Annotated in this window: 44 protein-coding genes, 3 tRNA genes, 1 other RNA gene and 1 pseudogene; 24 read left to right on the top strand and 25 right to left on the bottom strand. The window is 45.4% G+C overall.

Annotated features, from left to right (window positions below; translation table 11 throughout):
- Nucleotides 1-207 (top strand): annotated as a pseudogene (locus tag L5M18_RS15600) (IS3 family transposase); the annotation flags it as partial.
- Between the two features lie 21 nt (nucleotides 208-228).
- Here the strand turns inward: L5M18_RS15600 and L5M18_RS15595 are convergent.
- The 3 genes from L5M18_RS15595 to L5M18_RS15585 form a co-directional block, all read right to left on the bottom strand.
- Nucleotides 229-423: a hypothetical protein gene (locus tag L5M18_RS15595; protein ID WP_263197640.1), complete on the bottom strand. Its 195-nt coding sequence runs from the start codon at nucleotides 421-423 to the stop codon at nucleotides 229-231.
- Nucleotides 424-692: 269 nt separating this feature from the next.
- The gene (locus L5M18_RS15590) at nucleotides 693-1,904 is read right to left on the bottom strand and encodes a porin (protein ID WP_028760445.1); all 1,212 of its coding nucleotides are present in this window, start codon (nucleotides 1,902-1,904) and stop codon (nucleotides 693-695) included.
- A 222-nt stretch (nucleotides 1,905-2,126) separates the two neighbouring features.
- Nucleotides 2,127-4,574: a DNA polymerase II gene (locus L5M18_RS15585; RefSeq protein WP_263197639.1), complete on the bottom strand. Its 2,448-nt coding sequence runs from the start codon at nucleotides 4,572-4,574 to the stop codon at nucleotides 2,127-2,129.
- A gap of 137 nt (nucleotides 4,575-4,711) precedes the next feature.
- Here L5M18_RS15585 and dinG point away from each other — a divergent pair, with 137 nt between their 5' ends.
- The 6 genes from dinG to L5M18_RS15555 are packed head-to-tail and all read left to right on the top strand — an operon-like array spanning nucleotide 4,712 to nucleotide 10,187.
- Nucleotides 4,712-6,784 carry an ATP-dependent DNA helicase DinG gene (gene dinG, locus L5M18_RS15580; protein WP_263197637.1) on the top strand — a complete coding sequence of 691 codons (2,073 nt, stop codon included), beginning with the start codon at nucleotides 4,712-4,714 and terminating at the stop codon, nucleotides 6,782-6,784.
- A 9-nt stretch (nucleotides 6,785-6,793) separates the two neighbouring features.
- The gene (locus L5M18_RS15575) at nucleotides 6,794-7,567 is read left to right on the top strand and encodes a sulfite exporter TauE/SafE family protein (protein ID WP_198572204.1); all 774 of its coding nucleotides are present in this window, start codon (nucleotides 6,794-6,796) and stop codon (nucleotides 7,565-7,567) included.
- On the top strand, nucleotides 7,558-8,226 hold the full coding sequence (locus tag L5M18_RS15570; protein ID WP_206765984.1) for a primosomal replication protein: 669 nt from the start codon (nucleotides 7,558-7,560) through the stop codon (nucleotides 8,224-8,226). The genes L5M18_RS15575 and L5M18_RS15570 overlap by 10 nt, the downstream gene beginning before the upstream one ends.
- A gap of 9 nt (nucleotides 8,227-8,235) precedes the next feature.
- Complete coding sequence (locus L5M18_RS15565) at nucleotides 8,236-8,925, top strand: DUF2057 domain-containing protein (RefSeq protein ID WP_173245600.1); 690 nt, start codon at nucleotides 8,236-8,238, stop codon at nucleotides 8,923-8,925.
- Nucleotides 8,926-8,954: 29 nt separating this feature from the next.
- Nucleotides 8,955-9,863 carry a histone deacetylase gene (locus tag L5M18_RS15560; protein ID WP_263144443.1) on the top strand — a complete coding sequence of 303 codons (909 nt, stop codon included), beginning with the start codon at nucleotides 8,955-8,957 and terminating at the stop codon, nucleotides 9,861-9,863.
- A 33-nt stretch (nucleotides 9,864-9,896) separates the two neighbouring features.
- Nucleotides 9,897-10,187 carry a late competence development ComFB family protein gene (locus L5M18_RS15555; protein ID WP_028760452.1) on the top strand — a complete coding sequence of 97 codons (291 nt, stop codon included), beginning with the start codon at nucleotides 9,897-9,899 and terminating at the stop codon, nucleotides 10,185-10,187.
- 219 nt (nucleotides 10,188-10,406) lie between these two features.
- On the opposite strand, the gene ffs is transcribed toward L5M18_RS15555, so the two are convergent.
- The 8 genes from ffs to pspA form a co-directional block, all read right to left on the bottom strand.
- An RNA gene (ffs, locus tag L5M18_RS15550) (signal recognition particle sRNA small type) lies at nucleotides 10,407-10,504 on the bottom strand.
- Between the two features lie 259 nt (nucleotides 10,505-10,763).
- Nucleotides 10,764-11,126: a ComEA family DNA-binding protein gene (locus tag L5M18_RS15545; protein ID WP_263197635.1), complete on the bottom strand. Its 363-nt coding sequence runs from the start codon at nucleotides 11,124-11,126 to the stop codon at nucleotides 10,764-10,766.
- 226 nt (nucleotides 11,127-11,352) lie between these two features.
- Nucleotides 11,353-12,546 (bottom strand): methionine gamma-lyase, encoded by a 1,194-nt coding sequence (gene megL, locus L5M18_RS15540; protein WP_263197634.1) that lies wholly within the window; start codon nucleotides 12,544-12,546, stop codon nucleotides 11,353-11,355.
- A gap of 341 nt (nucleotides 12,547-12,887) precedes the next feature.
- Nucleotides 12,888-14,096 (bottom strand): YcjF family protein, encoded by a 1,209-nt coding sequence (locus tag L5M18_RS15535; RefSeq protein WP_263197633.1) that lies wholly within the window; start codon nucleotides 14,094-14,096, stop codon nucleotides 12,888-12,890.
- Complete coding sequence (locus L5M18_RS15530; protein ID WP_263197632.1) at nucleotides 14,093-15,553, bottom strand: YcjX family protein; 1,461 nt, start codon at nucleotides 15,551-15,553, stop codon at nucleotides 14,093-14,095. The genes L5M18_RS15535 and L5M18_RS15530 overlap by 4 nt, the downstream gene beginning before the upstream one ends.
- A 113-nt stretch (nucleotides 15,554-15,666) precedes the next feature.
- A complete protein-coding gene (pspC, locus tag L5M18_RS15525; RefSeq protein WP_028760457.1) occupies nucleotides 15,667-16,053 on the bottom strand; it encodes an envelope stress response membrane protein PspC in 387 nt (128 codons plus the stop codon).
- Nucleotides 16,040-16,279 carry an envelope stress response membrane protein PspB gene (gene pspB / locus L5M18_RS15520; protein ID WP_006081138.1) on the bottom strand — a complete coding sequence of 80 codons (240 nt, stop codon included), beginning with the start codon at nucleotides 16,277-16,279 and terminating at the stop codon, nucleotides 16,040-16,042. The genes pspC and pspB overlap by 14 nt, the downstream gene beginning before the upstream one ends.
- A 17-nt stretch (nucleotides 16,280-16,296) precedes the next feature.
- Nucleotides 16,297-16,980 carry a phage shock protein PspA gene (pspA, locus tag L5M18_RS15515; protein WP_006081137.1) on the bottom strand — a complete coding sequence of 228 codons (684 nt, stop codon included), beginning with the start codon at nucleotides 16,978-16,980 and terminating at the stop codon, nucleotides 16,297-16,299.
- Nucleotides 16,981-17,157: 177 nt separating this feature from the next.
- Between pspA and pspF the strand changes: the two genes are divergently transcribed.
- From pspF to L5M18_RS15475, 8 genes are all read left to right on the top strand, one after another.
- Nucleotides 17,158-18,249, top strand: coding sequence for a phage shock protein operon transcriptional activator (pspF, locus tag L5M18_RS15510; RefSeq protein ID WP_263197631.1), 1,092 nt, complete (start codon nucleotides 17,158-17,160; stop codon nucleotides 18,247-18,249).
- Between the two features lie 69 nt (nucleotides 18,250-18,318).
- Nucleotides 18,319-19,944, top strand: coding sequence for an ABC transporter substrate-binding protein (locus tag L5M18_RS15505; protein WP_028760460.1), 1,626 nt, complete (start codon nucleotides 18,319-18,321; stop codon nucleotides 19,942-19,944).
- Nucleotides 19,944-20,975 (top strand): ABC transporter permease, encoded by a 1,032-nt coding sequence (locus L5M18_RS15500; RefSeq protein WP_028760461.1) that lies wholly within the window; start codon nucleotides 19,944-19,946, stop codon nucleotides 20,973-20,975. The genes L5M18_RS15505 and L5M18_RS15500 overlap by 1 nt, the downstream gene beginning before the upstream one ends.
- Nucleotides 20,962-21,852 carry an ABC transporter permease subunit gene (locus L5M18_RS15495; RefSeq protein WP_006081133.1) on the top strand — a complete coding sequence of 297 codons (891 nt, stop codon included), beginning with the start codon at nucleotides 20,962-20,964 and terminating at the stop codon, nucleotides 21,850-21,852. The genes L5M18_RS15500 and L5M18_RS15495 overlap by 14 nt, the downstream gene beginning before the upstream one ends.
- A 3-nt stretch (nucleotides 21,853-21,855) precedes the next feature.
- The gene (locus L5M18_RS15490; RefSeq protein ID WP_113938851.1) at nucleotides 21,856-22,863 is read left to right on the top strand and encodes an oligopeptide/dipeptide ABC transporter ATP-binding protein; all 1,008 of its coding nucleotides are present in this window, start codon (nucleotides 21,856-21,858) and stop codon (nucleotides 22,861-22,863) included.
- Nucleotides 22,844-23,629 (top strand): ATP-binding cassette domain-containing protein, encoded by a 786-nt coding sequence (locus L5M18_RS15485; RefSeq protein ID WP_263197629.1) that lies wholly within the window; start codon nucleotides 22,844-22,846, stop codon nucleotides 23,627-23,629. Before L5M18_RS15490 ends, L5M18_RS15485 begins: the two co-directional genes overlap by 20 nt.
- Before the next feature lie 105 nt (nucleotides 23,630-23,734).
- Nucleotides 23,735-24,937, top strand: coding sequence for an enoyl-ACP reductase FabV (gene fabV, locus L5M18_RS15480; RefSeq protein ID WP_105252933.1), 1,203 nt, complete (start codon nucleotides 23,735-23,737; stop codon nucleotides 24,935-24,937).
- Nucleotides 24,938-25,075: 138 nt separating this feature from the next.
- Nucleotides 25,076-25,288, top strand: coding sequence for a molybdopterin-binding protein (locus L5M18_RS15475; RefSeq protein WP_006085368.1), 213 nt, complete (start codon nucleotides 25,076-25,078; stop codon nucleotides 25,286-25,288).
- 193 nt (nucleotides 25,289-25,481) lie between these two features.
- Here L5M18_RS15475 and L5M18_RS15470 read toward each other — a convergent pair whose 3' ends face one another.
- The 9 genes from L5M18_RS15470 to L5M18_RS15430 form a co-directional block, all read right to left on the bottom strand.
- Complete coding sequence (locus L5M18_RS15470) at nucleotides 25,482-27,347, bottom strand: SurA N-terminal domain-containing protein (RefSeq protein WP_028760465.1); 1,866 nt, start codon at nucleotides 27,345-27,347, stop codon at nucleotides 25,482-25,484.
- Between the two features lie 225 nt (nucleotides 27,348-27,572).
- Nucleotides 27,573-27,845: a nucleoid-associated protein HU-beta gene (hupB, locus tag L5M18_RS15465; protein WP_006081127.1), complete on the bottom strand. Its 273-nt coding sequence runs from the start codon at nucleotides 27,843-27,845 to the stop codon at nucleotides 27,573-27,575.
- A gap of 259 nt (nucleotides 27,846-28,104) precedes the next feature.
- Nucleotides 28,105-30,462 (bottom strand): endopeptidase La, encoded by a 2,358-nt coding sequence (gene lon / locus L5M18_RS15460; protein WP_105252934.1) that lies wholly within the window; start codon nucleotides 30,460-30,462, stop codon nucleotides 28,105-28,107.
- Nucleotides 30,463-30,594: 132 nt separating this feature from the next.
- Nucleotides 30,595-31,875 (bottom strand): ATP-dependent protease ATP-binding subunit ClpX, encoded by a 1,281-nt coding sequence (gene clpX, locus L5M18_RS15455; RefSeq protein ID WP_028760467.1) that lies wholly within the window; start codon nucleotides 31,873-31,875, stop codon nucleotides 30,595-30,597.
- An 84-nt stretch (nucleotides 31,876-31,959) separates the two neighbouring features.
- Nucleotides 31,960-32,568 carry an ATP-dependent Clp endopeptidase proteolytic subunit ClpP gene (gene clpP, locus L5M18_RS15450; protein WP_063883148.1) on the bottom strand — a complete coding sequence of 203 codons (609 nt, stop codon included), beginning with the start codon at nucleotides 32,566-32,568 and terminating at the stop codon, nucleotides 31,960-31,962.
- An 89-nt stretch (nucleotides 32,569-32,657) separates the two neighbouring features.
- Nucleotides 32,658-33,962, bottom strand: a complete 1,305-nt coding sequence (tig, locus tag L5M18_RS15445) for a trigger factor (RefSeq protein WP_028760469.1) — start codon at nucleotides 33,960-33,962, stop codon at nucleotides 32,658-32,660.
- Between the two features lie 261 nt (nucleotides 33,963-34,223).
- A tRNA-His gene (locus tag L5M18_RS15440) sits at nucleotides 34,224-34,299 on the bottom strand.
- Between the two features lie 9 nt (nucleotides 34,300-34,308).
- Nucleotides 34,309-34,385: transfer RNA gene (locus L5M18_RS15435), tRNA-Arg, on the bottom strand.
- 117 nt (nucleotides 34,386-34,502) lie between these two features.
- Nucleotides 34,503-34,579 (bottom strand) — tRNA-Pro (locus L5M18_RS15430).
- A 364-nt stretch (nucleotides 34,580-34,943) separates the two neighbouring features.
- Between L5M18_RS15430 and folD the strand changes: the two genes are divergently transcribed.
- Nucleotides 34,944-35,798 (top strand): bifunctional methylenetetrahydrofolate dehydrogenase/methenyltetrahydrofolate cyclohydrolase FolD, encoded by an 855-nt coding sequence (gene folD, locus L5M18_RS15425; RefSeq protein WP_263197627.1) that lies wholly within the window; start codon nucleotides 34,944-34,946, stop codon nucleotides 35,796-35,798.
- A gap of 225 nt (nucleotides 35,799-36,023) precedes the next feature.
- Here folD and cysS read toward each other — a convergent pair whose 3' ends face one another.
- Nucleotides 36,024-37,403: a cysteine--tRNA ligase gene (gene cysS, locus L5M18_RS15420; protein WP_263138180.1), complete on the bottom strand. Its 1,380-nt coding sequence runs from the start codon at nucleotides 37,401-37,403 to the stop codon at nucleotides 36,024-36,026.
- Between the two features lie 140 nt (nucleotides 37,404-37,543).
- On the opposite strand from cysS, the gene L5M18_RS15415 reads away from it, so the two are divergent.
- Together L5M18_RS15415 and L5M18_RS15410 are read left to right on the top strand one after the other, a co-directional pair.
- Nucleotides 37,544-38,038 (top strand): peptidylprolyl isomerase, encoded by a 495-nt coding sequence (locus L5M18_RS15415; protein WP_198572192.1) that lies wholly within the window; start codon nucleotides 37,544-37,546, stop codon nucleotides 38,036-38,038.
- Between the two features lie 8 nt (nucleotides 38,039-38,046).
- Nucleotides 38,047-38,772, top strand: coding sequence for a UDP-2,3-diacylglucosamine diphosphatase (locus L5M18_RS15410; RefSeq protein WP_263197625.1), 726 nt, complete (start codon nucleotides 38,047-38,049; stop codon nucleotides 38,770-38,772).
- 167 nt (nucleotides 38,773-38,939) lie between these two features.
- Here L5M18_RS15410 and miaE read toward each other — a convergent pair whose 3' ends face one another.
- Entirely contained in the window at nucleotides 38,940-39,710 is a 771-nt protein-coding gene (miaE, locus tag L5M18_RS15405) for a tRNA isopentenyl-2-thiomethyl-A-37 hydroxylase MiaE (RefSeq protein ID WP_263197624.1), read from the bottom strand.
- Nucleotides 39,711-39,993: 283 nt separating this feature from the next.
- Between miaE and L5M18_RS15400 the strand changes: the two genes are divergently transcribed.
- Nucleotides 39,994-40,590 (top strand): Yip1 family protein, encoded by a 597-nt coding sequence (locus L5M18_RS15400; protein WP_105252940.1) that lies wholly within the window; start codon nucleotides 39,994-39,996, stop codon nucleotides 40,588-40,590.
- A 180-nt stretch (nucleotides 40,591-40,770) separates the two neighbouring features.
- Here L5M18_RS15400 and glnS read toward each other — a convergent pair whose 3' ends face one another.
- The 3 genes from glnS to L5M18_RS15385 form a co-directional block, all read right to left on the bottom strand.
- Complete coding sequence (gene glnS / locus L5M18_RS15395; RefSeq protein ID WP_173245638.1) at nucleotides 40,771-42,441, bottom strand: glutamine--tRNA ligase; 1,671 nt, start codon at nucleotides 42,439-42,441, stop codon at nucleotides 40,771-40,773.
- A 216-nt stretch (nucleotides 42,442-42,657) separates the two neighbouring features.
- Entirely contained in the window at nucleotides 42,658-44,952 is a 2,295-nt protein-coding gene (feoB, locus tag L5M18_RS15390) for a Fe(2+) transporter permease subunit FeoB (protein WP_263197622.1), read from the bottom strand.
- Nucleotides 44,945-45,184: a ferrous iron transport protein A gene (locus L5M18_RS15385; RefSeq protein ID WP_028760477.1), complete on the bottom strand. Its 240-nt coding sequence runs from the start codon at nucleotides 45,182-45,184 to the stop codon at nucleotides 44,945-44,947. The genes feoB and L5M18_RS15385 overlap by 8 nt, the downstream gene beginning before the upstream one ends.
- A 440-nt stretch (nucleotides 45,185-45,624) precedes the next feature.
- Here L5M18_RS15385 and L5M18_RS15380 point away from each other — a divergent pair, with 440 nt between their 5' ends.
- The 5 genes from L5M18_RS15380 to L5M18_RS15360 form a co-directional block, all read left to right on the top strand.
- Nucleotides 45,625-46,584, top strand: a complete 960-nt coding sequence (locus L5M18_RS15380) for a DmsE family decaheme c-type cytochrome (RefSeq protein ID WP_263197621.1) — start codon at nucleotides 45,625-45,627, stop codon at nucleotides 46,582-46,584.
- Between the two features lie 13 nt (nucleotides 46,585-46,597).
- On the top strand, nucleotides 46,598-48,748 hold the full coding sequence (locus L5M18_RS15375; protein ID WP_263197620.1) for an MtrB/PioB family decaheme-associated outer membrane protein: 2,151 nt from the start codon (nucleotides 46,598-46,600) through the stop codon (nucleotides 48,746-48,748).
- Nucleotides 48,749-48,783: 35 nt separating this feature from the next.
- Entirely contained in the window at nucleotides 48,784-50,703 is a 1,920-nt protein-coding gene (locus tag L5M18_RS15370; protein ID WP_263197619.1) for an OmcA/MtrC family decaheme c-type cytochrome, read from the top strand.
- 248 nt (nucleotides 50,704-50,951) lie between these two features.
- Nucleotides 50,952-53,483 carry an OmcA/MtrC family decaheme c-type cytochrome gene (locus L5M18_RS15365; protein ID WP_263197618.1) on the top strand — a complete coding sequence of 844 codons (2,532 nt, stop codon included), beginning with the start codon at nucleotides 50,952-50,954 and terminating at the stop codon, nucleotides 53,481-53,483.
- Between the two features lie 176 nt (nucleotides 53,484-53,659).
- Nucleotides 53,660-53,803 (top strand): transposase (locus tag L5M18_RS15360; RefSeq protein ID WP_263196006.1); only part of this gene is annotated, 144 nt, incomplete at its 3' end.

Below are 53,803 nucleotides of genomic sequence, written 5' to 3'. Positions count from 1 at the left end.
CACAGTAAGCTCAATTTTGTATCACCGAGTGAGCGACATGCGATGCAAGATAAAGCGATTTTATCTAAGCGTAAGGAGGTACTAGAAGAAGCAAGATCAAGAAACCCTAAACGCTGGCCAAACGGTATAAGGAACTGTGACGTTATCGGTGAGGTAGTGTTGAACCCAGAAAAAGAGTCTGAAACTGAAACAAGAAATGCAGCTTAAAATTTAAGTAAAGAGTGCCAACTACCTTGAAAAACACCGAGGACTAGCAGTTTCCATATCTGCGCGTTTAATTCGCGAACCAGTTACAGCTATACGCTCAACTTTTGCTCCATCTTTATCATCTGCAAATGTAAAAGGTACATTTAATACCGTAGCAGTCACACCGCTAATCAGTGCAAAGCGCACAGATTTTGCTATCAAGTTTTTTTTATGCATTGTCAATCTCCCGGGAAAATCATGTTTTTATTATAATTTGCTTATTTAATAAGCAGTTTTAAACAAGGGCACCTTAAACATTCCGAAGTGCTGCGGAAGCATAAAATCATATGAGAGACATTTAATCAACAAAAAGATAACTAAATACAAACAAAAAATACACAATGTTTTTTTATTACAAATTGACTTATCGTTAAAAACAAAAAGCCAGTCATTGCTGACTGGCTTTTTGTTAAAACAGTGGTTTCTACTATATAGAAACTGGAAACTTAAAGTGTGTAACGGATACCAATGGCAACGCCGTCAGATTCAGAAAGCGCCATTCTAGCTTCTTGTTCTTTATCTGCACTGGTAAAATCGCTGTAATCTTTACGTGCTTCTACGTAAAGCACTGTGTTTGGGTCCCATACAAAGTGCAAACCAACCACGACAAACTGACGTTTGAACTCATCGTTAGGATCGGCATTAAAGTTAGGTTGAATGACATAGTCTTTACCGGCATCAAGCACGTTGTAAGAAATGAATGGGCGTAATCCATTGTCAAACTTGTAAGAAACTAAACTTTCAATACCATAGGCGTCTTTAATCAAACGACCAATATTGTCTGTGTCATGATTTTCTTGTCTGTTGACGTTTGCAGCAGCGTATAAGCCATTGCTATCGAAGTTACCCCAAGTGATACCCGCACCGTAGATAAGATCAACCGCTGTGGTTTGTTCGCCGTTACCAAAACTCACATCAAACTCACCGCGGTTAACACCCGCAGTTAAGGTCAGCATATCAGTGGCTTTATAGGTCAGCGCGCCACCATAAGTATAATTGTATTCTACTTGTTGAGCCGCTTTATCACCGCTTTCCCAGTTCGCTTGACACTGAGCTTGTGAAATATCATCCGTTGTATCACAGGTATAGAAGCTGCTGTTTTTCAACTGTGCTTGAACTGCAAAGCTTACATCACCAAATGCATTGCGATATTGAACTGTTTTATCACCACGACCAACACCGTTTACCGCGCCATCATCTTTATTATAAGTGTAAACACCTGCAGTGTTACCGTCCCACACAAAACCGTAGTTAGTGTTGTAAACGACATCGTACCAAGCGCCCCACTGCTTACCAATAGTCAGTGTTCCATAAGTGTCATGGGACAGACCAGCGTAACCTAAACGGTTATAAAAGAACTCTTCTTGAACAGATTCGAAGCGATTATTATAAACGATGTCGCTACTACCTACAGGGTTCACACCCCATTCCAACTTAGCAAATGCTTTCCAACCGTCAGTCAACTCACGATTAAAACCAAAATTAATGCGAGATGCGCCGTTAACAACCTCTGTTTCCCCTTGAGTGTTGATCACGCGTGCATCAATAAAACCACCGATTTCTACGGCATTTTTATTATCTTTATAGATCTCGATAGCTGAGACTGATGGAACTAAAAAAATTGCTGCAAGCGCAGTTGCTACTAACGTCTTGTTCATTTGGTGCTTAACCTTTTTTGTTTATGTTCTGTCAACGTCATTCCGTTGTTATATTTCCTTACAATTTCCTCTTAAAGGGTAGCAAACTTTCAATATTCCCTCAAAGCTAAACCTAAAGAATATGTCGATTAACATCACAAAAACAAACCAGTTAACCTCTACAAAACAGGTTAAAACGCTACATTAGCCACCCTGCGCAACACATAAAGAACATTAAAAACACTATATTAACAGCAACTGCTTTGATGCAATATCCATGTAGTTTAGTTTCATTATCGAAAAAACAGGCTCGGCAATAGGGCCAATTTGCTTATCAATGTAGTATTGGTAATCAATTGGTGACGTTCTGTACAGTAAGGATTCCGGTCCATTTGCAGTAATCAGATAATCAATCTGCGCCCCACGCTTGCCAAAAGAGGCATCTCCTGTTAAGTCGCATAATTGTTGAGCGACTTTAACATGGGGAGAAGATTTAGCCGTGTAATCTTCAATATTGCGTCGCATTCGTTTGCGAAATACCAAATCATCATCCAACTCACCATCAAGCAGCTTTTCAAACACACTGGCCAAATAAACACGGATATCCCTTTGGTTAAACATCCGTTCATAGAGTGACTCTTGAACTTTGCGCGCTAAAGAGCTCCAATCACTGCGCACTTGCTCCATACCTTTAAAGGTAAGCTCAAGTTCATCGCTCGCATTACGCCACGCGCCAACATAACGTTTTTTACTGCCTTCTAACGACCCTCTTAAGGTCGGCATAAAAAACTGCTCATAGTGGCGTTCAAACTGTAACTCGAGAAAACTCTCAACTTGATGATCTTCACCGATCTTAGCCTGCCACTTAGCATTAATTTCCCGCGCCAGAGTGTTACCTAAGGCGTTAATGTCTGAGAGATCAGGCTCGCTACCAAGCCAGACAAAGGTCGAATCCGTATCGCCGTAAATCACTTGATAGCCCATCTCTTCTATCCATGCGCGGGTTTGTTTCATGATTTGATGACCGCGCATAGTGATCGAACTTGCTAACTTTGCATCGTGGAAAACACAACCTTGAGAACCTAAAACCCCATACAACGAGTTCATGATAATTTTTATCGCTTGGGATAAAGGCGCATTGTGCTCACTTTTGGCCTTTTCGCGCTGCTCAGATAATGTTTGGATAAGCTTAGGTAAAATGGGCTGTTGCCGACTAAAACGCCCACCGAGAAACCCCGCAACACATTCAGACTCGGGCAATCGCAAACCTTCAATTAATCCCTTAGGGTCAATCAAAAAGGTACGAATAATGGAGGGATACAGACTTTTAAAATCGAACACTAAGATGTGCTTATAAAGTCCCGGTACAGAATCCATCACATAGCCGCCGGGGCTTTCGATCCCATCACTCGCAGGAGCATAGGGTGCGACGTAACCTGCTCGATGTAGATGGGGTAAATACAAATGATTAAATGCCGCCACCGAAGCCCCTACCCGCCCCAGTTCTAAACCTGTCAGTTCGGCACGCGCGAGGGCAAAATCCCACAATTGAGTGTGAGTAAAAATACCCCACACTAGGCGGCTATCGGTAAGATTGTAATGCGCTAAGGCTTGTTTATCGGTCTTAAACAGCTGATCAATTTCTTCAACGCGATTATCCACGTTATGAATGGCCTTGCCTTCACCCAATAATTTCCGTGACACAAATTCTAACGAGAACCGCTCAAAATGATAGAAAGCGGCTTTGAGCCAATCGATACCATCGAGTACCACACGGCCCGGTAAAACTAAGGTTTCTGGCCGAAATTTATTATCGACTTTCCACTCAAGCTTTGCCCCTCCGCGGCCAATGGTGAGCGGAATACGATGTAATAATGCACGGCGTGACAATAGCGCGAGGTCAAAACTCACCACTGACCAACCTATGACAAAGTCAGGATCAAACTCATGGAACCATGCGATTAATCGATGAATGAGTGCAGCTTCATCGGCCACCCATTCAATATATTCGGGAGAGTTTGATTCAGCCTCACCCACCATAATCACTTTTTCATAAGTCTGCTTGAGGCTATCTTGCTCACCGTCTCGGCCACTATCTTGACCATATAGTGCAACCGAATAGAGTAAACCCTCAAAGCTACATTCAAAATCCAGTGAGATACAGCGCAAATGTACAGCCGTTAAAGGGGCAATACTCTTAGCACGCTCGGCGATAAACACAGGCAGCGAATTAGCCTCAAAACTGTCGCTAGTCGGCGCGTGTATGTTACTCGGCGCAGAGAAATGCCCTAAAAACGCCACATCCAGTGCCACAAACCGCTCGATTAAATAACGCTGTTCAGGGCGAATATCGGCTTCAAATAAGGGGATGTCGGCATCTTTAGCGATGCGCTGTAAGGTACGTAAGCTGTTGCTCGATTTAGCATAAACACCACTGACTGCGCCGCCTTTAAAGCTTTTGAGCGCTAACGGTACAAACCGCAATGCTTGACCCGGAGTTTGCAACTGCAAAGCCGTGACATCAGTTTGATGACAAAAACAAATGTGTTCAGTGCCTTGCACTTCCACCAGCACAGGGCCTTGGGCGGTAGCCAGATAATACTGCAACACTAAACTCCCATGACGATGAATCGCATGGCGTGTTAAGACTCGACCTTGTACACTAACGGCCGCGGTAGCCTCTGACTTCATCGCATGGGTTCCCAAATCGCATAGCTAGTCAATTTAGATGGTTTCTCAATTTAAATGCCGCCAAATGGCAGAAAAGTTTCTTAGGCTATGCAATCACTGTTATTATGTACAGCATTAATTCGATAAAGTAGTGACGCATGTTACCTGACAATGTAAAAACCCAGATCCGCGCCATCTATAAGGATATTGCTACCGCCTTGCCTAATTTTAGGCCGCGCCGCGAACAAAACTATATGGTGGCGGAAATCTCTAAGACCCTCGCCGGCGACTATGATAAAGATAGGCGCATAATTGTGGTCGAAGCAGGCACTGGGATCGGTAAATCATTGTCTTATATCCTCGGTACCATTCCACTGGCATTAGCAAGCAAGAAAAAGGTCTGCATCGCTACCGCAACCGTCGCTTTGCAGGAGCAATTACTGCATAAAGACTTGCCCTTCTTCCTTGAGCAATCCGGCTTAAATTTCCGCTTTGGCTTAGTTAAAGGTCGACAACGTTATGTGTGTCTATCGAAACTGGCGATGCTCATCGGTGACGACAACAGTACACAAATGGCCATGTGGCAAACTAAACCAGACAATAGCCAAGTGGCTATGATGCACGGCCTGTTAAAAGACTATAACGAAGGTCGCTGGAACGGCGAAATCGACACCTTAGCCGTGCCGCTGCCCGATCACCTGTGGCAACAAATCGCCTGCGACAAACACAGCTGTCATCGCCAAGTCGCCAGCCACAGAAATTGCCCGTTCCATAAAGCCCGCGAAGATGTCGATACTTGGGACGTACTCATCGCCAACCACAGCTTGTTATTCGCCGATTTAGAGCTAGGTGGCGGCGTGATTTTGCCCAATCCCGAAGACGTGTTTTATGTTATCGATGAGGCACATCACTTACCCATTGTGGCGCGGGATTTCTCCAGTGCGCAGGCCACGCTGAGGGGCGCCTGCGACTGGCTCGAAAAAATTGGTAAAACCTGCGCTAAGTTACAAAACCAAATAAAAAGCAACAATATCATTGCCCCCGCGCAGGCGATGCAGGATCACTTAGGCGATCTTATCGCCCAGCTCAATCAAGTGGCCCACTATTGCGATACTCAGACCAAACACTTTGCTAATCCTGAAAACCGTCTGCGTTTTGAGCACGGCAAACTGCCGGACTCATTACTCATTCTGGCTGAAAACCTTGCAGTGACCTCTAATCTTGCCCTCAAGCAGTTTAATAAAATGCTGTCACTGCTGGCAGAGGCGATTAAAGATGGCGACATTCCTAAACATCAATCCGAAGCACTATTAGCCGAAACCGGATTTATGCTGCAAAGGCTCGAAAACCTGCAGAAATTGTGGAGGATGATGGCCAAGGAAGATAAGCACAAAGGCGCACCTATGGCGCGCTGGGTCGAACTCATCACAGGTAAACAAGTGGATTATCTGTTTAGCGCCTCGCCGATTGAAGTCGGTTTTATGCTGGAATCTATGCTGTGGCAAAAGGCCGCAGGCGTAGTCTTATGTAGCGCCACGCTGCGCGCACTCAATAACTTCGACCATTTCGTACATCAGGTGGGGTTATCACTCAACGATGGCAGTCGTTATTTAGCCTTACAGTCGCCCTTCGATTACCCCAATAATGCGACTCTTTATTTACCCAAAATGCGCACTGAGCCGACGGATGATGCCTATACGGCTGAACTTGCCGAACAAATCATCACCCTTATTGAAGGTGAAATGGCAACCTTAGTGCTATTCGCCTCCTACTGGCAGATGGAAAAAGTGGTTGAATTACTTGAAGGTAAACTCACCACTGAGCTACTTATCCAAGGCAATGCGCCACGGCAACAATTGTTAGAAAATCATAAAGCTAAATGCGATAAAGGCGAACCAAGCATCTTGTTTGGCACCGGCAGTTTCTCCGAAGGTCTCGACTTGCCCGGTGATTATCTGACTAACTTGATCGTCACTAAACTGCCCTTTGCCGTACCAACCTCGCCCGTTGAGCAAGCGCATGCAGAATATGTCAAAGTCAAAGGCGGTAATCCCTTCTTACAACTGACGATCCCAGATGCTTCACGTAAGCTTATTCAAAGTTGTGGTAGATTACTGCGTAAAGAGCAAGATTATGGCCGAGTGACCATTTTAGATAGGCGGTTAGTCACTAAACGCTATGGCAAGTCCTTACTGGATGCCTTACCGCCCTTTAGACGTGTTATAGAGTAGGATTAAAATTTGGAGTTGTTACTCGAGCCCAGTCATTGGGCCCTGTTGGCAGTCATAGGTCTTATCGCTGGATTCATTGATGCCGTCGTGGGTGGCGGTGGCCTATTGTCGATCCCCGCACTGTTAACCTTAGGCATTGCGCCGCATACCGTATTAGGCACCAATAAGTTAGCCGCAAGCTTTGGCTCTTTTATGGCGGCTTGGACCTATTATCGCAAGCACCTCTTTAAACCCTCGTTTTGGTACATGGCTTTTATCGCCACCTTTATCGGCGCGGTATTGGGCAGTTTCTTAGTCTATTTAGTCGATACTCAATGGCTCGAAAAGGTCCTACCCTTGCTGATCATTGGCATCGCCATTTACAGTTTAGTCAGCCCCAATGCGATGTCAGACGTTAACTGCCAAGTACCAACCAGCAAGCCGCCAGCCAAGCAACAATGGCTACAGGGACTGGCTTTAGGCACTTATGATGGTTTTGCAGGCCCAGGCATTGGCGCATTTTGGACCGTCACATCTGGCTCTTTGTATAAACTGCCTTTACTGCACAGTTGTGGCCTTGCCCGTGCGATGACTTTTACCAGCAACTTGACCGCACTGACTATCTTTGGCTGGCTTGGGCAGGTAGAGTGGCAAATAGGTCTGTGGATGGGATTGTGCATGATGTTAGGCTCATTTATCGGTGCCCGCTGTGCGATTAAATTTGGCATGCCCTTTATCCGCCCACTGTTTATTTTGATCGTGCTAATGATTGCAGCGAATTTGGCATGGAGCGCATGGTTGTGAACACCCAACAATTAATGGTGATGCTGAAGAATCAGCTTAAAGCCTTAGAACAAGAAGTGCTGCAACACGATAATCGACTAGCCCCGCCACAGCGCAAACTCCTGCAAGAAACAGAGCGTTTTAATCACTCGCTGTTTGTCCAACACGGCGCCCAACTCGGCCCCTGTATTGAACAAATTCGTAGCAGTATTATGCAGCTCGAAAAACAAATTAAGCTTAAACTCGCACCCCAGACCATTGCCCTGAGCTGTGAGCGGATCCAAGATAGATTTACCGCAGTCAAACGGGCCTTGCTGACCACTTCTATTGACATTAAGTCTAAAACTCAGCAGCGTGCCAGTAGCCGTGCCCGTTTTGCCCAGCGCCAGAATCAGTCTCACCAAGCCAGTGGTTTCGATTGGATCGCCAATAACGTGATGCAAAATAGTCATGAGATCTACGAAGAATTGAACAAACATCTGAATTGGGCGAAAAAATTTGAACAAAAAATTGAAGAAATGGAATCAAAACTTGAAAACTGTCATAGTGCTGACAAAATAAAATTGCAAAATGACATCCTTTTGATGCATCGTCGTCTAGGGAAATGCAGGCAAGCTATTAGTTATATAGAAGATCGCATTCAAATATTCGAACGCCCGTATCAGAGTAATAACCGTTAAGGAGTAACAATGAAATCACTTTTGCCAATTAGCAGCCTGCTAGTATTACTCGGATCTGCCTCAGCCTTCGCTGCAGATCTGAACATTCCTATGTCATTTGAGTACCTTGCTCTTGATGGTAAAAAAGTCGAGTCGAGCGTATTCAATCATAAAAGCAGCTTAGAATTGGCCCCCGGCACTCACAAAATCGCCATTCGTTATCATGAAATGGTAGAGGATGATTTTAGTGACAGCCAAACCTTTGTTAAGTCAGCACCTTTCATCGTTACTTTAGATGTTGATGGCGACCATCAATATTACCTGCAAGCGGCCGAAGGTGAAGTCGTTAAAAAGCCTAAAGTTTACGCGCAAAACCCACAAGTCAAATTAACCCGTAGTGACAAAGGCAACGTCAATTACCAAGTGGTGAATACCAATTTAGAAGAAGAAAGCTTCGTCTCTCGCCTTTTCAGTGGTAATCAAGCCGTTGACGTATCCGGTACTGCCGCAGCAGCAACCGGTGCCGCTGGAGCAGTAGTAGCCGTTGCACCAGCACCCGTGACAACATCGGCGACCGTTAACGCAACATCACTCACCGCCCCCGTAGACACCTCTAAAGCAGCAGGGGCAAACCCACAACAAATGTTGCAATACTGGTGGCTACAAGCGGATGAAAAAACCCGTAAAGAATTTATGAGCTGGGCAATTTCACAGCTATAACAACTTGCGATAACGAGGTTTAGTCAATATTGACTCTGATCCCACTGGTTTATCACGCCAGCTATTCAAAGCTGGCGCTTCCTCCCCATCACAGATTTCCCACCACTAAATACGCACATTTACGGCAGTACTTACTCGATAACCACATTGCCACGACTGCACAGTTCCACGCACCAACGGCCATGAATGCAGAAGATGTAATACAAGTGCATCAACGCGAATATGTAGAGCAATTTATCGCGGGTACCTTGCCAACAGCGGCGCTAAGACGGATTGGTTTCCCGTGGAGTGAAGCCTTAGTTGAGCGTACCTTGCATTCAGTAGCAGGCACCACACTCACAGCTTCATTAGCCATAAATCAGGGTATTGCCCTGCATCTCACGGGGGGCTACCATCACGCCCATTACAATTTTGGCAGCGGCTATTGTATTTTCAACGACCTTATCCTCGCGGCCAGAAATGCCATCGCAAGCCATCAAGTACACAAGGTACTGATTTTTGATTGCGATGTGCATCAAGGTGACGGCAGTGCAACCCTCAGCCACCAACATCAAGGGATCATCAGTTGCTCGATTCACTGCAAAGAGAATTTCCCGAGTCGTAAGCAGTATTCCCACCATGATATTGAACTAACCAAAGGCAGCGATGACAATCTGTATCTCGAAACCGTGGAGCAGACACTCGCCCTCCTTATACGAATCCATCAACCAGATCTGATTCTTTATGATGCTGGGGTCGATATTCATCAAAATGACGATCTTGGCTTGCTCAATATCAGCCAAGAAGGACTGTTCAGACGGGATTTAACTGTGTTATCAATGGCAAAATCGGAAAATATTCCAATTGCAGCCGTGATAGGCGGCGGCTATAGCAGAGACGCACTACAATTAAGCCAAAGACACAGCCAACTTTTTATTGCGGCAAACCATTTGTGGTAGCAAACTCAATGAAAACCGTCATGGAGCATAACGATGCAACTCGAAATCCGTAATTACTACGAAGTTCTTTTAATGGAAATATTGTCAGATGAAGGACTTATGGACGAGCTTCCTGAAGACTATCTCGCCGACTTATGTTGCGTGACCTTAAATCAACTGCCTGTGCGCTACATACGCCACCTCGTCGATACCTACTTCTTTGAAGACTATAACGAGCTGCAGGAATTAAAGCGTGAGATCCAAACCGCACTCGAAAAGTCCCGCGCCTTTCTTAAACAAAATCTGCAAAAAAGATTACAGGAAGAAGCCGAAGCAAATCGCTAATCTTGCTAAGAGTTACTATTGAGAGCATTTTTAGCAGTTGTAGTTACAAGAACAGAAGCAGGCAATGGATTATCTCATTGTGCAGAAATATTAATGCTATAAATGATTAACGGCAGAAAACGGAATATAGTCTGTAAGCTAAAATATTGAATAACATAAATTGAGTAGATATAGAGAAGTACAACGGAAATAAACTGAGGGACTGTTGAATTGGAGGTTCCCCTAGAGCCGACACCCCGGCACACGAGTCGCTTGCTGCGGTTGCTCCCTTCCGGGCCTGGCCGAGTTCACAAGTTATCATTGCGGGGGGACCCTAGGGTCACCATAACTTCGAACATTACTTTGAATGACATAAACCAAAGCATTGCTTGAACGCGGAGGATTATCCCCCATGGACCCTAAGGGATCAAGCGCTAATCGATAAGATCTCTTAATATCCCACCTAACTGCACAATCTATAAGCAAATGGAGTGATTGAAATGATAAAAGCCTGCAAATGCAGACTTTTATATATGTTTTACTGAATCTCTTATCATAAAAATCAGTAGGCTACAGCGCAATCATCGCCAAAGGTGGTTACAACTTGATCAAATGGCGATTTTGCTCAATTATCTTAGCCCCAACACCAGAGACATTCGCTAAGTCATCTATAGCATTGAACTTACCATTTTTAGTGCGATAGTCGACAATCGCTTGAGCCTTTGCGGCACCAATCCCTTTGAGTACGAGTAACTGCTCGGCTGAAGCGGTATTAATGTTGACTTGAGCGGCATCTGGCATAGCTTTCTTCACATCCGATGCCATTTCACCCGCTTCAGTTTTAGCCTGTACTTTCACGGCGGCCTTGGTTGGGGTTTCTGTTGCGATTGTTGGGCTTGCCAAAAAAGCCGTTAATACTATAGCACTCATAAAAGCAGGTATACGATTTGTGGTTTTCATAACAATTCCTCTATTCCATGATTTGCGGCCTTTCGTCCTACTTCCGTGGCCTCAAATCAAAAATAGTCTAAGCTGTCCCGAAATACCAAATCGGCGTCATAAATATTCACTATCGCTAAACTTCTGTCTTCGGCTCAATGAGCCAGTGCTTGACTATGATAAAAAGATGCAAAAAGCATCCTTTTATCATTCAAATAGCTAACGGTCTTTAAAATAACAACATTCATTAAGCTAATCGAGCTAGCGCTTGGTTCAAGTCGGCGATGATGTCGTCACAATCTTCTAAACCAATAGAAATTCGCAGCAAATTATCACCAATCCCAGCGGCAGCCCTCGCCTCTGGCGTATAAGGTGAATGCGTCATCGATGCAGGATGTTGAATCAGGGATTCAGCATCACCTAGACTCACCGCAATTGAGAACAACTTTAGATATCCGACAAAGGCCATGGCTTCTTCTAAATTTGCCGCCAGTTCAAACGCGATAACACCACCAGCACGTTTCATCTGCTGGCCAATGAATTTATGCCCTTGATGAGATTTAAGCCCGGGGTAATACACACGTGTAATGCTTGGATGTTCCGCCAAAAACTCTGCCACGCGCTGGGCACTATCGCAATGGCGCTGCAAACGCACATCTAAGGTTTTAAGGCCGCGTAAGATCAGCCAAGCATCATGTGGCGATATCACAGCGCCAATATCCTTTAAAATTTCATACTTCACTTTATGGAGCTGTTCTTCACTGCCACACACTATCCCCGCAATCACATCGCCATGGCCATTGAGATATTTAGTCGCACTGTGGACCACCAAATCAATACCAAAATCCAGCGGCCTCTGCAGTAATGGGGTCATAAAGGTATTATCGACAATACTGACCAACTGATGACGTTTGGCAATATTCGCAATTGACGCTAAATCAAATACCTGCAAATGCGGATTGACAGGGGTTTCACAGAAAATGACCTTAGTATTGGATTTAATCGCCGCTTCTATTTCTGCTTCCGATGAAAAGTCCACTAGGGACACTTCAATACCAAAGCGGGCAAACTGAGTCGTCATTAGCGCATAAGTACAACCGTATACGGCATTCGACGCCACTAAGTGATCGCCCATCTGCAAATTAGCCAGCAATGCGGCGGATACTGCGCCCATACCAGAAGCAGTTGCTGCTGCGGCCTCAGCCCCTTCTAAAATCGCCATTTTACGTTCAAGCTCGGCAGTTGTCGGATTCCCTAAGCGCGTGTAAATATACCCCGGCTCATTACCCGCAAATCGCTCACCACCTTGCTGTGCAGACTCAAACACAAAAGTCGCACTTTGGTAAAGCGGCGTCACTAAGGCACCAAAGGCCTCTAGCTCATGGCCGCCATGAATAACCTGTGTTGCCGCCTTCCACATCTTGCCTGACTCATCTTGCATACCTAGCTCCTTGTCATTGGCATTGAGCAGTTCCCGTTCTTGATTGATTGTTGGTGTGGAGCGCTCAATGCCCGCATTATGGATAATCTAATAGATAAGTTAATGAAACATTAGCCCTATCGAATAAGCCCTACCAGAACGCGGCCAAGCACTGAAGCCAGTAGCATGACGAAAATAGCAGCGATCAAAAGTGTAATTAACTTGTTACATAGCACTTTTACGTCGCACTTAGTCATTCTCTTTATCTGCAAGAATCATAAAAAATGCGCTAAGGAACAAGTCCATTAGCGCATCTACTTTCGGCTATTTGAATCGTTTAATCATATGATATTCAATAGCATCTACTCTTTAGACTTATCTTTAGATGACCGCGATACCCTATCATCAACATCGGCGAACTGGCCTTTTAATGCGTCGCGACCTTCTTTGGTAAACAGCTTGCCTGAAAACTGCTTAAGTTCGATCAACAATTCCTGATGCACTTTAGACAATTTAGGCCTTTGATCTTCTCTAAACACAATCGGCCGACACAGCGCCATGGCTTGATATCCAAGGCGCGCCGTTAGCATACCGCCGCCTAAACCTTGGGCCAAGCGAGCAGATAATTTACCTGTCATTTCAACCGATAACAGCTGTGTCCCTAAATCAGTGACTAACTCACTAGTGCCCGCATAAATAATATTAATGATGATACTGCGGATAAGTTTAATCCGGCTCCAATAACCTAACTCAATGCCATAACAACGGGCCACATCGCGCAGCATACGTTGATTACGCCAGAGGATAATCGCCATATCGAGCACTGCTAACGGACTGGCCGCCAGTAGCACTGCCGACTCAGCCGCATAGCGTCGCACGACTTTTTTGGCCAGTTCATCTCGCTCCGTCAGCACTAAGTCCTCGAATAACAAGACTTTCTCGGCATCATTATGCTCATCTTTTAATGAACGGCGAAGTTGCTGCAACCCTTTGCTGTCGCCATAGTGGCAAACGATATTATCGATAAAGCTGTCTGCTTCACCCATTTGCATGCTCTGCGCTAGTCTTGCACCTGTTTCTTGAGTATCGGCAACCTGTTTGAGTCGCTTGAGCTTACGGTATTCACTGACTGCGCCCGCCAATGCCCACGCACTGACCACCCCAAGCACCACACCATAAAAACTGAACAACCAAGGGCTCTCAAGCCAAGCATCCCTCAGTCCTAATCCTGTTTGAACGACTACAAGCAGCAATAAACTCACAGCTGCTAGACGGGCGAGCCAAGACCAACGCCGTGATTTTACAAGTTGAGGCGATACCGATTTAGCATCAATCATTTTGGGATGAGCTGACAGCGTTTCATCCATCAATTCCTCAATATCGGCAGCCACTTCTTGCACTGGCGTATGGGGATCAAAGGCCTTCGCCCCTTTAAGATCCTCTTTGCTGGATTTGAGCTCCACGACTTGTGGGTCAAACAGCTGCTGCTTTTTCAGCGCCTTATGCTCAAATGAGTGTACAGAGGAATTAGAGGCCTGCTCATTAGCGTTATCCGATAGCTTTAGCGTCATTCCAACTTATCTCCCAGTAAGTACTGCAGCAGATGATCGAGACGAATATGGTCAAAATGCACTTGAGAAGGGTCAACATTAACATTGCTCGGCGGCGCGAACCCAACAAAATTAAACCCTTGGTCACGCCAAAAATGCGCTTCAGGTAAGCGAGTGGGCACTTCGCCGGGAAACAAGGTCAGGGCTTTACCATTGAGTCCCATCCCCTGCACGACTTCGACCTCACCGTCTTGAGTTGTCACCATGCCATGGCGAGTCGCCTTGATGGCGCTAATCGCCATCGTCTCCACTTTACAACCATCGAAACTGGCAAAATGCTGGCTGTGTTTCAACATATCGGTCAGCAGGGACAAAACATGGCTCTGCTGATCGCGAGTCACATGGTCAACCTTGCTCGCGGCAAACAACAAACGGTCTATGCGGGGTGCAAATAACCGCCGTAAATAACTCGATTGGCCAAACTGAAAGCTTTCCATAATGGCATTGAGCGCCGCACCCATATCCTCAAATTGCTTTTTACCGCGATTCAACGCACTAAAACAGTCAACGAGTACTAACTGCCGATCAAAACCGGCAAAGTGGTTTTTATAGAAAGGCTTAACCACTTTAGCCACGTATTCTTGATAACGTTTTTCAAGTACATGGAATCCACTGTGTTTATCGCTTTGCGAAAGCTCAGCAAACTTTTCATCATTAACCAATAACAGGGGGAAAAAAGCCAATAAGGGAGCCCCCTGCCATTCACCCGGCAATAACATGCGCCCAGGTTGCGCTTGGTAATAACCTTGCACGTGCACTAAATCATTGAGTAATAGCTGATATTGATCGGCAATCTGCTTTAATTGCTGCTCATCGGCGCTGGCGGCTAAATCCAATGATGTCAAAGATTGCTCAAACTCAGCATACAAGGGTGAGCTTTTAAGATTCTCGATGCGAACTTGTTGAGCGCGACACCAAGTTACAAAGTCTTGGCGCAGCATAGGTAAATCGAGTAACCATTCGCCAGGATAATCGACTATATCCAAATACAAGGTGGCGGTATCAGAAAACTTGGCCAGTAAGCCTTTCTTAGGTTGGTATTTAATAGCCAATCGTAACTCAGAAATAGTACGGGTAGAGGCTGGCCAAGTCGCAGGTTCGGAAGTGAGCGCTAACATGGCGCCTTGATAATCAAAACTGGCGATTTCAAGATCCGGCTGCATGGCACGCTTAACACCGAGCAAACGCTGATCGCGGCTCACCTGCCACAGTGGCAAAGCGCTGTTGTTGCGGGCGTGGGGTAAGGTTGAGACAGGTCCAGAATTGAGTAACTGATTGACTAACCCCGTGATAAATGCGGTTTTTCCCGCACCAGAAAGCCCAGTCACGGCCAAACGTAAATGCCGGTCTGCGGTGCGATGTAGCAGGGATTGGCCCTTTTGGGTTAATTTATGGAGCGAGGCATCAAGCATTCCCATAGAGACTTCCCTTATGTCGAATGATGTTAACTTATGTCAAGTGATGTTGACTATACACTGGAATGGAGCAGAGATTAAGCAACAAGGGCGGACATGGCCGCCCTTTAGAAGGGTTACAAACTATTGATTTGTCTTTTTAAATCAAAGTTGTCAGAGGTGACATGGCGTTCTAAATTTTGTAGCCTAACTTCTAGACTTCGAAATTGACGACTCACGTCGCTTAGCGCTTGCTTTGCGGGTTCTCCCGACTGCCACGGCTTCTTCTTCACCTCGATATCGTCTCTATCGTAATGCTTTTGCGGCTTGATGTCTAAAATCACCCACAAAGCGACATAGATGATAAATACCACACCTGAGCCGCCGAGTAAGAAGATAGACACAGTCAGCACTCGCACTAACCAAGTTTCAATCGCAAAGTACTCGGCAATCCCTGCACATACACCCGCTATTTTGCCTGACTGGGGAATACGGTACAAAGTACGGCCATTAGATCCTCTCATGTTTCCCCCTCCATTCGGGCGATTCTGTATCCAGAATGGCCTCTAAGGTCTCGATACGCGCCGCCATTTTATCGGCCTTGGATATCAAATCATTGAGTTGTGAAAACTCTTCCTCAGTGAGTCCCTGGCTCACTTGTCGCTTACTGCGATAATGAAGAACTAACCATATTGGCGCGACTATCACCATGAAAATAATAATCGGCGCCATTAGCACGTCCATATCCATAACTCACCTCTGAATTGTTATTCTTTTGACTTAGTTGGCGCTTTACCTTTTACCTTGGCTTTGAGCGCTGCCAGTTCTGCATTCACAGAATCTTCCGCTTCTAGCGCCGCAAACTCATCGGCTAAGGTCTTCTTGCTGCCAAGATCGTAAGATTCAACTTGGGCTTCTAAGCCTTCGACACGGCGCTCATATTGCTCAAACTTGAGCATAGCATTGTCGATCTTGCTTGAATCTAGCTGCTTTTTCACTTCTAAGCGTGATGACGCTGTTTGAGTGCGCAAAATAATGGTCTTTTGACGCGCTTTTGCATCGAGCAGCTTTTCTTGCAACATGCCCACTTCATCTTTCAAGCGTGCGATATGTTCATCGATGACGGCTAACTCTTGATTCAGCGTATCGGCTAAACCGGTCGCTTTTTGTTTTTCAACTAAAGCGGCTTTCGCTAAGTCTTCACGGTCTTTGGACAGTGCCAGTTCAGCCTTATCTTGCCAATCTTGCACTTGCTCTAACACGCGGTTGATACGACGTTGCAGCTCTTTCTTTTCAGCTAACACTTTAGCTGAGGTAGAACGCACTTCAACGAGTGTGTCTTCCATTTCTTGGATAATCAGTCGAACCATTTTTTCTGGGTCTTCGGCTTTATCCAGCAATGCGCTGATATTAGAGTTAATGATATCGGCGAAACGAGAGAAAATTCCCATAATCCTATCCTCAAATTGATGTTGGTCTCGTATAAGGTAATACACTAACCGTGCCAACTTTGATTTATTATTTAAATACAGACATTTAAACAAAATATTAACTTTTACTTCCTTTTACGCTTCAAGCCACTTATTATCATTTTCACCAAATTTTAGCGCGAAAGACTAAAAAATATCGTGGATAATAAATTTCAGCAAGACAACCTTATCGGTCAATCCAACGCCCTACTCGAAGTGTTAGAACATGTGTCGCAAATAGCGCCTCTGTCTAAACCCGTACTGATTATTGGTGAACGTGGCACTGGTAAAGAGCTTATTGCCGAACGCTTACATTATCTGTCTAAGCGCTGGGATCAAAGTTTTATTAAGCTAAACTGTTCATCTTTGAGTGAAAATTTACTCGAGAGTGAGTTATTTGGCCATGAGTCAGGAGCCTTTACTGGCGCCAAAGGCAAACACGAAGGCCGCTTTGAGCGCGCCGACGGCGGCACCTTATTCCTCGACGAATTAGCCAACACCTCAGGACTTATCCAAGAAAAGCTCCTGCGCGTCATTGAATATGGCGAATTTGAGCGGGTCGGCGGCAGCAAAACGGTGCAGGCTGATGTTCGTTTAATCTGCGCCGCCAACGAAGATTTACCATCACTTGCTGACGCAGGCGAATTTCGTGCCGACTTGCTCGATAGACTCGCCTTCGATGTAATTACTCTGCCACCACTGCGTTGCCGCCCAGAAGACATAATGACGCTGGCGGAATATTTCGCCGTTGGCATGGCGCGCCAATTAAAGCTGCAGCTATTCAGCGGTTTCAGCGCCCATGCGGTCGAGCAATTAATGACCCACGACTGGCCGGGTAATATCCGTGAACTTAAAAACGTAGTCGAGCGCAGCGTTTACCGTAATGGTGGTGAAAATAGACCCATCGATCATATTACCCTCGATCCCTTTGCTTCACCGTATCGGCCTAAAACTCGGATCAAGACCCGCGAACGTCAAATCACCTCAGTTGCGCCAACAACTGTTGCCAGTACGCCACAATCTGCGCCGATATTTGAGGCTGAAGTACAAGTCAATACTGAGTATTCAACAAATTGCTTTAATTTTCCACTGGATTTTAAAGAGCAAACTGAGAAGTACGAAATGGATCTGATCCAGCAGGCACTTTCAAACAGCCAATATAACCAAAAGAAAACCGCCGACATGCTCGGATTAAGCTACCACCAACTGCGTGGCATCCTTAAAAAGTACAATTTACTTGATAAAGCATAAGCAGATTGCCCACGGGGGAGATGCACTGCTAAAATAGCCGTTCATAGTCGATAAAATAATGATTTATAAATGAGTGTGCTAATTAGACGCCTGTGCCTAACAACTGCAGTTTCTTGCATGAGTTGGTTGTTGGTCGCGTGTGGCCCCCAACGACTCCCTTCTGGTTTGGTGTATTGCTCCGAAGGGAACCCTGAGTCTTTCAATCCGCAATTGGTGACATCTGGCACAACAATCGATGCCACCTCGCATCAAATTTATAGTCGCCTAGTGGATTATGACACTCAGTCAGGCAAGCTTGTCCCTGCCTTGGCGACGAGTTGGGCCATGTCTGATGATGGCTTAAGCTATCGCTTCACTCTCAGGGAAAACGTGCAGTTCCAGCATTCAAAACGTTTTTACCCAACTCGCCCCTTTAATGCCGACGATGTGTTGTTCTCCTTTAATCGTATTATCGATACCCAGCATCCTTATCATTTTGTCTCCCGCACGGGTTATCCCTTCTTCCAAAGTATTGGCTTTTCTCAGCAAGTTAAAGGGATAGAGAAGATAAACGATCATGAAGTGGTCTTTTACTTAACCCGCAAAGACGCTTCTTTTCTGTCGAATTTAGCCACCGACTTTGCGGTGATCTTATCAAACGAATACGCGCAGCAGCAGTTAGCTTTAGGTCATCCTGAAAACGTCGACCACTTTGCCATTGGTACAGGACCGTTCACCTTAGTGCAATACGCTAAAAACGAATATATCCGCTATCGCCGTAATCCCGATTTTTGGGGAGAGCCAGCAAAAATCGATATGCTGGTATTTGATATCACGCCCAAAAGTACAGTTAGGCTCGCTAAGCTTATCGCGGGGGATTGCAGCGTTTCTGCGCTGCCCAAAGCAGGTGAACTGCCTGTTATCAAACAGCATCAAGAATTAAACATCGAATCACAACCAGGTCTTAACGTAGCATTTTGGGCCTTTAATACACAAAAGCCACCGTTAGATGATGTTCGCGTACGTCGTGCACTTGCCTATGCTGTTGATAAACAAAATATCCTGCGAGCGGTTTATCAAAATACTGCCATTGAAGCCACCGGCGTTCTGCCGCCAGCATCATGGGCTTACGAAAATAACAAAGGACTTGTCGATTACAATCCGCAAAAAGCACGCGACCTATTAAAAGAAGCTGGTATAAAAAATCTCAGCATCAATATTTGGGCCATACCGGTTGCCCGCGCTTATAACCCCAATTCGTTGAAAACGGCCGAATTAATTCAATCCGATTTAGCAAACATCGGCGTAAAAGTGAATATCGTCAGTTACGATTGGAGCGTATTTAATCAGAGACTGAGCCGCGACGACTATGATTCTGTGCTGATTGGCTGGAATGCTGATAACAGCGATCCCGATAACTTTTTTAATCCGCTGCTGAGCTGCGCAGCAATGCAATCGAACAACAATCGTTCTCGCTGGTGTAACCCTGAGTTTGATGCCATCTTAAACAGCGCAAGGGAAGTATCAGATCAAGCGGAACGTAAAGTGATTTATCAACAAGCAGAAGCCTTTTTAGCTGAACAAGTACCTATGCTGAGTCTGGCCCATGCCAAACGTGTAGCGTTAACTCGCAGTGATATCAAGGATATGCAGCTTACGCCTTTTGGTGGGATTTCCTTCACCCATACTAGCCAAGCACCACAGGAGGCGAATTAATGTTTACATACCTACTGCGTCGCCTCAATTTATTTCTTGCTACTTCGTTAGTCATGGTAGGTGTCTTATTTTACGCTACAGGCTTGTTTCCAGTTGAGCGCACCTATGCACTCACTGGCATACATACACCGACGGCGACCCAACTGGTTCAAATAGAACAAGACTACAAATTAGATAAAAACCAAGCGTGGCAATTTATCGCTTACCTACAACAAAGGCTTAGCGGTAATTTAGGGATTTCAGTCACGTCACATCAAGAAGTCGCCGAAGAACTCAGTGCCGTCCTGCCCGCCTCCTTCGAACTTGCTGTGATGGCGGGCATTATCGCAATTTGCTTGGGCGTGCCCTTAGGCGTGCTCGCCTCCCAGAGTCAACATAAGCTCACCCAAAATACCATTATGGCGATTACCCTAACGGGCTACTCTGTACCCGTATTCTGGTTAGGCCTTTATCTTTCGCTTTGGTTTGGCGTCGATCTTGGTTGGTTACCAATTTCGGGACAAATCAATTTGCTCTATGAAATCAAGCCCGTCACTGGCTTTATGCTAGTGGATACCTTGTTGTCAGAGTCTGAATACGGCATGTCGGCATTTAAAGATGCCCTGCTGCATATCATTTTGCCTGCCACAACACTGGCCGTGTTACCTTTTACTGTAGTGGTTCGTAGCACCCGTTCGGCAATGGTGAATGTGATGAATCAAACCTTTATCCGCGCCGCCGAAGCCAGAGGCATGCATACTGGCACGATTATACTGCGCCACGCCCTGCCCAATGCGTTAATCCCCGTACTTAAACATTTAGGGCTAATGCTTGGCTCATTTGCCAGTTATGCCATAGTGGTTGAAATGATTTTCTCTTGGCCTGGTGTAGGATCTTGGCTAGTTTCAGGGATTTACCAACGGGACTATACTGTTATCCAAGGTGGGATTTTGGCCGTGGCCCTATTGATTATCTTCCTAAGTATCTTGATTGAAGTGCTGCACACAGCCTTTAATCCACTGAGCAGAAAAGACCTTTATGCCACCAGTTAAAATTTATCAAGAAGATCAAATTGCCTCCCCGACTATGCGGGTTTGGCTTAACTTTTCGGCTAATCCTTTCGCCTTAGCGGGTCTATGGACGATTGCATTTCTGCTCTTGCTAACCCTGTTTGGCCCTATGATTGCGCCCTTTCCGCCAGAGGCACAAGATCCAAGAGCCTTGCTGTTGCCACCCTCTTGGGACCCTTCAGGCACAGTGGCGCACTTTTTAGGGACTGACGATCTCGGCCGCGATATTTTCAGCCGATTATTACACGGCGCGCACTTGACCTTTGGCATGGCGCTGCTGATCGTCGTTACCGCTTTATTCACAGGCTTTATCATAGGGTCGTTGTCGGGCATGATGCGGGGCTTAAAATCCAGTATTCTCGGGCACTTACTCGATGCGCTGTTATCGATTCCTTCATTATTAATGGCCATTTTAGTGGTCGCTGTAATGGGACCAGGGCTTGAAAACGTGTTCTGGGCGGTCGGGATTGCCTTAACCCCACAATTTGTGCGCTCCATACACCAGTCAGTGCATGAAGAATTACAAAAAGAATATGTCACAGCCGCGCGTTTAGACGGCGCGAACTCGATGCAAATTTTTTGGTATGTCATTATGCCAAACGTGTGGGAAGTGGTGATTATTCAAACCACACTTGCCATTTCAGCTGCTATTTTAGATATCGCTGCCCTGGGTTTTTTAAGCTTGGGCGCACAGGCGCCGAGTCCAGAATGGGGCGCAATGGTCGCCCAAGGGATGGATAATTTACTAACTGCACCTTGGGCCGTAACTATCCCAGGCTTAGCGATTCTTTTCAGTGTGCTTTCCATTAACTTGGTTGGCGATGGCCTACGGTCGGCGCTTGCGCCCATCAGAAACTAACTTATGCCCTTACTCGACGTACGAAATCTAACGATTGAACTCGATACGCCCCACGGTAGAGTGCGGGCGCTAGAAAAAGTCAGCTTAACGCTCAATGCCGGCGAAATTCATGGGCTAGTGGGTGAATCAGGCTCAGGACGAAGTTTGTTAGCAAGAGCGATTTTAGGCATCCCCGGCCCCAACTGGACTATTACTGCAGACCGCATGATGTGGGATGGCAATAACTTGATGGCCATGAGCTCAAAAGAGCGTCGTAATCTGATGGGTTCAGACATGGCGATGATCTTCCAAGATCCGTCTGGCAGCTTAGATCCAGCACAAACCGTCGGCAGTCAGTTAATGCAAGCTATGCCTAAAAATCCCAACGCCTATTTTTGGCAACGGCGCAGGCATGCGCGACTTACGGCACAAAAATGGCTGCATAAAGTCGGGATCAAGAATCCGCGTCAGGTGATGTCTAGCTACGCATGGGAATTATCCGAAGGTGAATGCCAAAAGGTGATGATTGCGATGGCGGTTGCTAACCAGCCTCGCCTCTTGATTGCAGACGAACCAACAAGCTCGATGGAGCTCAGCACTCAGGCGCAAATTTTCAGATTATTATCCCAATTAAATCAATTACAAAACGTATCGATTCTATTGATCAGCCACGAACTGGAAACCTTAGCCCAATGGTGCGATCACTTATCCGTGCTCTATTGCGGTCAAGTCATGGAATCTGGGCCGACGGACGAAGTGATTAAGCAGCCTTATCATCCTTACACTAAGGCGTTACTCGAAAATATGCCCGACTATTCAGGCTCAGGTGGTCACAAGGCGATTATGCCTACCCTACCGGGTTCTGCGCCCGCCTTACAGCATTTGCCTATTGGTTGTCGTTTAGGGCCACGCTGCCCTGAAGCACAAAAAAAATGCGTTAATCAGCCAAATTTGAGTCATATCAAAGACCGCTATTTTGCCTGTCATTTCCCTTATCACGGCGAAACCCATAATGACGACCCCACTGCTTAAAGTTAATGACCTTTATAAAAGATATGATACTGGTTATAAAGGCTTTTCCCGCCAATATAACGATGCATTAGCGCCCGTATCTTTTGAACTCGAACGCGGTGAAACCTTAGCGATCGTGGGTGAGGCGGGTTCAGGTAAAAGTACCCTCGCCCGCATTTTAGTCGGTGCAGAGCCCCGCAGCGGCGGCGAGATTTTTTTCGAAGGTGAAGCCTTAGATAGCCGCAATGTGAAGCAAAGATGCCGCTTAATTCGGATGATTTTCCAAGATCCGAATACTTCACTGAACCCGCGCCTAACGATTGGTCAATTACTCGATGAGCCGCTGCGTTTCAACACCCAAATGACTGCGCAATCGCGGCACACCCAAGTGGTCGATACCTTACGAAAAGTAGGTTTATTACCCGAGCACGCGGAGTTTTATCCGCACATGATTTCCGAAGGGCAAAAACAACGAGTCGCAGTAGCACGAGCCTTAATGCTTAATCCTAAAATTATCATTGCCGATGAAGCATTAACCGCTCTGGACCTTTCGGTCCGTTCGCAAATTCTTAATTTGCTGTTAAAACTGCAAAAAGATCTCGGCTTGTCTTATATCTTCGTGTCCCATAATCTCAATATTATTCGCCATGTCAGCGATAAAATTATGGTACTGCACAAAGGTGTAATGGTTGAAAAAGCTGATACAGAACAAATATTTAACTCACCAAAACATGAATACACCCAGAGGTTGGTCCAAGAGCAGAGTCTGTTTGTTCACAAACGCTAAACTGCTCCAACCACTTAAATAATCAGGTGAATTGGCTAAAAATAGGTGCCATTTACCCGCCGAAATATTTATCCTATTGGTCATTTTGATAGAAGAAGCTTAAATATGATTATCAAACCAAAAATTCGTGGATTCATTTGTACCACTACACACCCTGTCGGTTGTGAAGTAAACGTTCAAGAACAAATCACCTTAACTAAAGCAAAAGGCAAGATTGCTAACGGCCCGAAAAAGGTATTAGTGGTCGGTTCATCAAGTGGTTATGGTCTGTCTTCACGTATCGCAGCCGCTTTTGGTAGCGATGCCGCAACGATTGGCGTGTTCTTCGAAAAGCCAGGTACTGAAGCGAAACCAGGTACTGCAGGTTGGTACAACTCTGCCGCTTTCGACAAATTTGCTAAAGCGGAAGGTTTATATTCTAAAAGCATTAACGGCGATGCCTTTAGCCATGAAGCTAAACAAAAAGTCATCGAGCTTATCAAGCAAGATCTTGGTGAAATTGACATGGTTGTTTACTCACTGGCATCACCAGTGCGCAAACTCCCTGATTCAGGTGAGCTTATCCGATCAGCTTTAAAACCCATTGGTGAAACTTACACAGCGACTGCCGTTGATACCAATAAAGACTGCATCATTGAAGCCACCGTTGAACCAGCAACTGAGCAAGAAATTGCCGATACTGTCACTGTTATGGGCGGCGAAGATTGGGAACTGTGGATTAAAGCCTTATCTGAAGCCGGTGTATTAGCCGATAACTGCAAAACCGTAGCCTATAGCTATATAGGTACAGAACTGACGTGGCCAATTTACTGGCACGGCGCCCTTGGCAAGGCCAAGATGGATCTGGACCGCGCAGCAAAAGCGTTAAATGAACAACTGTCAGCCACTGGCGGCAGCGCAAATGTTGCAGTGCTAAAGAGCGTTGTGACTCAAGCGAGTTCGGCCATTCCTGTCATGCCTTTATATATCGCTATGGTATTCAAGAAAATGCGTCAGGAGGGTCTCCATGAAGGTTGTATGGAGCAAATCTATCGCTTATTCAGTGAGCGCCTATTCCGTGCCGATGGTGCAAAACCTGAGACCGACAGTGATAATCGCTTACGTTTAGATGACTGGGAACTGCGTGAAGATATTCAGCAACACTGCCGTAATTTGTGGCCACAAGTGACCACAGAAAACTTATCAGAATTGACTGATTACCGTGAATACAAAGCTGAATTTATTAAGTTATTTGGTTTTGGTATCGAAGGTATTGATTACGATGCCGACGTTAACCCATACGTTGAGTTTGACGTTATCGAACTCTAATCGACTCGATAGCGAATCACTGCTTATCACAAACGTTAAACGCCACTTTTTAGTGGCGTTTTTATTTATAACTCCCAGATTAAGATGCGCTACACTAGCTGCAGTTGACCCCTAATAATCCCTCAATAAGGAAAATCAATGAAAATTAGCGCAAGAAACACCCTCAGCGGTACAATCAAATCCATAGAAATGGGCGCTGTAAACAATGAAGTGACAATCGAACTTGCACCCGGTGTCGTACTGACCTCTGTGGTGACTAAAGCTTCCTGTGAGCGCCTAGGGCTCAAAGTGGGTGATTCGGCTTATGCCCTCATCAAAGCCAGCAGCGTAATGATTGGCGTTGATGATTAACCATTCAATTCAGTAACGTGGCGATTGAAGTAATGGAATATGGAGTCTGACAGTGTTGCTATAGAGGATATCCTTCGAACTTCATAGGTACACTTTATCGAATTAAAAAACAAAAAGGCCAAGTGAACTCACTTGGCCTTTTCTATTTAATCAGTCGGATAGTAAATTTAATAACTCGCTATCCTCACTGAAATTATTCTTCTACAGGGTAAAGCACCTTAGCATTGGCTTTAAGCGAATCGATCAAGCCACGGTAGTCTGCTTCACTGTATTGTGCGTTCAGACGTTGTTTAAGTGCATTAACTAGCTCATCACTCACACCTTCTGCAGCGTTGACTTTATCCAGTGCAACCACAGCATAACCGTTTGCTAAACCAACGGTATCGACAACAGGAGTTGTACTTGGTGTTGGCATTTGGAACGCTTTGCCTACAATCGCAGCATCAACGTCTTGCGCGCCACGGCCTAGTTTCGCTTTAGACACTAAACCAAGATCAGTTGCACCCGCTTTAACTTGTGCCATCAGCTCCTGTGCTTTTGCACGGGCGGCTTCGTTTGCTTGATCTTGCTTCAAGCGCTCAGTGATGTTGGCTTTCACTTCAGCTAAGGCCAAAGTACCCGCATCGTGATGTTCTTTCACTCGGATAACAACCACATGGTTAGGTTCAAGCTCAATCACTTCACTGTTTAAACCTTTCAGCATTACAGTTTCAGAGAAGGCCGCTTTAACTAAGTCAGGCTTATTTAGCTCAGCAGGTGCGTTATCGCGAGAAAACAGTGCTGTAGTCTTAACATCAACGCCAACAGCTTTTGCGGTTTCAGATAGTGTATCTGGCACTTCATAGCTGGTATCCGCTAATTTACTTTGTAAGCTATAGAACTGGTCAACCGCTTTCTTATCTTGCAATTGAGCCACTATCTTAGCTTTCACATCAGCAAACGGTACAGTCGCGCCAGATTGCACATCTAATAGCTTGATAATGTGGAAACCAAAGTCTGTTTTAACCACCGCAGAATGTTGGCCTTTATTTAATGCAAATAAAGCGGCATCAAATGCGGGGTCCATTACACCAGGTTCAAACCAATCCAGTTTACCGCCCTGCTCTGCACTCAAAGTATCATCAGAGTTAGCTTTAGCCAGATCAGCAAAATCGGCACCGCTATCTAATTGCTTAGCGAGATCTTCAGCCTTGGCTTTTGCTGCCGCTTCATCGTTACCTGGCATAACCAAAATATGCGCGGCAAGACGCTTCTCGTTAGAAACATATTGTGCTTTATGTTCTTCGTAATACGTTTGTGCTTCTTCATCAGAAACTGGATTATTTTTAGCAAAATCAGCAGCATTCAGTTCAACATATTCTAAGCTCACCATCTCAGGGCTCATAAACTGCCCTTGGTTTGCGTCATAATAGTTTTTCACTTGCTCGTCAGTCACAACCGCTGTCGCTAAGAATGGTGCAGAATCGACAATAACATAGCGCACATCACGGGTTTGGCCTTGTAACTCAGCCAATTGCTTAGCTTCACCAGGTAACACGAATTCAGTACCCACAAGGGCTGCAGTTAACTGACGACGGGTCATATCGACACGCATCATGTCTCTGAAAGTCTGTGGCTGATAACCTAACTGACGCAGAATCGCCTGATAACGATCGTTATCAAATTTGCCATCAGTTTGAAATGCCGGTTCAGCTCTCATTGCAGCAACAATTTGCTCGTCAGATACACGTAGACCCATAGCCTTAGCAGCTTGATCTATCAACTTGTCAGCCACTAAGCGTTCTAATACGCTCTGCTTAATGCTTTGTAAGTATTTTTCGTCAGCAGATAACGCAGCAAACATTTCACCTAGCTGTTGCTCCATGCGAGAGCGCTCGCTCTGGTACGCCTGCTCTAGCTCGGCTTTAGTGATCTTGTCACCGTTCACTTCTGCCGCAGGCACATCAGTTGTTGAACCTAAGTAACTACTGACTCCTGCAAATGCAAAAGATAAAATCACAAGTACGAGAATGCCTTTAGCAATCACGCCTTGCGAACCATCGCGGATCTTTTCTAACATCAGATTTCTCGCTTGTTGCGATTAACAAAATAAAAAGGCGCATCAGGTTGAGATGCGCCTTTCTGTAATTTATGGGGAATATTCAGACGCTACCACTGGTAAATTCTAAAACCCCGAGTAATGGTAGAAATTAAGCTTCATATTCCATTACTTTCAATTCGTAAAAAGCACTGATAAACAGTGCTTGTCATTACGAACGCCTTACAAAGGCTACGATATTAATGATTAATTAACAGCGTCTTTCAGTGCTTTACCAGCTTTGAATGCAGGAATTTTAGCTGCTGCGATTTTGATTTCTTCACCCGTTTGTGGGTTGCGACCAGTACGCTCAGCGCGTTCACGCACTTCAAAAGTACCAAAACCAACAAGAGAAATTTTATCACCTTCTTTCAGACCTTCGGTCACAGCAGCGATAAAAGAATCCAGTGCTCGGCCAGCAGCGGCTTTAGAAATGTCAGCACCAGATGCGATTTTCTCGATTAGTTCAGATTTGTTCATGTCATCCCCTTGAATGTAATTTTTTTGCGCCGCAACCAAATCCGTCTCTAGAGCGGTCTGCGGAGGCTTTTATAACAAGCTTGAATTCAAAGTTCAAGCTGAGTTCGAAAACCAAAGAATTAAAACTGGATACAGCTCAAAGCCAGTTGCGCCAAGGGCTTGGAGCAGCTGGCTCTCCACAGACCTAGGCTACCACAGGTCTGCGCTTTGTTAAGCCCCTTTTTTCATTTTTTTTAACGTGATAGCGCAATTTCTTGCGTTATGCCAAGTTTTTAACCACTTCGAAGCCTTCCACCGGCCTTTCTAGGGCCAGTTTTAACACTTCATCGACCCAACGCACGGGACGAATTTCTAAATCGGCAATCACATTGGCAGGAATTTCTTCCAAATCACGCTCGTTTTCTTTTGGAATAAGCACCAATTTTATGCCGCCGCGGTGTGCTGCTAGCAGTTTTTCTTTCAAACCACCGATAGGTAACACTTCACCACGTAAGGTTATTTCACCTGTCATGGCCACATCAGCACGCACGGGGTTACCCGTTAAGCTTGATACTAACGCGGTACACATAGCCGCACCGGCAGATGGACCATCTTTGGGTGTCGCACCTTCTGGCACATGCACGTGGATATCACGCTTCTCGTAGAAATCCGCATTGATACCTAATTGTTCCGCACGGGCGCGAACAACTGTCATCGCTGCTTGAATCGACTCTTGCATCACGTCGCCAAGGGAACCGGTATAGGTTAACTTCCCTTTACCTGGCACTGAGGTTGCTTCAATCGTCAGTAAGTCACCGCCCACCTGAGTCCAAGCTAAGCCAGTCACTTGACCGATTTGGTTCTTAGACTCGGCTTTGCCGTAATCAAAGCGCTGCACGCCAAGGAAAGACTTAAGATTCTCTTGGTTGACAGTCACAGACTTGACAGACTTATCGAGCAAAATCATTTTCACGACTTTACGGCAAATCTTAGACAATTCACGCTCGAGTGAACGCACACCAGCTTCACGGGTGTAATAACGGATAATGCCAACGATAGCACTATCATCGACTTTAATTTCAGTGGCTTTTAAACCATTGCGCTCGATTTGCTTATTCAGCAAATGTTGCTTAGCAATATTCAGTTTCTCGTCTTCGGTGTAACCCGATAAACGAATGACTTCCATACGGTCAAGTAGTGGCCCAGGAATATCCATGGAGTTTGACGTTGCAACAAACATCACATCGGATAGGTCGTAATCGACTTCGAGGTAATGATCGTTAAAGGTCGCATTTTGCTCAGGATCTAACACTTCTAATAAAGCAGAAGCCGGATCGCCGCGCATATCAGAACTCATCTTGTCGATTTCATCAAGCAAGAATAACGGGTTTTTCACGCCGACTTTAGCCATCTTTTGAATGACTTTACCTGGCATAGACCCAATGTAAGTACGGCGATGACCACGGATTTCCGCTTCATCACGCACGCCACCGAGGGCAACACGCACATACTTACGACCGGTCGCCTTAGCGATCGATTGACCTAGCGAGGTTTTACCCACACCTGGTGGCCCCACTAAACACAGGATTGGCCCTTTAAGCTGGCGCACTCGGCTTTGGACTGCCAAATATTCCAAGATACGTTCTTTGACTTTTTCAAGACCAAAATGATCAGTGTCGAGTACTTCTTGGGCTTTGGCTAAATCACGTTTGATTTTAGAGCGTTGGCTCCAAGGCACAGCCGTCATCCAATCGACATAACTGCGAACAACCGTCGCTTCAGCCGACATTGGTGACATCATGCGTAACTTGTTAAGCTCGGCGAGGGCTTTCTCTTTCGCCTCAGCGGGCATGTTAGCCTCTTCAATCTTACGATTTAAGGCTTCAAATTCGTCATGGCCTTCATCTAGGTCACCCAGTTCTTTCTGGATGGCTTTCATCTGTTCGTTCAGATAGTACTCACGCTGACTCTTTTCCATCTGTTTTTTAACGCGAGTCCGGATACGTTTCTCAACCTGTAATAGGTCGATCTCCGATTCCATCATCGCCATTAGATATTCCAGACGTTCGCCGACGTTGACCATCTCAAGCACAGATTGCTTATCTTCAAGCTTAAGTGGCATGTGTGCGGCCATAGTATCGGCCAGACGCGCCGCTTCATCGATACCCGATAAAGAGGTCAAGACTTCTGGCGGGATCTTTTTGTTCAGCTTGATATAACCTTCAAACTGACCAATAGCACTACGCACTAACACTTCTTCTTCTTTGTCTTCCAGCGGTTCTGATTCCAGATACTCAGCCTTAGCCACAAAAAATTCTGTTTCTTGGGTATAACGGGTAATACGGGCGCGACGACCGCCTTCAACCAGCACTTTGACTGTACCGTCTGGCAGCTTAAGTAACTGTAAAATAGAGGCAACCGTACCCACTTCGAAGATGTCATCTTTTGATGGTTCATCGAGCTCGGCATCACGCTGCGCCACTAAAATAATTTGCTTATCCTGCGCCATTGCCGTTTCGAGACATCGAATAGATTTTTCTCGTCCGACAAATAACGGAATTACCATATGGGGATAGACCACCACATCTCGCAGTGGCAGCACGGGGAGTTCGATATGCGCTTCACGCTCTTGGGTCATAGTTCGATTCCGTTTTGGTGAAATGGATTAATACTGGAGTATATTGGGACGCTTTATGGAGTTTCAATGGCTAATACGAAAAAAGGAGTCCATTGGACTCCTTGTTTTTCAGTTTATTAGCGATCAGTACAATTATTGTTCGCCTGATGCCACTTGGGCCTCATTGTGCTCGTAAATCAAGATTGGAGCAGATTCCCCTTTCACTACTGATTCATCCACAACGGCCTTCACCACACCGTCAACGGATGGGATATCGTACATAGTATCCAGCAGAATACTTTCAACGATGGAGCGTAGACCACGGGCACCTGTCTTGCGAGACATGGCTTTGTGAGCAATCGCTTTAAGCGCATCTTCGCGGAACTCAAGCTCTACCCCTTCCATCTCAAATAACGCACTGTATTGCTTAGTTAGGGCATTTTTAGGTTGAGATAGAATTTGTACTAAAGCTTCTTCATCCAGCTCAGTCAGAGTCGCAACCACTGGTAGACGACCGATAAACTCAGGGATTAAACCGTATTTGACTAAATCGCCAGGTTCTACTTGTGATAACGTTTCAGAGATCGTCGCCTTCTCTTTCTCGCCTTTCACCTGTGCACCAAAACCGATGCCCGAGCCAACGTGCGCACGTTGCTCAATCACTTTCTCAAGCCCTGCAAACGCACCACCACAGATAAAGAGGATCTTAGAAGTATCGACTTGTAAGAATTCTTGCTGTGGATGCTTACGGCCACCTTGTGGTGGAACCGCGGCAACAGTGCCTTCAATCAGCTTAAGCAGTGCTTGCTGTACACCCTCACCCGATACGTCACGGGTGATTGATGGATTGTCTGACTTACGGCTAATTTTATCGATTTCATCGATATAAACGATACCACGCTGCGCTTTCTCAACATCGTAGTCGCACTTTTGCAGCAACTTTTGAATGATGTTTTCAACGTCTTCACCCACATAACCCGCTTCAGTCAGCGTAGTAGCATCTGCCATAGTGAAAGGCACATTGAGTGAGCGCGCAAGGGTTTCAGCCAGTAGGGTTTTACCGCTACCCGTTGGACCGATAAGCAAAATATTACTCTTGCCCAGCTCGATACCATCTTTAGGCGATGCATTTTTTAAACGCTTATAGTGGTTATACACTGCCACAGAAAGCACTTTTTTCGCTCTGTCTTGGCCAATAACATAATCGTCTAAATGTGCACGCAACTCATGTGGTGTCGGTAATTTATCGCTATCACGCTTTGGAGAGATTTCTTTAATCTCTTCACGAATGATGTCGTTACATAACTCAACACATTCGTCGCATACATACACTGATGGGCCAGCAATGAGTTTTCTGACTTCATGCTGGCTCTTTCCGCAAAAAGAGCAGTACAGCAATTTACCGCTGTCACCATTATTTTTGTTGTCGCCCATTAATTACCTCATTTGCAGTCTGCTCTACTGCCTGTCTTAAATTTGCTTAACTTTTACAAAGCATAGCTCAGTCAAAAGCAAAAATCAGCCGCGTTTCGTCATCACAGAGTCAACTAAGCCATATTCGACGGCTTGAGTTGCACTCATGAAGTTGTCACGATCAGTATCGCGTTCAATCACTTCGAGCGGTTGACCTGTGTGTTCAGCGAGCATTAGGTTAAGCTTATTTTTAATGCCTAAGATTTCTTTGGCATGAATAGCAATATCTGATGCTTGACCTTGGAAACCACCCAGCGGTTGATGGATCATCACGCGAGAGTTTGGTAAACAGTGACGCTTACCCTTCTCACCACCAGCTAACAAGAAAGCGCCCATACTAGCGGCTTGGCCGATACAGACAGTGCTAACATTCGGTTTGATAAACTGCATGGTATCATAAATCGCCATGCCTGCGGTGACAGAGCCACCAGGAGAGTTAATGTATAAAAAGATATCTTTATCTGGGCTTTCTGATTCTAAGAATAATAGTTGCGCCACGATAAGGTTTGCCATGTGTTCTTCAACTTGACCTACCAAAAAGATAATCCGCTCTTTCAACAAACGAGAATAAATATCGTATGAGCGTTCACCCTTAGCAGTCTGTTCGATCACCATAGGCACTAAAGCACTTTGTATGTCTGACGCATTATGCATTATTCACTTCCCTAAATAAAAATGGCTCGCATGAGGAGCCTCATACGAGCCATTATAAATGGCGAACAGCTAATCAAGTCAAGCTTAGCTTATGCGCGACCGGTAGCCTTGTTCATAAATTCTTCAAAAGCGACTTGTTTTTCGGTCACTTTGGCAGATTTCAACAGTGCTTCAACCGCTTGCTCTTCTAAAGCAACGTTGCGCATGTTTTGCATCAGCTCTTTGTTGCTGTTGTAATAAGCAACCACTTCACTTGGATCTTCGTAGGCTGAAGCCATAGAAGCGATCAAGCCTTGTACGCGTTCATCTTCCGCTTTCAGTTCGTTAGTCTTGATGACTTCGCCTAATAACAGACCGATTTTAACACGACGTGCAGCTTGTTCAGTGAACAATTCAGCTGGCAGTTCTGGCATGTTAGCCGATTGGCCGCCAAAACGTTGCATGGCTTGTTGACGCAGAACGTTAACTTCGCCATCGATCAATGCTTTTGGCAAAGTGATATCGTTGTTAGCTAACAGACCATTGATCACTTGCTCTTTCACGTTAGCTTTTAACGCTTGCTCAAGTTCACGGTTCATGTTTTTACGGATTTCAGTTTTAAGGGCTTCTAAGCCACCTTCGCTGATACCAAACAGAGCAGCAAACTCATCGTTTACTTCTGGCAGGTTAGCCGCTTGCACTTCTGTCAGCGTAATCGCGAACTTAGCCGCTTTACCTTTCAGGTTTTCAGCGTGATATTCTTCAGGGAAGTTCACGTCGATAACAAATTCTTCGCCCGCTTTGTGACCTAAGATACCTGCTTCAAAACCAGGGATCATACGGCCGCTACCTAATTGCAGTTCGAAATCATCAGCTTTGCCGCCTTCAAATTCTTCACCGTCAACTGAGCCAACAAAGTTCATTTTCACTTTGTCGCCATCAGCAGCTTCACGCTCAACAGCAGCGAAAGTAGCGTGTTGTTTACGTAAGGTTTCAATCATAGTGTCAACGTCAGCGTCAGTCACTTCAGCTTTTGGCTGTTCTACTTCGATTGCATCTAAGCCTTTCAGCTCAACTTCTGGATAGATTTCAAAGGTAGCGATAAATTCGAATTTTTCGCCATCAGTAGAACCAGGAACAAAAGTCGGTGCACCCGCTGGGTTTAACTTCTCAGCAATAATTGCTTCGATGAAGTTACGTTGCATCACTTCACCCATGATGTCTTGACGAATCGCTGCGCCGTAACGTTTGTTTATAACAGTAACAGGCACTTTACCAGGACGGAAACCTGGGATACGAGCACGCTTAGCTTCACGTTGTAAACTGTCTTTAACCAGCTTTTCAATTTGTTCAGCAGGAACAGAAATGGTCAGGCGACGCTCTAGGCCTTGGGTTGCTTCAACAGAAACTTGCATTGTTTTACCTCGAAATTTGTCTAACGTCCTTTGTAATAGCCGATTCATCAACTATTCAGGTATTCGTTTCTTGATCATTAAATTTGACTACAATGCCCACCACAACTGGCTTTAGGCACAGGTCGCTCATAGTTGATATCTATCAAGACGCGACATTATAGCCACCGTTTTCTGCAGAGTCGAGCCTCAACAGCCGAATCTGGGGTATAAAAAAAGCGACACAAGGTCGCTTTTTTTAATTTGTACTCAAAGTACTAAAAATGGGGTGACTGATGGGGCTCGAACCCACGACAACCGGAATCACAATCCGGGACTCTACCAACTGAGCTACAATCACCACTGAAACTGGTACGCCCGGCAGGATTCGAACCTGCGACCACCCGCTTAGAAGGCGGGTGCTCTATCCAACTGAGCTACGGGCGCATGGTTTACAGAATTTTCTGTATCCTAACCGATTTGGAAAGCATTTATGCTAACCCTATCATTTGCCTATTTTAGTTCAAATTATTTTTGAATTCATTGAAGCAAACGACAATAAAGTGGTCGGTGATAGAGGATTCGAACCTCTGACCCTCTGGTCCCAAACCAGATGCGCTACCGGACTGCGCTAATCACCGAAGGTCTTACATTTTACTTGGTATCAACTCAGAGGGTTCCCTCTGGCCCGCTCTCATCCAAAATCTGGATGCACTATCGGACTGCGCTAATCACCGAAGGTCTTATATGACAGTTTCAGCGCAAGATGAACACATCTGCCTGAGAACGGAGCGCATCTTATCCCCTCACTTTACACCCGTCAACGATTTTTTTTTCGTTCGACTCTAGGTGCTGAATTATCAGGCTAATCTGGTTTTTTTTATCCACTTGGCAACGGCTTTAACCATGACACAGTAGCTGTGCCCTGTTAAAATAGCCACGATTGCCAATCTCTGTGTTAACTACTGTTTTCACCATCGCCCATATAAAGGATATCCTACACCCATGACAGCCCAAATAATCGACGGCAAGGCGATTGCTCAATCCATCCGCACTAAGCTCAGCGAAAAAGTCACCGCCCGCAAAGAGGCTGGACAACGCGTACCGGGTTTAGCCGTAATATTAGTGGGAGCCGATCCGGCATCACAAGTTTATGTTGGCAGTAAACGTAAGGCTTGTGAAGAAGTTGGATTTATTTCTCGTTCATACGATTTAGAAACAAACTGCACTGAAGATGAATTACTCAACCTGATTGATAGTCTTAATGATGATCCGACAATTGATGGCATCTTAGTGCAACTGCCATTACCCGCGCATATCGAAGACTCAAAAGTCATCGAGCGTATCCGCCCAGATAAAGACGTCGATGGATTTCACCCGTACAACGTCGGCCGTTTAGCCCAGCGTATTCCGGTGCTGCGCTCTTGTACCCCAATGGGCATAATGACACTCATCAAATCCACCGGCGTTGATACCTATGGTTTAGATGCTGTTGTGGTTGGCGCATCGAATATTGTCGGCCGCCCAATGACCTTAGAGTTGCTGCTTGCTGGCTGCACCACCACTACTTGCCACCGCTTCACTAAGAATCTCGAACAAAAAATCCGTCAGGCAGATCTCGTGGTCGTTGCAGTGGGTAAACCCGGCTTTATTCCTGGCGAGTGGATCAAGCCTGGCGCGATTGTAATAGATGTGGGTATTAACCGTTTAGATAACGGCACCTTAGTCGGCGATGTGCAATATGACATTGCTGCGCAAAATGCCAGCTTTATCACTCCAGTCCCCGGCGGTGTCGGCCCGATGACGATTGCAAGCCTATTAGAAAACACCTTATATGCCGCCGAGCAGTATCATTACTAGGTTCTAGGTTCTAGGTTCTAGGTTCTAGGTTCTAGGTTCTAGGTTCTAGGTTCTAGGTTCTAGGTTCTAGGTTCTAGGTTCTAGGTTCTAGGTTCTAGGTTCTAGGTTCTAGGTTCTAGGTTCTAGGTTCTAGGTTCTAGGTTCTAGCAAGCATAAAAAAACCTGCATGATGCAGGTTTTTTATTTACTGAAGATTTTCTTGAATTAAAAATATAGCGAATAAGCTTATTTCTTACGCCAAGTGGTGCCACTTGGACCATCTTCAAGCACAACGCCCAAAATATCTAAACGATTACGCGCCACATCCGCAGCAGCCCAATCCTTTTCGGTACGAGCACGGTTACGCTCAACGATTAAGGCTTCGATTTCGGCCACTTCATCGTCACTACCGCCGCCTTGAAAGAAGGCCTCTGGCTCTTGGCTTAATAGACCTAACACATCCGCTAATTGCTTCAAGGTGACCGCTAATGCCGATGCCTGTGCCATATCGGTCAGTTTTAAACGATTGATCTCACGCACCATGTCAAAAAGGACTGAATAGGCTTCAGGTGTATTAAAGTCATCATCCATCGCCGCTTTAAATTTCGCGACAAACTCTTCTGCAGGCGCCGCAACGACAGTTAAGTCGACATCTTTAATCGCCGTATACAAACGCTCTAAAGCTGAGCGAGCTTGTTTCAAGTTATCTTCTGAATAGTTCAGTTGGCTACGATAATGGCCAGATAATAAGAAATAACGCACAGTTTCAGCATCATAGTGACCAAGTACATCGCGAATAGTGAAGAAGTTGCCTAAGGACTTAGACATCTTTTCACGGTCAACCATCACCATGCCAGTGTGCATCCAATAGTTGACGTATGGCGTGTCATGGGCACAGCAAGACTGAGCGATTTCATTCTCATGATGTGGGAACTGTAAGTCAGAGCCGCCGCCATGGATATCAAAATGCAAACCTAAATGTTTGCTGTTCATGGCCGAACATTCGATATGCCAGCCAGGACGACCCGGTCCCCATGGAGATTCCCACGTTGGTTCGCCAGGTTTAGACATTTTCCACAACACAAAATCCATTGGATTTTGCTTGGTTTCGTCCACTTCAACCCGAGCACCGGCTTGCAGTTGATCTAAATTCTGGCCCGATAAACGGCCATAATCAGGATATGAGGCCACGCTGAAAAGCACATCACCATCGCTCGCCACATAGGCATGACCACGGGCGAGTAATAACTCAACCATGTCGATGATTTCGGCAATATGAAGGGTCGCGCGCGGTTCAAAATCGGGACGCAACATATTTAAGGCATCGAAGTCTTGGTGCATTTCACCAATAAGACGCTCGGTTAAGGCTTCACAGCTTTCGTTATTCTCGTTAGCGCGCTTGATGATTTTGTCATCAACATCAGTAATATTGCGCTGAAAATTCACTTCATAACCCGCGTAACGCAGGTAGCGCACTATCATGTCGAAAGAAACAAAAGTACGGCCATGACCAATATGACAGAGATCGTATATGGTCACACCACACACGTACATCCCAATTTTCCCGGGATTAATTGGCTTAAATTCCTGTTTTTGGCGGGTAATACTGTTGTAAATCTTCAACATCGATATTCTCTTCAATGATACATTCAGGTGTAAAATCAAGGAGTCAGTCTATCACGGCCTGACAGGTTTTGAATACTGCACTTTGCGCGCAATCCGAGATAAGTTAGAATCGCGCCACTATTTACACTGAGTATGAAAACATGATCACATTACACACTAATTTGGGCGACATTAAACTGCAACTGAACGCTGAAAAAGCACCGCTAACAGTAGCAAACTTCATGAAATATGTTGACGAAGGTTTCTTCGACGGCACTATCTTCCACCGTGTGATAGACGGTTTCATGATCCAAGGTGGTGGCTTCAACGAAGACATGAGCCAAAAGCGTTGTAACGAGCCAGTGAAGAACGAAGCCAATAACGGTTTATCAAACCGTACTGGTACTGTCGCTATGGCGCGTACTTCAGATCCACATTCAGCTACTGCGCAGTTCTTCATTAACGTGAACGACAACACTTTCCTCGATTTTAAATCAGAAACCTCACAGGGCTGGGGCTACTGCGTATTCGGCGAAATCGTTGAAGGCATGGACATTATCGAAAAAATCAAGGCCGTTAGCACTGGCAACCGTGGTATGCATCAAGATGTGCCATTAGAAGCCATTGTGATTGAAAAAGTCAGCGTCGCGGCATAATACGGCGAATGCGAACTCTATTTATAGGCGATCTGCACCTGAGTGCAGATCGCCTTGATATCACCCAAGCGTTCACTCGCTTTCTCGACACTGAACTCGATGATGCTGACGCCCTTTATATCCTAGGCGATTTGTTTGAAGTCTGGGTTGGTGATGATATTGCCTTGCCTTTTGCCCTAGACATCGCCGAAAAACTCAAGCAAGTATCACAAAAGTTACCCGTGTATTTTATCCATGGCAACCGTGACTTCATGCTAGGCAAACAATTTGCGCGCGCCGCAGGCATGCAAATTTTACCCGAAGTCACTCGCCTCAATTTATACGGTGTCGACACTGTAATTTTGCACGGCGACAGCTTATGTACTTTAGATAAGGCCTACCAACGCTTTCGAAAACTGCGCAGTTTATCGCTGTCTCGTTGGCTGTATGGTTGTTTATCCAAGAAAACCCGTCAGGGCATTGCTGATAAAATTCGCAGCAAGAGCAAGAACAGCAATAAGCAAAAAAGCTACACTATCATGGATGTAGAGCCCAATGCGGTCGATGTGTTATTTGCCAAGACACACACTAAGCATATGATCCACGGACATACCCACAGACCGGCCATTCATCAACTTGCTAATGGCTGTAAGCGTATAGTGGTTGGCGATTGGTATGAACAAGGCAGTGTGCTCAGTGTGAGCGCTGAAGGGATTAATTTACAGTCCTTACCCTTTGACCAGATGATGACCTAAAGGCATTGGCTTAAGTAGGCCTCATTTAGCGTTACTTAAGCTTAAATGGCTTAAATTTTTAGCTTTAATAGCTTGAAAATACTGTGATTAATGGTTTGTTAGAACCGTTAATCTTTTCAGCTGTATGGACTTAACTCTACTCGTTTGGGGAAGCAAAGCCGTTCAAATTAATTTAATAGAGGCGACCCACTGTGGAAACGAAACTCATCATCCTGCGCTAAAATCAACTCCGCTTCTAACTCGCCAAAGTACTTCACTCGCTCGCTAATATCCTCAGGTGAAACCAACTGAGCTAACGCAAGATAATCTTGATAATGTCGCGCTTCAGAGCGCAGCAGTGACACATAAAACTTACTCAGCTCACCGTCTAAATAGGGCGCCAACTTAGCAAAACGCTCGCACGAACGCGCCTCAATATACGCCCCCACAATCAGCTTATCCCGCAGGATATCTTTCTCATGGGTGGTCACATAGCTCATCATGCCTTTGGCATAACGGCCTGCGCGAATATTACGATACTCAATACTGCGCTTGTGCATTAAATCCAATACTTGTTCAAAATGATGAAACTCTTCTTTAATCAAGCGGATTAAAGGTGAAACTAAATTCGCAGCAAACTTAAAGTTGGGCTTAGGTATAAGGTCAGTTACCAACTCATTCTTTTTCACATCACGGGCTAAAAAACTTTCCACATCATGTTCTTGCGAATAAATAAACTCTTCATAGGGTTTCGCCCACGCCAACAGGGTTCGACCACTGTCTTTATCTAACGCATATTTTCGTAGCAAAAAAATCGCTGTCTGAGCGGCTTTTAACTCACAGTTACAATGGTCGATCAGCAACTCATCCAAGGAATCTGATTTTATCGCAACATCAATCCAAGTTTGCGGTGTTTCACAGTGAAGAAATGCGTGGATGGGGGCAAGAAGTTGCAGCATGGACTCACTCAATATCATTCTGAATATCACGCTATTTTACGCATATTTACTCATAAGCTATAGCATTAGGCTTAAGTAAACTTGACGTGCTGAACTTTTTGTTCAATAAATAATCTACACTCTAAAGAACTGAGATCCTGATCACACAGCCTCTCACTTCTCTATGTGTAACCAATCGATGGATAAAGAGACAGGACACCATTTTAACCTCGATTGTAGAGCTGTTATCAGCTCGTCTGACGTTTGGCGAGCCATTCATCAATGCTGAACAAGGATAATTATAATGATACTGAATCACTTAATGGGGCTATACACTCATCCAAAACAAGAGTGGCAAACAATTGAAAAAAACCATGAGGCACTGAAAAGTAGCTTAAGTCATGTAGTTCTTATCGCCTTAATTCCGGCGGTGTGCAGCTATATAGCTACGGCTTACATTGGCTGGAATCCTGGCGCTGGCGATCCTATTTACCTTACACCACAAAGTGCCCTGTTTATGTCCGCAGGCATGTATTTAGGCCTAATTGCAGGCGTATTCGCCCTTGCCTATTTAGCCTATTGGATGGCAAAAACCTTCGATGCTAACCCAACTTACACCCAAGCATTAGAGCTCGCGTCCTACACTGCAACCCCGTTGTTTATGGTCGGTTTAGCCGCATTATATCCAGTGCTATGGTTTATCATGATAGTAGGGTTGATTGGTTTAGCCTACTCAGTGTATTTACTGTACGCGGGGGTGCCTATCATTATGAATATCCCCGAAGAGAAAGGTTTTATCTACGCCAGCTCTATGGTGACAGCAGGCTTAGTACTCTTGGTGGGGCTAATGGCAACTAGTGTCATTTTATGGAGCTTAGGCTTTGGTCCTATGTACCAATAACCATTTTAATTCATCACAAATTTAATCAACAGCAACTCAAGCTCTGCGTCGCAATTGAATTTGTAGCAGAAAATAAAAAAGAAGGCCGTAAAGGCCTTCTTTTTGGGGTTTAATTAACGCTCTGAGCGAGTTAGCAGATCTGTTTGACTCACTCAGTCAAACAGATCCACTTAAGCAAAATCACTCGAAAGAATCACGCAGCGCTACGGTTAAGTTAAACACTAAATTATCCGGCGATGAATCTTTGCTGTCAGCGCAGAAATAGCCTTCACGCTCAAACTGATAGGCTTGTTCCGCAGGTGCATTCACTAAGCTTGCTTCTGCAAAACCTTGTACAACGATCAATGATTCAGGGTTCAACACTTCATCCACAGTCTCTGCCGCAGCAGGATTAGGATCGGTAAATAAACGCTGATAGAGACGGAATTCAGCAGGCTTAGCTGTAGATGCCTCAACCCAATGGATCACGCCTTTAACTTTACGGCCATCAGCAGGGTTTTTACCTAAAGTTTCAGGATCATAAGTACAGTAAACCGTCGTAATATTGCCTTCGCTGTCTTTGTCACAACGTTCAGCTTTAATCACATAGGCATTACGTAAACGCACTTCTTTACCTGTAACTAAGCGTTTGTATTGTTTGTTGGCTTCTTCTTTAAAGTCAGCCACATCAATCAATATTTCTCGGCCAAAGGCTAATTCACGCGTCCCCATGCTCTCATCATTTGGATGAGCGGCCGCTTGAATGTACTCAAGCTCACCTTCAGCATAGTTTTCAATGATGACTTTCAATGGACGCAATACGGCCATCGCACGCGGTGCATGTTCGTTCAATTCTTCACGAATACACGCATCTAACATGCCGACTTCAATCATATTCTCTTGCTTAGTCACGCCGATACGTTGACAGAACTCGCGAATTGACGCAGGCGTGTAACCACGGCGACGTAGACCAGCAATCGTTGGCATACGTGGGTCGTCCCAACCTGACACGAGTTTACGGGTCACAAGGTCGTTTAGCTTACGCTTAGACATTAAGGTATATTCAAGATTTAAGCGTGAAAACTCGTATTGACGAGTACGATTCGGCGCTTGAAAATCATTCAAATTATCCAACACCCAGTCGTATAACCGACGGTTGTCTTGGAACTCTAAAGTACATAAAGAGTGGGTAATATGTTCTAACGCATCAGAAATACAGTGGGTAAAGTCGTACATTGGGTAAATGCACCACTTGTCACCCGTTTGGTGATGATGGGCAAAACGAATACGGTAGATGATAGGATCGCGCATACACATGAATGGCGACGCCATATCAATTTTGGCACGCAGCGCACACTCACCTTCTTTAAAACCACCGTCGCGCATCTTAGCGAATAAGGCGAGGTTCTCTTCGACTGATGTGTCGCGAAAAGGACTGTTTTTACCTGGCTCTTTTAACGTACCACGGTATTCACGGGTTTCATCCGCATTCAAAAAACACACATAAGCCAAACCTTTATTAATCAGTTCAACCGCATATTGATGTAACTGATCAAAATAGTTTGATGAATAGCGAACATCACCATCCCACTGGAATCCAAGCCAACGCACATCCGCCTGAATAGAATTCACATAATCAATGTCTTCTTTTTCAGGATTAGTATCGTCAAAACGTAAATTACACAGACCGTTATAGTCTCGCGCTATCCCAAAATTTAAGCAGATAGATTTAGCATGACCAATATGAAGATAGCCATTCGGTTCCGGCGGGAAACGAGTCTGTACACTCGTGTGCTTACCGCTTTGTAAATCTTCATCTATGATATTACGAATAAAGTTACTCGGACGTACTTCAGTGTCCACATGACTCATGGAATTCCTCTTTGCGAACAATGGCAATTTTAAGAAAACCAGCATGATCCTACAGATCACCACTAGTTACAATGCCTAGGGTTAAAAACTCTGGTTTTTGACTGTTTAGGGTTATAACCGCGATAGTAAAACAATAAAAGCAGCCATGAAAGCTGCTTTTATCTTTGACCTAACTAAGCTGACATTTATTATTCAGTCACGCCGACTCAGTAAATCTTACTCGGTGATAATGCGGATCCCAGGAATAATCTGCTGGCTTCTTTTACCCTTACGTTTCAACCACAGATAAAAAGCGGCTAATGCAAACAAGAAGAAACCAATCCACAGACTTGATTGAACTGGGTGCTGCGTAAAGGTAGCGGCTTGATAAACTACCGTTGCAGAACCATAAGCCAGTGAGAAAGTCCACGTTGCCGCGAACGTCGCCCACCGAGAACCAAACTCATGCACTAAGGCGCCCATTGCCGCAACACAAGGAGTATAAAGTAAGATAAACAGCAAATAGGAGAAAGCCGCAACTTTACCACTAAAACCTGCTTGTAAAGCACCGAAAGTCGATGTCGCAACACCTTGTTCTTCAGCAACGGTTTCTTTATTGGTTAAATCACCGACCGACAGTTTAAGCGGATCGTCAAGATCTAAACCAAACAAGTTAGCTGGAATCGTTGCCAGAGCCGCATTAAAGCTTTCGCTCAATGGTGCAAGCTCTTCATCTGTCGGCGCCGCGCTGCTGTATAGACTGTTTAAGGTACCAACAACCGCTTCTTTAGCGAAAATACCCGTGATAATACCGACGGTTGCTGGCCAGTTATCCTGCTCTATGCCCATAGGCGAGAAGATAGGCGTGATTTTTTGACTCGCGACACTCAGCAAAGATGCTTGGCTATCTTCATGGCCAAATGTGCCATCAACACCAATAGCATTGATGAAGTTCAATAAGGTCACGACCAGAACAATCGTTTTACCTGCGCCTAAAATAAAACTCTTAGTGCGTTTACCTGTACGAACCATAACAGCTTTCAGCTTAGGTAGTTCATAACTTGGTAGCTCCATCACCACAGCACTACTGCTGCCTGGTAATAAAGTGCTTCTGAGTAATAAACCCGTACCGATAGCGGCAAAGATACCAATAATATACAGCAAGAAGACTAAATTCTGACCTGAATCGGGGAAGAAAGCCGCCGCAAATAGTGCGTAAACCGGAAGACGTGCACCACAGGACATAAATGGCGCCATCATCCCTGTCACAATACGCTCACGCTCACTGCCTAAGGTTCGCGTCGCCATAATTGCCGGCACTGAACAACCAAAACCGACAATCATAGGAACGAATGCTTTACCAGGCAGGCCAATACGACGCATTAAACCGTCAACCACAAATGCAGCGCGTGCCATGTAGCCAGAACTTTCGAGGATCGACAAACCGAGGAAAAGCGCCGCTATAACAGGAATAAAGGTTGATACGGTTTGAATGCCTTGGCCGACACCGCCCGCTAAGATAGTGACCAACCAAGCCGGAGAGCCCATGCTCGTCAAGAATGAACCGAAGTGATCGACAAACAATGCGCCAGCAAAAACATCAAAGAAATCAATAAAAGCACTGCCAATATTAATGCTGAACATAAACATCAAATACATCACAAACAAGAACACAGGAATGCCAAGCACAGGATGTAAAACGAGTTTATCTAATTTGTCACTGAGGGTGAGGAACCCTGACTCTTTCACTGAACCTTGAAAAACTTGTTCAACGAAATTAAAGCGCGTGGTCGCCACCATCACTTCAATATCATGGCCTTGCTGAGCGATAATCTGAGTACAGGAATTCACTTCATCCTGCAGTTCAGCATTTTTACAGCTACCACAACCCGAACCATTACCTAGCATAGCCAAAGCGCGGCCGCGACTTAATTGTTCATCTTTGCTGCAGAGTAACTGCACGCCCGCTTCAATTTGTTCATCATAATGAAGCACTAATGGGGCTTCTGAGACTCGGCCTTGAAGTAAATCGAGTACCTGTGCCTGCACTTTAGCGACATCGGCAGGATCTCGCGAACACACGCCAATCACAGGGCAACCCAGCTCTTGGCTCATTTTCTTTAAATCGACTTTAATCCCACGTTTGACAGCCGAATCAATTTTATTCAGCACCACTACCATAGGGATAGCGAGTTCACGCAATTGGGCTGTGAGATATAAGTGACGTTCGATATTAGTGGCATCGACTAAATTGATAATGCCATCGACACGTTGCTCGGCAAGGTATTGCTGCGCAATTTGCTCATCAAGTGAACAATCGCAACTATTACCCGCAGGAAGAAGGTCGTAAATACCCGGTAAGTCTGTCAGATAGACGTCAGCACCGTTTAAGGTGAAATGACCAGTCTTTTTTTCGACCGTAACACCAGACCAGTTACCCACTTGTTGATTTGCGCCTGTTAGCGCGTTAAAGAGTGTAGATTTACCCGCGTTAGGGTTTCCTACTGTGACGCAATGAAACTGCTTAGCCATTCGTCTTTTCCACCTCAATGATGTCTGCCAAATCTCTGCGCATACAAAGTTTACTACCACGAATATCCAGTTCGAGACCAGAGCCCATAGGTGCGTATCGGATCAATAAAAAACGCGTATTTGGCGTGATTCCCATGGACAACAACTTGCGCTTCACGGTTTGTGGCAGCGCCAAACGCCCCACTTCAGAAATAAGACCGCGATCGCCGGGACTGAGTTCGCTTAACTTCATTACGTATTCCACCTTGCAACAGGTTCAGCTCGAAAAACTGCGCCCATTGTAACCGAGCGATGACACTAATAACTTTACCTAGATCAAGATTTTTGATTGGTAACGATAATAGTTTTCAATTGTGTTGGGTATTATGTGATAAAAATTCCAATGAATAAACGACCAACCGAAAATAAAAATCCGCACCTTAGCATTAGTGACTATCAAGCGATGCACAGAAGTCAAAACGCTGTAAACAAATCCCACCCGAAGCAAGTGTGATCAAAATCACACTTAATCTATATCGCCTGTAAAATCATCCTTCTTTACAGTGAAAAGACCACGCAATGTTAAGCACGTGTCACACACTTGTTCTAATATTAACCAAGCTCAATAAGCTAAATTAGCAATGTCGAAAGCGTAAAAATAACAAATATAAATGCACTCGGGAAAACATAACCATGGAAATAGGGCTAAAGTTCAGAAGCATAGCTAAGGCTATGCTATGTATTTTGTTATCAATCGCGAGCGTTTCGGCCTCAGCGACCCCTTGGGATGACAAAAAACCAGAAGAAGTTGTTGCGACATTAGACAAAAAATTCGCCGAAGGTAAGTATTCCGCTAAAGGCGCTGATACTTGCCTGATGTGCCACAAAAAAAGTGCCGTGGTGATGGCAATATTTGAGGGGGTTCATGGCAACCCTAATGTGAAAGATTCACCCATGGCCGATTTGCAGTGCGAAACCTGCCACGGCCCTTTAGGGAATCATAACAAAGGTGGAAAAGAGCCGATGATCACCTTTGGCGCAAACTCCCCTGTTCCCGCGCAAAAGCAAAACAGTGTCTGTATGAGTTGCCACAATGACAGTCAACGTACCGCATGGAAAGGCAATCACCACGATAACGCCGATGTCGCCTGTAGCAGCTGCCATCAAGTGCATACCGCAAAAGATCCTATCAGCGATAAAGCCAATGAAGTCACCATTTGTACCCAGTGCCATACCCAACAAAAAGCCGATATGCACAAGCGCTCGGCGCATCCATTACAGTGGCAACAAATGGTGTGCAGTGACTGCCATAATCCCCACGGCAGTTTAAACGATTCAAGCTTGAAGCAAATGAGTGTTAATGAAAATTGCTATAGCTGTCATGCCGAAAAACGCGGCCCTAAACTGTGGGAACATGCCCCCGTCACCGACAACTGCGCTAATTGCCATAATCCCCACGGCAGCGTGAACGAAGCCATGCTGATCAGCAAACCGCCACAACTGTGTCAGCAGTGCCACGCTTCGGATGGCCATAGCAGTAATGCCTATTTTGGCAATCAAACCAATGCCTTCACTTCTGGTAATTCCTGTATGAATTGTCACGGACAAGTGCATGGCTCTAACCATCCTTCTGGCAAATTACTGCAGAGATAACAAGGGAATGATCATGCGAACAGCTAAAATGTCTCACCCTAGCGCTTATTTCTCCCTCACTTTGCTGGCTTGGGCGATAAGCGGTGTTTTGACTCAAGCACACGCCGAAGGTTATGAGCTGCAAGAAGCGAATCGAAGTAGCATAAAGACAGAGGCATGGAGCTGTAAGCAATGCCAACCTAAGACAGGGCATATTGGCAATGTCAGTGCCAGCCTCGCTTACAACGATAGTGAGGACAGCCGTTTCGGTAACAGTAGTGGGACAGATAACGAGGGTCTCGTTGGCGCCGTCGGTGCGGATATGATGTACAAAACGCAGACGGGTTATCAAACCGAGCTGGTCGCGGATAAGTTAGGTTTTGATGCGGGCTCAGCCAAGCTCACAACAGGAAGGCCGGGAAACTATCAAATCAACTTAGGTTATAGAGGCTTAGCAAACTATAACCATAATCAACTCAAAAGCCCCTATACCTCAGTGCAAGATAAAATGTTATTGCCCGATAACTGGATAACAGGCGGCACAACGCAATCTATGCCTATGTTACAGAGCAGCCTTGTTAGCCAAGATTTAAGTATTCAACGTGATCGCTTTAGTATCGGTGGTTATTACGCGGGCAAAATATCACCTGAAGGTGACAATAACAGTCACTACAAAGCCTCGCTAAACTATCAGCATGAAGACCGCAGTGGCGCAAAAAAGACCAGTGCCAATATACTCACCAATAGCGTTATGCTAGCCCAACCAATTGATGACAGTACTGATGAAGTCGATGCGAGAATTTATTTTAACGGTTCAGGCTGGCAAGCAGGCATCAATAGCCAAATCAGCCAATATAAAAATGATCACCAAGCCATGCTGTGGCAATCAGCCTACACGCCCACCTTTGGTGCAGCATACCTAGGTCAGAATGCGGTCGACCCCGACAATAAAGCCTACAGAGTTGCCGCAGAAGCCTCAGGGGGAGCAAATGGTCAAAATGTATTGATGCACGCAGGCTTTAGCCGCATGACCCAAGATGACACCTTTATTCCTGCCACCATCAATGGCCCATCGCCCGTCCTGCCTGCGGATACCTTAAATGGCCAAGTCGATATTGTAGAGATGGACCTTAAATATTCAGGACGGATAAGCCAAGATTTAAGTATGCAGGCAAGTTACAACTATCAAGACAGAGATAACAAAACGGCTCAATTAGACTTTCCGCAGATCGTCACCGACAGTATTAATCAAGGCACAGCCCAAAATAGCCTTTATGATAAGCGCACCAAAAAACTCGAACTCAAAGGCAAATACCGCTTTACCTCAGTGGCTTATGCCGAAGCGGGCTATAGCCGTAGCGAAAACGATTACACTGAACTCGACCGCCAATCCATCGACGAGTCCGGCGTGTTTGCTAAACTAAGTTATCGCTATTCACCCGCATGGTCAGCTTGGTTGAAAGGAGAAGCACTAGAGCGAGATGGCAGTGAATATCATCCCGTCGCAACCACTCAAAGTTCAAGTAATCCTTGGCTACGTAAATCCTACCTTGCCGATAGAAAAAGACAGAAAGTCACCTTACACACGGATTATCAGAGCGATATTGGTCTATCTCTTGGTGCCAGCTTACACAGTATTAATGACGACTATCATCATACCTTCGTTGGTCTAACTCAGATGTCCTATCTCGGTTACGACTTGTCAGCCCAATATGTGCTGAGCAGTGACCTCAATTTAACCGCCTTTGTTAACCAAGATTGGCGCGATTCAGACCAAGCGGGCAGTAATTCCTTCTCGACACCCGATTGGTACAGCACTGCCGAGGAAAAATCGACCTTGATTGGTGCAGGGCTTAGTTATCAAAACCTGTTCGATCATCACCTCGATATTGGTTTGGATTACAGCTATTCCGACGGACAGAGTGATACAGAAGTGACCTACGGCATCACCAGTCCCTATGGCGATTTTTACGCCCGCAAACACAATATTAATGCCTACGCCAAATATAAGTTTGCCGACAGTATGTCGCTGCGCGTCGATTGGTTATTCGAAAAATATCAAGATGCTAATTGGCAAAACCAAGGCACAAGCTGGGACACGATTCCCAACGTCCTCAGTTTTGGTGATATGGGCCACGACTACAACGCTCACTATTTAGGCTTAACCTTAAGCTACCAAATGTAACTTAGGGACTGACAGCGCATTCCAAGGATAGAAATATGAACAAGTTTGCAAAAATTCGCACTCAATTCAGTCTTATACTGGCCTTAGTTTCGCTATTAAGCGCCTGTGGCGGTGATAACGGCCAAGATGGTAATCCCGGTGAGCCTGCGAAACCGCCTGCATTAACGATAACTAACCTTAACATCATGGTCGATAAAGTCGCGATGACAGATGGCATTGCTCAAGTGGATTTTCAAGTAAGCAATCAAGATGATGAAGCCGTGATTGGTATCCCATCGGCGACATTTATTGCAGCGCAGCTTCTCCCCCAAGGTTATACAGGCGCGGGGAATAGCAGTGAATGGCAGCACTTTACCGCTGAAACCTGCGCGGCAACTTGCCCTGGCAGTCTCACAGATCATAAAAACGGTCACTACAGTTACACCTTCAGCGCCGCATTTAATGGCATGAATGGAGTGACGTTTATGCCAGAAGCGACCCAAAGAATGGTGGTCAAAATTGGCGGCGATAAACTTGCCGATAATACGCCCTTACCTATAACCAATCAGCATTATGACTGGCAATCTTCAGGTAGTAATGTCGCTTACACCCGCAACTTAGTCACAATAGAGACCTGTAATAGTTGCCACAGTAATCTAGCTTTCCATGGCAGTAGATATAATCAAATCGAAACCTGCGTCACCTGCCATAACAGCAAAAAAGTCAGTAACCCTGCGGATATTTTCCCACAAATGATCCACAGCAAACATTTAACTGGCTTCCCGCAACCCATTAGTGACTGCCAAACCTGTCACGTCGATAAGGCTGAGTTAACCGAACAGCAAAACTGGCGCAGAGTCCCGACCATGCAAGCCTGTGGTGCCTGTCATACACAGATCAATTTCCCCGCAGGCGAAGGACACCCAGTGCAAACAGATAACAGTAACTGCGTGGCGTGTCATAATGCCGACTGGACCGCAAGCGTACACAGTGATGAAGCTAAAAACGCGGCAGTGATGCAATTTAGCCCAAGCATCACCAGCGCCAGTATGGATGCCAATGGTACGGTCACTGTTGCGGTTAAGCTGATGAATCCAGCCACAGGAACTGTGTATAGCGAAAGTGCCGATAAACTAAAATTTATCAATGATTTAAGGGTATATGCCAACTGGGGAACCAGTTTTGATTATGCGACCCGTTCAGCTCGCTCGATTAAACTGCCGGAATCCACACCCATATCAGGCTCTAATGGCATTTATATCTATACGATAGCGGGCCTTACTGTGCCAGCAGGCACTGAAACGGATCATGGCGGACTTGCGATTCAAGGCAGAGTCTGTGCCAAAGATAAAGTACTGGTTGATTGCACGACTGAACTGGCGGAAGTGTTAGTGATTAAATCCAGCCACAGTTATTTTGATATGGCAGCATTGAGCAATGAAGGTCGCCGTAGCGTTGTGAGCAATGCAAGCTGCGGTAATTGCCATGGTGATCAAAAACTGAATATTCACGGCTCACGTAACGATCTCGATGGTCAATGCCAGCTATGCCATAACGCCAATATGCTGGCCGATGCGACGGCAGCCAATCCTTCAATCACGTCATTTGACTTTAAGCAGCTGATCCACGGTATTCACACCAGTCAATTCACGGGGTTTGAAAGCCTAAACTACCCAGGAAAAATCGGTAACTGTGCCCAATGTCACGTTAACGATACTGCGGGGATTTCTACCGTCGCCCTCCCCTTAAATTCAGCGGTACAACCCCTTGCCCTCGATAACGGCACTTTTACCAGCCCAATTGCCGCTGTGTGTAGCAACTGCCATTCAGATACCAGCACTCATAACCACATGGCTCAGCAAGGTGCTGTTTTTGCAGGTACAAAATCCGATGCAACCGCAGGAACTGAAACCTGTGCTTTCTGTCATGGACAGGGCGGAGTCGCGGACGTGTTGAAAGTGCATCCAATAAACTAACCCTATGATGCTGGCCTAAAAAGGCCAGCAACTGCAGATATAAAAGGAACTCATACGATGCAGCCATCTACTCCTAAAGAAATAGTCAGATCTCAGTCACATTACCCGCCTAAAGTGACTGATAAATACCAGTGACTTAGTTAGCCTTACAGATGGAAAACTAATTCCACACATCTTATGCGGGTAATGAGATTTATTCTTATTTGCCAAGCGTTTGATGATGATTACAACTATTGCAGGGAAATATCATGATGAAACGGTTCAATTTCAATACCGCAACAAAAGCGATGTTGGGTGCCGGTTTACTCTCTCTACTACTCGCCGGTTGCGGTGGTAGTGACGGTAAAGATGGTGAAGACGGAAAACCGGGTCCGGTAGGCTTAGACATAAGTCAAGCCACCACACTCAAAGCCACACTTGAAGATGTAAAAATTGACAACGGCACTGTCAGCGTAGACATAGTACTAACGAATGCGAATGGCGTTCCTGTGACGGGTCTAGAGCAATACGCTCAAATCAATGCTATCGGATTGGGTATTGCAAAACTTACCCCTGAAAGTGGCAAAGGTTACAAAACACCTCAATGGGTCAGCTATATCAACTCAGTGAAAGCAGCTGATCCTGCACGCAGTCTTGCAAATTATAGCTATACCGATGGTAAAGATAGCGCTGGCAATCCTATTACTAAAGAAGTGAAATTTACACCTGGTGATGCTATTCAAGCGAACATCGAATCTAGTTGTAAAACCACTTGTTTAACAGTGGTTGATAGTGGCGTTTACCGCTATACCTTCCAAACCAATTTAAGTACTTTGCCCGCTATTGAAGGTCTCGATTTAACCTACGACCCAACATTAGTGCACCGTATTACGTTAGAACTTCAAACCGATGGCAGTAAAGATGCCAAGTTAGTCAACAGCCATATCGACTTCTTACCAAGCGATAACTTTAGAGTAGCTAAAGAGACGGAAACGCGTACGGTTGTCGATTTAGAAGCGAACTGTATCAAGTGTCACAGCACAAATTATAGCGATACATCTTCTACTGCTAAGCCATTAGCACTACATGGCGGAAGACGGATCGGAATAGCAAACTGTCAAGTTTGTCATACCAGCTACAGTAAAGATCCAGAAACAGGATCACCTTTGGATATGGGCGCCATGGTTCATGCCATTCACAAAGGTACTTACGCTATGGTGGGTTACAGCGGAACGGCTTATGACTTTAGCGGTACTATGGCTAAAGCTGCGGCTGAAAGTGGCTACCCACAATACCGTGAAGGTAAAGACGTTTCTGAACGAGTCACTCTGCCAGTCTCTATCGGGAACTGCCAGTCTTGCCATAGCACAGATGACAAAGGACCCGTTGATGCCGCAAGCTTTAAACATCACAAAGGTTTAGCCTGCGCATCTTGTCACATGTCAGGTTTTAATCCAGTAGATAACAGTGAATGGTTAACACCACCTGAAGGTCAAAAAGACCGTGGTTTCGTTGGTAACTATTTCCATTACTATGCAACACCTGAAATTGACGGTATTCCAGGTGCAAACCTAGTCAATGTATTCCAAAATGGAGGTTGCGCTTCTTGTCACGCCGAACAAGGTGAAGAAGGCAGCGCTAAATATCACTTAGCAAAAGCTAATGCCACTAAGTTACTGCGAACTGAATATGCCTATAAATTAGAAAATGGCACATTTGATGTGGCTAAAGGAGAGTTAACATTCACAGTCAATTGGCACAGTGATGTTGCTCCACATCAAGATCCTAAAGTGAAAGAGTTTTGGGTCAGCTTAACGGCATTCAATGGCACTGAATACACCATGGGCCCACGTCCATCTAATGGTACTTTAGGTCGTAGCGAAAACCGTATTTCTGTAAATTTGGCCAAAGTTGAGACTAACGCTAACTTAACAGCGGTACCAAATGGCTCAAAAGTAACATACACATTAACAGGCATTAAAGCTGTTATTGGCACAAGTTCTGTTCCATACAAACAAATTGTTAGTATTGGTAAAGGCTTCATGGACGGCAAATTGCTGATCTGTGCAAACTCTGCAGAACTCGATCCAACGATGGATGCTGCGATTGATTGTAGTAACACTGAAGCACCAATCTACGAAGTGATTGTTGGCAGTAATAAAGCTTCATTCTCTGCCGATGCAAGTAATGTTACCGCACGTAGCATAGTCATCTCTGAAGCAAAATGTGCTAACTGTCATGGTGAGAAAGCTGACTTTTCAGCCTCTCATGCGCTGACCCATGCTGCAGACAAGCCTGATAACAGCTGTGGTACTTGTCACTCTGCTGTACCTAATACCGCGGTAGCTTTAGCCGATGGTAGTTGTGTGGCTTGTCACAATGGCGCTCCTGCTCACAGTAAAAAGCCATTTGAACGTGGTTTTGACTTTAAAGTCATGATCCACCAAATTCACGCTGATACTCGCAGTGTTCGCCGTTTAACAACAGATGCAGCAACCTTCCCTGAAAACCCAGCGAACTGCGCGGCTTGTCATGATAAAGGTCAACTTAGCTTAGCTACACTAGGCAATAAACCTGCGTTCTTAGCAAGTACTGGTGAATACTCACCAACCGTTGCAGCTTGTGCATCTTGCCATGCAACGACCGCAACTGACAGCGCAGTGATAGGCCACTTCGAAACCAATGGTGGTGTATATAACGCTGCTGCTGGCACTTACACTCCTGGTAGCGAAACCTGTGCGACCTGCCATGGTGAAGGTAAATCATTTGGTGTGGATAAAGTTCACCCAGTGAAATACTAATATGGAACCGAGTAACGAATCGCAAATCAGTCGTTACTCACATTAAATTCAGCAAAATCCCCCGCAGTGCGCTGTCTCTTCTACACAAATCCCTCGGTTTGCCCCGAGGGATTTTTTTGAACCATTTTCAATTACCCTGATCTGATCCTGACCTTTTGTTTCAGATACCACATACCATGTTTTTAAGTGAACCATCACTCTGGGCACAAAGCATTTTTCAGCGCGCACAATTAGGGGATGTACGAAGGACCAAACGGCTTGTACAGTTGGCGGCTCAACTTGCAGCTCATACAGGACAATCTATCGTGCAATCCCTTTCA

Source organism: Shewanella sp. SM20 (assembly GCF_025654545.1).
GTDB lineage: Bacteria > Pseudomonadota > Gammaproteobacteria > Enterobacterales > Shewanellaceae > Shewanella > Shewanella oncorhynchi.
The sequence above is the reverse complement of the archived record's forward strand: the minus strand, read 5'-3'. Positions and strand labels throughout refer to the sequence as shown.

Bases quoted from the DNA above. Each gene is read 5' to 3' on its own strand.
- L5M18_RS15595 (WP_263197640.1), bottom strand. From the start codon at position 423: ATGCATAAAAAAAACTTGATAGCAAAATCTGTGCGCTTTGCACTGATT.
- L5M18_RS15590 (WP_028760445.1), bottom strand. From the start codon at position 1,904: ATGAACAAGACGTTAGTAGCAACTGCGCTTGCAGCAATTTTTTTAGTT.
- L5M18_RS15585 (WP_263197639.1), bottom strand. From the start codon at position 4,574: ATGAAGTCAGAGGCTACCGCGGCCGTTAGTGTACAAGGTCGAGTCTTA.
- dinG (WP_263197637.1), top strand. From the start codon at position 4,712: ATGTTACCTGACAATGTAAAAACCCAGATCCGCGCCATCTATAAGGAT.
- L5M18_RS15570 (WP_206765984.1), top strand. From the start codon at position 7,558: ATGGTTGTGAACACCCAACAATTAATGGTGATGCTGAAGAATCAGCTT.
- L5M18_RS15565 (WP_173245600.1), top strand. From the start codon at position 8,236: ATGAAATCACTTTTGCCAATTAGCAGCCTGCTAGTATTACTCGGATCT.
- L5M18_RS15555 (WP_028760452.1), top strand. From the start codon at position 9,897: ATGCAACTCGAAATCCGTAATTACTACGAAGTTCTTTTAATGGAAATA.
- L5M18_RS15545 (WP_263197635.1), bottom strand. From the start codon at position 11,126: ATGAAAACCACAAATCGTATACCTGCTTTTATGAGTGCTATAGTATTA.
- megL (WP_263197634.1), bottom strand. From the start codon at position 12,546: ATGCAAGATGAGTCAGGCAAGATGTGGAAGGCGGCAACACAGGTTATT.
- L5M18_RS15535 (WP_263197633.1), bottom strand. From the start codon at position 14,096: ATGACGCTAAAGCTATCGGATAACGCTAATGAGCAGGCCTCTAATTCC.
- L5M18_RS15530 (WP_263197632.1), bottom strand. From the start codon at position 15,553: ATGGGAATGCTTGATGCCTCGCTCCATAAATTAACCCAAAAGGGCCAA.
- pspC (WP_028760457.1), bottom strand. From the start codon at position 16,053: ATGAGAGGATCTAATGGCCGTACTTTGTACCGTATTCCCCAGTCAGGC.
- pspB (WP_006081138.1), bottom strand. From the start codon at position 16,279: ATGGATATGGACGTGCTAATGGCGCCGATTATTATTTTCATGGTGATA.
- pspA (WP_006081137.1), bottom strand. From the start codon at position 16,980: ATGGGAATTTTCTCTCGTTTCGCCGATATCATTAACTCTAATATCAGC.
- L5M18_RS15505 (WP_028760460.1), top strand. From the start codon at position 18,319: ATGAGTGTGCTAATTAGACGCCTGTGCCTAACAACTGCAGTTTCTTGC.
- L5M18_RS15500 (WP_028760461.1), top strand. From the start codon at position 19,944: ATGTTTACATACCTACTGCGTCGCCTCAATTTATTTCTTGCTACTTCG.
- L5M18_RS15495 (WP_006081133.1), top strand. From the start codon at position 20,962: ATGCCACCAGTTAAAATTTATCAAGAAGATCAAATTGCCTCCCCGACT.
- L5M18_RS15490 (WP_113938851.1), top strand. From the start codon at position 21,856: ATGCCCTTACTCGACGTACGAAATCTAACGATTGAACTCGATACGCCC.
- L5M18_RS15485 (WP_263197629.1), top strand. From the start codon at position 22,844: ATGACGACCCCACTGCTTAAAGTTAATGACCTTTATAAAAGATATGAT.
- fabV (WP_105252933.1), top strand. From the start codon at position 23,735: ATGATTATCAAACCAAAAATTCGTGGATTCATTTGTACCACTACACAC.
- L5M18_RS15475 (WP_006085368.1), top strand. From the start codon at position 25,076: ATGAAAATTAGCGCAAGAAACACCCTCAGCGGTACAATCAAATCCATA.
- L5M18_RS15470 (WP_028760465.1), bottom strand. From the start codon at position 27,347: ATGTTAGAAAAGATCCGCGATGGTTCGCAAGGCGTGATTGCTAAAGGC.
- hupB (WP_006081127.1), bottom strand. From the start codon at position 27,845: ATGAACAAATCTGAACTAATCGAGAAAATCGCATCTGGTGCTGACATT.
- lon (WP_105252934.1), bottom strand. From the start codon at position 30,462: ATGACCCAAGAGCGTGAAGCGCATATCGAACTCCCCGTGCTGCCACTG.
- clpX (WP_028760467.1), bottom strand. From the start codon at position 31,875: ATGGGCGACAACAAAAATAATGGTGACAGCGGTAAATTGCTGTACTGC.
- clpP (WP_063883148.1), bottom strand. From the start codon at position 32,568: ATGCATAATGCGTCAGACATACAAAGTGCTTTAGTGCCTATGGTGATC.
- tig (WP_028760469.1), bottom strand. From the start codon at position 33,962: ATGCAAGTTTCTGTTGAAGCAACCCAAGGCCTAGAGCGTCGCCTGACC.
- folD (WP_263197627.1), top strand. From the start codon at position 34,944: ATGACAGCCCAAATAATCGACGGCAAGGCGATTGCTCAATCCATCCGC.
- cysS (WP_263138180.1), bottom strand. From the start codon at position 37,403: ATGTTGAAGATTTACAACAGTATTACCCGCCAAAAACAGGAATTTAAG.
- L5M18_RS15415 (WP_198572192.1), top strand. From the start codon at position 37,544: ATGATCACATTACACACTAATTTGGGCGACATTAAACTGCAACTGAAC.
- L5M18_RS15410 (WP_263197625.1), top strand. From the start codon at position 38,047: ATGCGAACTCTATTTATAGGCGATCTGCACCTGAGTGCAGATCGCCTT.
- miaE (WP_263197624.1), bottom strand. From the start codon at position 39,710: ATGCTGCAACTTCTTGCCCCCATCCACGCATTTCTTCACTGTGAAACA.
- L5M18_RS15400 (WP_105252940.1), top strand. From the start codon at position 39,994: ATGATACTGAATCACTTAATGGGGCTATACACTCATCCAAAACAAGAG.
- glnS (WP_173245638.1), bottom strand. From the start codon at position 42,441: ATGAGTCATGTGGACACTGAAGTACGTCCGAGTAACTTTATTCGTAAT.
- feoB (WP_263197622.1), bottom strand. From the start codon at position 44,952: ATGGCTAAGCAGTTTCATTGCGTCACAGTAGGAAACCCTAACGCGGGT.
- L5M18_RS15385 (WP_028760477.1), bottom strand. From the start codon at position 45,184: ATGAAGTTAAGCGAACTCAGTCCCGGCGATCGCGGTCTTATTTCTGAA.
- L5M18_RS15380 (WP_263197621.1), top strand. From the start codon at position 45,625: ATGGAAATAGGGCTAAAGTTCAGAAGCATAGCTAAGGCTATGCTATGT.
- L5M18_RS15375 (WP_263197620.1), top strand. From the start codon at position 46,598: ATGCGAACAGCTAAAATGTCTCACCCTAGCGCTTATTTCTCCCTCACT.
- L5M18_RS15370 (WP_263197619.1), top strand. From the start codon at position 48,784: ATGAACAAGTTTGCAAAAATTCGCACTCAATTCAGTCTTATACTGGCC.
- L5M18_RS15365 (WP_263197618.1), top strand. From the start codon at position 50,952: ATGATGAAACGGTTCAATTTCAATACCGCAACAAAAGCGATGTTGGGT.